The following is a 54426-nucleotide window of genomic DNA, read 5'->3' as shown; positions in this document are numbered from 1 at the left end:
CGTCAGGGCGCCGATTCTCGTCTCCACGCCTTGCGCATCGCTGACGCCATAATCTGCCAGCACGCCACCGCCGGTACCATGAACGATCCGCAGGCCTGAGAGCACATCGTCGATGCTGCCCTGCGTCAGCGAAAAGTCTTTTAACGTCACGCCTGACGCCGCCGTGCTGCTGTGCAGCGTCACGTGGCTTTTCCCTGCGCCGGCCACGATCGTCGTATCTCCCAGCACGTTAAATTGATCGCTGCCTCCCCCACCTTTGACCAGCAGCTGTTCGCCCTGTAGCCCAAGATCTTCCAGCAGCGGCGCCAATTTGGCCTGCGCGTCACCACTTAACGGCAGCGAATCCAACATTTGAATGATCGTGCCGTCACCGCTGCCGCCATGAGAGGACGTCAGGGTAAACCCATTACCGGCGAAGGCCGAAGCGTCAACCAGGCGGACCTGAGTATACCCCTCGGTCAGCGTCAGGTTGAAATTCGCGCCGCCGGACAACGTAATGTCTTGCACCTGATCATTTTGCCCCGTCAGCGTCAGCGCGCCATTTCCCCAGGCGCCGGTGGTGACGGCGATCAGCGTCAATGGGTTTTCATCGCCATGCGAGTCAAGCGCCAATGAGCCGGCGTTACCGCGCCCGGAGAACAACAGGTCGAAACGAGCGGTGGCATTCTCAAGGAAGGCTATCTCCAGCCGGCTGTCCGCATGATCGCCGATGCCGCTGATTTCAAGGCGTGCCGCATCGGCATTGGCGTTGATCACCTTGACGTTATCCGCCCGGCCGGACAACAGCAATCCCTCACGGCCAAGCGCCTGCGCCGCCCAGCTCTGCACGATCGTCCCGCCGTCCGTTCCCTCTACGGTGGCGTTGCCACTCAATACCCCGTAGTCAAACACATGAGCACTCGTCGCCAGCGCTTTCGTGCTGTAACCGTTCCAACCGATTTGCGTCAACGTGGCTTCCGCTTGGCCGATATAACCCGCCATATCTATCTGTTCGAAATGACTGAAATTGGCGGCGTTGCTGCTCACCGTACTGATGCGCGCGCCAAAAAGATCGAGCGTCGAGGTCATTTTGACGATCAGGTTGGCGGACAAAATATCGTGCCCGTCACCGCCATCGGCGCTGAACACCCACCCCACATGATTGGCGCCGCCATTGGCATTGCCTCCCCACAGCAGACTGTCATTACCGTTGTTCAGATAAAAGTGCCCTTGGGCGGCGGCGAGGTCGGCCTGCGAGGTGAGCTGCACCCGATCGTCGCCATAGGTGCCATGCATTTTCACATTGGCATTGTTTACCGTCATGTCCACCCCATACCGAGCCGCAGGGTTATTATGCAGCCAGATATCCGCCGCAGCGTCGCCATTGACAATCAGATAAGAAAGCTGCGAGGCATAGCTCAGGTCAACCATGACGTCCGCGTCAGCATGCAGGAACACCCTGAACAGCACGGCGGTTTCCGCATTGCTCAGCGTATGGTGAGCATGCGTATTCACCGTACCCGACGCGTTGCCGCCACCCTCGCTGGTGGCGAGAGAAGCGGTCGTTTTATACGCCAGGCTGGCGCCGACATCGCGCGCGAACATCCACTGTTCATACTGAGCGTCACCTGACGGCGGCGCATTGATCAGATCGGCAATCACCGCCTGCGTGACCAGTGCCTTGTCGCCGCCTAATGCCCGATAGTGTTCCAACTGCTGTTCATCCGCCGCCCGGCCATGCACCGCCTGATAGACGTGCTGAATAAAGTCGTCGCCCTGCAAACCACCGACCTGCGCCTGAAATTCCGGCGTCGCCAGAAGGGCCGTGACCAATTCGGTATAGCTCAACGTGCCGGAGGCCAGCGTCTTGCTCCAATTGTCCAGCGAGGCGCTGTCCACCGCCCGCTCGGGCAATGCACGGAACAGCGCCGCTATCTGCTCCAGATACTCGGTCGCCGGCAGTTCGCCCGGCGAATATTCCTGGCCCGCCGCATTGAAATGCTGTTGAGCCGCCGCATCTTCCGGCGCCACCACCCCACGCAACTGCGCGATCATATCCACCAGCAGATCGCCACGCGTCGCGCCCTCCGCCAGCCGTTGCTGGTAAGTGGCAAGTTCAGGAGCCGTCGGTGGCCGTTCAAATCCCTGAGCGAACAGATGCAAAATGAAGTCATGATCGGAAAGATCGTTGAGTGGCAGGGTGGCAATCTTGCTCTGCGCCAACGCCGCCAGATTGCCCCCTTGATTGAGCAGCTTGCCGTCATGGGCAATTTCATCGGTCTGCCAGGGCGCTCGCAGCAGATAAAACATCGCCTGCGCGTCGCCGCTTCCGCCGGCGGCATCGGCTGCAGTGCCGGGATACAAACCTTCTGCAATGCGCTGATCGAGCGCATCACGCTGCGCCAGCATCACCGGATCGTCCCCCAGATAGTTGAAGAGTTCGATGACAACGCTGGCGACAGCGCTGTTGAAATGCCCCAGTTGCAGTAAGGCATTGATGTAATCCGGATCGGGAGCGGTATTGTAAACGGAGAAATAAACCTGGCTGAGAATGTCGTATTCGCTTTGTCCGCTCATCCAACCGGCATCGGGTTGGCTCATTAAAATACTGGCCATATAAGCGGGCGGCTGGCTACCGATATCAAATGCGCTGTCGTAGTAATCGATTTCCGCCGCCGTCGGCAAACGCCCGAAAATGCCGATGATTAAGGCGCCGACCTCTTGTTGCGTAGCTAAAGGAATCATAATAAATCCCGTCAGTGTGATGGACTAAGTTCGCGGCATGACTGCGCCGCAGCCTGTCTCCTACATCGTGAAGAGAGACATTGCACACTGCTTGAAGGGGTTTTTATAGGTATGACTACAGTTAAGAAATACTGATGCGATAAGTCAATAAAACGGGGAAAACCGGCCCTCGGTATGGGACTTTGCTCCCATACCGAGGCACCGGAAGGATTAGCGCCAGCGTTCGGCTGCCCAGGCGGCCTGTTGCTCGGCGTCGTGGAAGGTCCAGGCGACAAAGCGGCTGATCTTCTGCCCTTGCGCCATCTCGATGGTGCGCACCTCGGCCGCGCCCGCCACCTTCAACGCATGGTAGATGGCCGGCAGCGTGGTGTTTTTCGAGATGAGCGAAGTGAACCACAGGCAGTTGTTGGCCTTGCCGACGCTCTCTTCCACCATCTTGCGCACGAAGGCCTCTTCGCCGCCTTCACACCACAGTTCGTTGTTCTTGCCGCCGAAGTTTTGCACCGGCTTGTCGGCCACTTCCCCTTTGCCCAATTTATGCAGCTTGCGGTGGGTGCTGGCGCGCGCTTCCTGCTCGGACGCGTGGAACGGCGGGTTGCACAGGGTGGCGTCAAATTTCTCGGCCGCGCCGATGATGCCGCTAAAAATCAGCTCAGGCTGTTTTTGCAACCGCAGACGCACGCTGTTACGCAGCGTCGGGTTCATCTCGACGATCATTTTGGCCGCGTTGAGCGACACCGAATCGATTTCAGATCCGGTAAAACGCCAGCCGTATTCGCGCAGGCCGACGATCGGGTAAATGCAGTTGGCGCCGACGCCGACGTCGAGGATCGCCACGCCCTTGCCGCGCGGGATCTCGCCGCCGTTGCTGGTTGCCAGCAGATCCGCCAGGTGGTGCAGATAATCGGCGCGGCCGGGGATCGGCGGGCACAGGTAGTCCGCCGGAATATCCCAGTGCTCGATGCCGTAAAAGTGCTGCAGCAACGCACGGTTGAGCATTTTCACCGCCGCCGGATCGGCGAAGTCCACCGAGACATCGCCCCAGGCGTTCGGTTTTACGAACGGCGCCAACGCCGGGCAGCTGGCGATCAGCGCCGGGAAGTCATAGCGTGAACGATGACGGTTGCGCGGATGCAGGCCGCTTTTCTGCTGCGGGAAGGTTTTCTTTTTTTCCACCGTGACGGGCTCTCTTGAAGGTATTTCCGGCGCGTAAGATAACACATCCCGCCCGCAATGGCGCAGCGGCGGGAAACCCGGCACAATGAAAGCCTCATCGATTGCCACAGGATCCCCCATGAGCCGTGAATCTCGTTATTATTATGAACCCGCCGCCGGCCACGGCCTGCCGCACGATCCGCTGAACGCCATCGTCGGCCCGCGCCCCATCGGCTGGATCTCTTCCCGCAGCGCCGCCGGCTTGCGCAATCTGGCGCCCTACAGCTTTTTCAACTGCTTCAACTACCGTCCGCCGATCGTCGGTTTCGCCAGCACCGGCTGGAAAGACAGCGTGGCGAATATCGTGGAAACCGGCGAATTCGTCTGGAACCTGGCGACGCGCCCGCTGGCGGAAGCGATGAACAACAGTTCCATCAACCTGCCGCGCGGCGAGGATGAATTCACCTTCGCCGGCGTCACGCCGCTGCCCGGGCGCCGGGTCAAAGCCGAGCGCGTGGCCGAAAGCCCGGTGAACTTCGAATGCCGGCTGACCCAGTGCATTCAGCTGCAAACCGCCGCCGGTGAACAGGTGGAAACCTGGCTGGTATTGGGCGAAGTGGTGGCGGTACACCTCGATCCGGCGCTGCTGGATGAACACGGCGTCTACCAGACCGCCGCTGCCGAACCTATTCTGCGCGCCGGCGGCCCGACCGCCTACTATGGCATTTCCGAACAGCACCGTTTCGATTTGGCGCGCCCGACGCGCTGATCGTCTCCCCCGTTTAGGCAGAAGATAAACGGGGGGAATTAACAATCAAAAAATCTGAATAAAACCATCAACACTCTCCGATTTCATCCCGCCTGTCACTGCGCAATAATCTTCCCATCGAAAGGCAAACCCCTTTCTCCCTAATTCACTTTGACAGGAATGACGAACATGAAAACCATCAAAACTTTTGCTGCCGCTATCGCCCTGGCCACCGTTTCTTTCACCACTTTCGCCGCTGAACACGTCAGCGCCCAGGATGCCGCCCAATTCGAAAAAGCCGGCGTGATCGTCGCCAGCGGCGCAACCGACCTGAGCAGCCTGAAGTCGCAGCTGGCCGCCAAAGCCGATGCCGCAGGCGCCAAGGCCTTCACCATCACTTCCACCAGCGGTAACAACCTGATGCACGCCACCGCGGTTATCTACAAATAATCACCGCCCCAGACGTCAAAAAGCCCGCCGGCTATCACCCCGGCGGGCTTTTTTATGTTCAAGTGTATTAGCGCCGAATGGGTACGACAGCGAGTTTTTTGCCGCCCGCTTTATCAGCAACCCGCCCGTAAACGAACCGGACAATGCTACCGGAAACGGGTTTAAACCCCGTATTTAATGGGGTTTACAGGGGGTGTGTACACACATTTTTTTACCGTGCCATTGCTGGACTAACGGAAGAGGATGATTATCATATTACGCAGACTACAGATGCAGAGAGCGTTGTATGCAACATATCATTGAAGGTTTCCTCAGTTTCCAGAAAGAGATTTTCCCGCAGCGTAAGGAGCTCTTTCGCAGCCTGGCCTCCAGCCAAAATCCCAAAGCGCTGTTTATCTCCTGTTCTGACAGCCGCCTGGTGCCCGAGCTGGTGACGCAGCAAGAGCCTGGGCAACTGTTCGTTATTCGCAACGCCGGTAACATCGTCCCTTCCTTTGGCCCGGAGCCGGGTGGGGTTTCTGCGACGATCGAATACGCGGTAGTGGCGCTGGGCGTCACTGATATCGTGATTTGTGGCCACTCGAACTGTGGCGCCATGAAGGCTATCGCGTCCTGTCAGTGCCTCGATCCCATGCCTGCGGTAGCCCACTGGCTGCACTACGCGGATGCGGCCAAAGCGGTGGTCGAGAAGAAAACCTGGAATAGCGAAACAGACAAAGTTAACGCTATGGTGGAAGAGAACGTTATCGCCCAGCTAAATAATATCAAAACCCACCCTTCTGTGGCGGTGGGTCTGCGCAACAGCGGGCTGCGCCTGCACGGCTGGGTGTACGACATCGAAAGCGGCGAAATTCGTACGCTGGATAGAAACACCAAGAGCTTCGTTTCCCTGGCCGATAATCCCGACGTCTATTTCGAATAAAATAACGCCCAGATTTTATCATTAAATAAAATCCACGCTGCCGCGTGGATTTTTTTATTGTCAGCCTTAAACCAAACGCGCCTCTATCGCTGCGGCGAAGTCGCGGCACATCCGTTCGTCGCCGTCGGCGTTATCCGCCAATACCGTCTCGCCGTCTACCACCCGAATATGCGCCTGCAAATCGAAATCCGCCGGCGGCTGCGGGCGCGCGGCGGCGGCGGCCATCGTCTGCTGCGCCTCGCGCCACGCCTGCGCCACCGTCTGGTTACAGGCCTGCGCCAGAGAGTCCGGGTTGAACCCTTCGCCGGTCAGGCTGCGCAGCGTGTCGTCATGGCTGACGCTGTTGCCCGGCAACCAATAGTGTTGCGCCAGATCCGGACCGATGGCCGGGTTGTCCGTCAGGTAACCGTCGCGCTGCAGGAAGAACTGGCGGGTTTGTTCCACCGCCATCATCGCCAGCAGATAACCCTGATAAGAGCAGGCGGACTCCAGCGACAGCAGGTGCGGGATCGCCAGCGTCGGGCGCGGGCTGCCGCTGATGCCGAGGATCTTCTGCTCGACCTCGCGCGCCAGCGCGGTGATGGCTTCCGGCGTGCGCTGCTCGTCATCCCACTGATACAGCGCCCACTCGAAGTACGGCACCAGCAGGATATGGCGTTCGTTGAACGCGCGCATCGGCTGGCGCGCCGCGATACCGGCTTCGATCAGCGCATCGGGCACCGCTTCGCCGGCGGCGTTTTTCGCATAGCGTTTCAGCCAGTCGGCGTCGTCCAGCAGGCTGTCGCAGAACATCGACTGGGTTTCGGCATAAGCCATTGAGGTCGGCGGGAACTCCTGCGAGAAGCACGGCGCATTCTGGCGAATGTTGGCGAAATGCGCCGCGTGGCCACCTTCGTGGAACAGGGTGTTGAGCCCGTAAGCGCCGCTGCCTACCTGCCCCGGCTGCGCCAGGCTGGTGAAGTTGATGCGCGCCGGCACCCATTCCCCCTGGCGCACAAACGGCGGCACCGGGCCGTGCATAAAGCCGTTCTCATACTTGCCTTTGCGCACCAGCAGATCGAGGTTCATCTCGGCGCCGCCAAAGCCGATGTGCAGGCGTTTGAAGCTATCGACCCAGCGTTCCAGCGAACGCGAAAACGGGAAGTAAGGATCCAGTTGGCGGGTGACGTCGCCGGCGCTGGCGAAGCGCACGTTCCACGGCTCCAGCGCCTGGCTGCCCTTGCCGGCCGCCAGTTGCTGCAGGCTGCGCGCGTTGGCCTCGCGGGTTTCCCGCTCGAAGCGATCCAGAATGGCGAACAGCTGCTCCGGCGTCATGCGCTCGGTTTTGTTCACCTTGTAGTCGAAATAGTTGCGATAGCCCATCTGGCGCGCAAAGCGGTTGCGCAAGCCAATCAGCTCCGGCAGGCCGTTATGCAGCAGCCATTGCTCCAGATCGCGCAGAGCCTGCTGCGAGCTGCGGCGGTAGTCTTCGTTCGGGTTGGTCGCTTGGTTGGTCAACAGCTCGCCGAGCGAGGCCGCCACCCGCTGGCCCTCGGCGTTCAGGTGCGTCACCTGGTAGCCCTTGCGGCGCGAGTAGAGATCGGATTCGGCGTGGATGATCTGATCCAACAGCGCCTGCGCCTGCGGATCTTCAATGGCGTTACAGTCGAAGAAACGCAGCCAGCCTTGCAGGCCGTGGATCAGCGCATCGCGCTGTGCCTCCTGCGGCAGCGTTTCCAATCCGGCCAGCAGATTGCGGATCTCCGCCAGCCGGCGCGGTTCGGCGATAAAGCGCTTATAGGCGCTTTCCGCAGCGGCAAAGCGCGCCGACACCTCTTCACCGCCGGTGCCCATGTAGTTTTGCCAGAACAGCTCTTCTTTGGCGCGGTGTACGTCGAGGTAATCCTGGTTCAATTGATTGAAGTAATCGAGAGCCTGATGCATAACCGTCCTTCTCAGCCGATGAGGAAATATCCCAGTATAGTCGCGCTCAGGCCTGATGCAGGCGCTGCAGCCCCTGTTCCAGCGTTTCGCTCTCGCCGGCGGCCACCAGGCAACAGGCGATCTGCCGCTGGATGGCCTGCGGGATCGCCACCTCGCCCGCCAGGCAGCGCTCGGTCCAGCGCGCGGTGGTTTCCGCGTCTTTCGCCGCCGGCAACGTCGGCGTTTCATCCTGCAAGGTGCGCTCCAGCAACACGCGCTGTTCGCCGCCGACGATATGGTGAATCTGCGGGCAGCGCAGCGGGTTGGCGTAGGCTTCGCCTTCGGTGCCGTGCATCAACAGCCCGCGGGCGCCGATCTGGCGGAAAAACGACGCCACCCGGCCGACATACTCCGGGTGTGAGACGCTGGCGAGGCGCAGCGCATCCTGTTCGCCGAACGGCGTCGCCAGCTTGGCCAGCGTATGGGCGCTGTTACGCACCCCCATGCGCCAACGCAGCCCGAGCTGCCGCGCCAGCGGCGCCGACAGCGCGGAAACCGGCATGAACACCGCCTCGCCGTTATCGAGACGCTGCTGGGCGTGAACGGCCTGTTCCGACCACGGCAGCCCCAGGGCGCGGAAAATCTCGGCGCTGGTCACGCGGGTGCTGTCGTCCAGCACGCCGTGCACCACCACTGGCAGGCCCACTTTCGCGAGCAGCAGCGCCAGCAGCGGCGTCAGGTTGGCCTGCTTGCGCGCGCCGTTATAGCTCGGCAGCACTACCGGCAGCGGCCGCCCCTGCGGCGCCTGCAGCGGCAACACCTGCTGCTGCATCGCCTGGTAGAAGCCCAGCATCTCCTCCTCGGCTTCGCCCTTGATGCGCAGCGCGATCAGAATGCCGCCCAGCTCCAGCTCGGGGACCTCCCCGGCCAGCATCGCCTGATACAGCTGAAATGCGGTCTGCCGGTCCAGGTCGCGCGCATGGTTTTTGCCGCGGCCTATTTCTTTGATAATTTTGGTGTAATCCATCCGAAGGTTCCCCTTGCTCACTCTTCGGTTAGCATACCCTATCCGCGCCGCCGCTCAACCTCCTCCGCCAGCCGCCGCTGCGCGTCATCGCCGTCGCGCAGCCCGGCGATCACCCCGCCGGCATCGTCGGCGCTGCGGTTTTGGCTCATCTTCCATTTGCCTTCGCGCCGGGTGACGGCGATCTCGATACCGACAATGCCTTTAAGCTGCGCGGCGATGTAGTTGGCCGGCGCGTCGTCGAGCCGCCAGGGCGCCGGACGCCCTCCTTCCTGCTGCGCGGTCAGATCGATCAGCTGGCGCCGCAGCCAGGCCGGGTCGTCCGTCACCGTCGGTACGCCATACAGCTGCACCACGCTGTAATTCCAGGTCGGCACCACTTTGCCGGTCTGGCGCTTGCTCGGATACCAGCCGGGCGACACATAGCCCTCCAACCCCTGAAAAATCACCAGGCATTCCGCCGCGTGCTGCAGCCGCCGCCAGTGCTCGTTGGCGCGCGCCAGGTGCGCCCGCAGCCGGATCTGCCCCTGTTCGACATCGGCCAGAAACGGCAGCGCATCGGCCGTCAATCCCTGCTCGCCGTGGCTGACCAGCAGCCCCAACGGGTGGGCGCGCACCAGCGCCAGTTGGGCATCCAGATCGTCTTCGCGAAATGCGGCGGGTTGAAACATCAGTGTGGCTCCTTACGCTTTCTCATCATGACGACAGTAAAGCACCCGCCGGCGGCCTACTTAAGATCCGCTTTCTGACTATTTCGCGTGATCCGGTTTAACAAGATCAGGGCGATGCCCATCGCCAACAGATTAAATACCATGGCGCCGGCAAAGGCCTCGGCATAGCGCTCCGCCGCGCCGCCGTGCGCCAACAGCGGCACGAAGCCGACGCCGCTGACCACGATGCCCAGCGCGCCCCCCACCTGCTGCACGGTGGCAACCAGCCCCGCCGCCATGCCCGCCTGCCGCTCGTGCGCCAAACCGAGCACCAGATTCAGCAGCGGCGTCATGCTCAGCGCCTGGCCGAATCCCAGCACCACCAACCCCGGCAGCAGCCGCAGCGGATGCGCCAGCGCCGCGCCCCACAGCGCCTGCGCCATCAGCAGCGCCAGCCCGGCGGCGTAAATCGCCACGCCCGCGCTCAGCGCACGGTTGCCCCAACGCAGCGCCAGCCGGGGCGCCAGCATCGACGCCAGCATAAAGGCCGCGCTGGCCGGGGTGAACAGGCTGCCCGCCTGAAAAGGCGTCAGCCCCGCCCCCGCCTGCAGCAGCAGCGCGAAACACAAGAAAAACGAGGAAGCGGTGGCATAAATCGCCAGCACCACCGCCATACCCGGCGCGAAGCCCGCCTGGCGGAACAGCGCCGGATCGAGCACCGCATCGTCGCCGCGCTGCGCCAGACGGCGCTCCCAACGCAGGAAGCCCCACAGCGTCAGCATTGCCAGCGCCAACATCGGCGCGATCCACCACGGCCAGCCGTGCGCCGGCCCTTCCAGCAGCGGCAGCAGCAACAGCGACAGGCCGGTCGCCGCAAGCCCCAGGCCAACGCCGTCCAGCCGCTGCGCCTGCGCCACCCGCGATTCGGGAATGCGCCGCGCCGCCCACAGCGCCAGCGCGCCGATCGGCAGATTAATCAGAAAGATCATGCGCCAGCCGCTGCCGAACAGGTTGGCCTCGATGATAAAACCACCGAGGATCTGGCCGAAGATTGCCGCCAGCCCCAGCGTCATGCCCAGCCAGGCGAAGGCGCGCCGCCGCTGTTGCGGCTCGTACAGCACCCGCATCAAGGCGTAAATTTGCGGAAACAGCAGCGCCGCCGCCGCCCCCTGCAGAATACGCGCGGCGATCAACAGGCTGAGCGATCCCGCCAACCCGCAAAACAATGAAGTCAGCGTGAATCCCAGCATGCCGAGGCTGAACAGACGCCGACGTCCGAAGCGATCGCCCAGACGCCCGCCGGCGATCAACAGCACCCCGAACGCCAGTTCATAACCGGCGACGATCAACCCGACGCCGGCAAAATCGGCGGCGAATTCTCGCTGGATCACCGGCGCCGCCACGTTGACCACAAACAGATCGAACACCGTGACAAAACCGCCCAACAGCAGCACCGGCAGGCCGGGCAGCGCTCGCCGCTCACGAGATAATGAATGTTCCATACCACCTCCAGAGATTATGATGGTCGCAGTATGGAACAGGGTTTAAACTGTTACTATATAGTCATTTATACTATTACTTACAGCAACAGGACGGCCGACATGCCCCCACGCACCCTCGAGCGCACCCGCCACGAACTGGCGGATTTTCTACGTCAAAAGCGAGAACAGCTGTCGCCACAGGCGGTCGGTTTGCCGAGCGGCAGCCGCCGCCGCACGCCGGGATTGCGGCGCGAGGAGGTCGCGGCGCTGGCCGGCGTCGGCCTTACCTGGTACACCTGGCTGGAACAAGGCAGGGAAATCAATGCGTCGGTGGCGTTTTTGGAAAACCTGGCGCGGGTGCTGCAGCTCGACGCCGCCGGCCGCTACCACCTGTTTTTATTGGCGCATCAGCGCCCGCCGGTGCCGGTCGGCCATCAGTGGTGCCAGGTCTCGCCGCTGGTGCGGCGGCTGCTGGACGATTTAGCGCTGCGGCCGGCCTACGTCATGAACCTGAGTTGGGACATCATCGCCTGGAACCCGGCGGCGCAGCGGCTGTTCGCCATCGCCGAACGCCCGCCGGAAGAGCGCAACATGTTGTGGATGCTGTTTGCCGATCCGCAGCTCAATGCGCGCCTGCTGGAGTGGCGGGCGCAGGCGCCGCAAATCCTGGCCAGCTTCCGCCGCGACTACGCTCGCGCGCCGGAGGATGAGGTGATGCGCCAACGGGTACAGGCGCTGGAGCGGGTGTCGCCGCAGTTCCGCCAGCTCTGGCGGCAGCACGACATTCACGGGCGTTGCCAGGGACGACGCAGCTTCGCCATCCCGGAAATCGGCCCGGTCACCTTTGACCACGCTTCTTTCATCGTCGACGAAGAGAATCACCTGCGGCTGGTGATGTACAGCGCGCTGCCGGACGAACCGGCCAGCGCGGCGTTTGAAGCGCTGCTGCGTGAGGGTTAGCGGCGGCTGTCGAAAATGAGCTTGCAGGCCAGCCCGGCGAACACCCCGCTCAGCAGGTAGTTCGGCCAGCGGGCGTTGAAGCGGCGGCCGGCAAAGCGGCTTTTCATGCCGCTGACCGCCAGGATCACCCCGCCGTTAATCAGCAAGCCCACCAGATTCAGCACCGTCGCCAGCGCCAGCATCTGCACCACCACCGAGCCTGAACGCGGATCGATAAACTGCGGAAACAGCGCCAGCACGAACAGCGCCATTTTCGGGTTGAGGATATTGGTGAACAGCCCCTGGCGGAAGATGCGCGCCGTCGGCACCGCTTGCAACCCGGCGGAAGCCTGCAAACTGCTGCCGGATCGCAGCGTTTTCCACGCCAGATAGAGCAGATAGGCGGCGCCCAGCATTCTCACCGCGTCGTAAGCCAGCGGCACCGCGACGAACAGTTGCGACAACCCCAGCGCCGCCGCCAGCGCGTGACAATACGTGCCGAGCTGAATGCCCGCCAGCGAAGCGAAACCGGCGCGCCGCCCCTGGCTGACGCTGCGCGAAGCGATCAGCAGCATATCCGGGCCGGGAGTCAGCGCCAGCGCCACGCAGGCACCGGAAAACAACAACAGCGTTGCGGCATCAATCATGAATCACCTGATAAGAAGACGGACGGGAATGGAGCGTCCATCATAGCGGCGCCGACGTGGCTTGTCAGCGCCGCTTATCTCAGATCACCCACAGATCGAGATACTCGTTGACCGGCATCTGCGCCAGCCGCTGCCGGTCCAGCGACACCTCGAGAATGCGCTGCTGCTGCAGAGCCGGGAACTGGCGCGCCAGGTTGGTTTTGAACTTCTCGATCAGCAGCGGGATGCCCTCTTCGCGCCGCCGCGCATGGCCGATAGGATACTCCACCGCCACCTCATCCAGACGGCTGCCGTCGGTAAACTCCACCGTCAGCGCATTGGCGATCGATCGTTTTTCCGGATCGTGATAATCGCGGGTGAAGGCGGGATCTTCATGGCATCGGATCTTGCCGCGCAACGCATCGATGCGCGGATCCTCGGCCACCCGATCCTCGTAGTCCGCAGCCGTCAGCCGGCCGAACAGCAGCGGGATCGCCACCATATACTGAATGCAGTGATCGCGATCCGCCGGGTTATCCAGCGGTCCCTGCTTGTCGATAATGCGCAAGCAGGCCTCATGAGTGCGGATGCTCACTGCGGCGATGTCGGCGGCGGTTTTACCGGCGGCCTGCATCTGGCGGTGCAGCGTCATGGCCGCCTCCACGGCGGTCTGGGCATGGAACTCCGCCGGGAACGAAATTTTAAACAGCACGTTCTCCATCACGTACGCGCCGTACGGCCGCTGGAAGCGGAAAGGCTTGCCGTTGAAAGAGACGTCGTAGAACCCCCAGGTCGGCGCCGTCAGCGCCGAGGGATAGCCCATTTCGCCGGTGGCAGCCATCAGCGCCAGCCGCACCGCGCGCGCGGTCGCATCCCCCGCCGCCCAGGATTTGCGGGTGCCGGCGTTCGGCGCATGGCGATAGGTACGCAGCGACTGCCCGTCCACCCACGCCAGCGACACCGCATTCAGGATCTCCGCCCGGCTCAGGCCGAGCATCTGCGCCACCACCGCGGTGGACGCCACCTTCACCAGCAGCACGTGATCCAATCCCACCCGGTTGAAGGCGTTTTCCAGCGCCAGACAGCCCTGGATCTCATGCGCCTTGATCATGGCGATCAACACCTGCCGCATGGTCAGCGGCGCTTTGCCCGCCGCCACCGCCTGGCGCGAGAGCCAGTCGGCCACCGCCAGGATCCCGCCCAGGTTGTCCGACGGGTGCCCCCACTCCGCCGCCAGCCAGGTGTCGTTGAAGTCGAGCCAGCGGATCATGGCGCCGATATTGAACGCCGCCTGCACCGGATCCAGCTGGAAGCGGGTGCCCGGCACCCGGCTGCCGTTCAGCACCTCGGCGCCCGGCACCACCGGCCCCATCAGTTTCTTGCAGGCCGGATAGCTCAGCGCCTCCAGCCCACAGCCGAGGGTATCGAGCAGGCAATAGTGGGCGGTGCGGTACGCCGCCGGGGTATCGACGGCCTCTTTCATCACATAATCGACGATATCGACCATTTCGCGATCGAACGGCGGACGGCGGGTATTGGCAGACTCAAGCATCATGATTCCCAAACGCTCCATAGTGAATAACGATCGGCGCTCAGCGCTGATCCAGCGGTACGAACGCCCGCGCTTCCGGCCCGGTATAGTTGGCGGACGGGCGAATGATTTTGTTGTCCTGCCGTTGCTCGATGATGTGCGCCGACCAGCCGCTCACCCGCGCCATGACAAACAGCGGCGTGAACATTTCGGTGGGCACCCCCAGCTGGTGATAAGACACCGCCGAGAACCAGTCGAGGTTGGGGAACATGTTTTTAGTGTCGCGCATGACGCTTTCCAGCCGATCGGCGATGTCATACAACTTCATCGCCCCCGCCTCCCGCGACAGGCGCAGCGCAATCTCTTTGATCACCTGATGGCGCGGATCGGAGACGGTGTACACCGGGTGCCCGAAGCCAATCACCACCTCTTTGTTGTCGATGCGGCGGCGAATGTCGGCTTCCGCTTCGTCCGGCGTTTCATAGCGTTGCTGGATCTCCAGCGACACCTCGTTGGCGCCGCCGTGTTTCGGCCCGCGCAGCGCACCAATGGCGCCGACGATCGCCGAATAGACGTCGGATCCGGTGCCGGCGATCACCCGGCCGGCGAAGGTCGAGGCGTTGAACTCATGCTCGGCGTACAGGATCAAGGAAGCGTGCATCGCCTGTTCCCAGCTGGCGGAAGGCGCTTCGCCGTGCAGCAGGTGCAGAAAGTGGCCGCCGATGGAATCGTCGTCGGTCTCCGGCTGAATGCGCTCGCCGTTGTGGCTGTAGTGATACCAATACAGCAGCATCGAGCCCAGCGACGCCAGCAGCCGGTCGGCGATATCGCGCGCGCCGGCCGCGCCGTGCTGCTCTTTTTCCGGCAGCGTGCAGCCGAGGGCCGAGACGCCGGTGCGCATCACGTCCATCGGGTGAGACGCCGCAGGCAACGCCTCGAGCACCGTGCGCACGCTGGCGGGCAGGCCGCGCAGCGCTTTGAGACGGTGTTTGTAGGCCTGCAGCTCGTCGCGGTTGGGCAATTTGCCGTGGATCAGCAGGTGGGCGATCTCTTCAAACTCGCAGTGGCGCGCGAGATCGAGAATGTCGTAACCACGATAGCGCAGATCGTTGCCGCTGCGCCCTACGGAGCACAGCGCGGTATTCCCGGCGGGCACGCCGGATAACGCCACGGATTTTTTCGGCTTAACGCCAGTCGGGCTTTGCGGGGGGATCGCTTGGCTCATACCGTCCTCATTTGGCTTGTGCGTGAATGGCGCCTATTCGTCGCGCTGGCGAGCGAACAGGGCGTCGAGTTTCTCTTCGAACAAATAATAGTTGATGCTTTCATACAGCTCGTTGCGGGTCTGCATGGTGTCGATGACGCTTTTCTGCGTGCCCTCCTCGCGCAAAGCGCGGTACACCCGCTCCGCCGCCCGGTTCATCGCCCGGAAGGCCGACAGCGGATACAGCGCCATATCCACCTGGGCGCTGCGCAGCTCGTCGGTGGTAAACAGCGGCGTCGCGCCGAACTCGGTGATATTGGCCAGGATCGGCACCTGCGTCGCTTCGGCGAAACGGCGATACATGCCCAGTTCGGTGATCGCTTCCGGGAACAGCATGTCCGCCCCGGCCGCCACGTAAGCCTGAGCGCGCTCGATGGCCGCCTCCAGCCCCTCCACCGCCAGCGCATCGGTGCGCGCCATGATCACGAAGTCCGGATCGCTGCGCGCATCCACCGCCGCCTTGATGCGATCCACCATCTCTCCGGTGGAAACGATGGCCTTATTGGGGCGATGGCCGCAGCGCTTGGCGCCGACCTGATCTTCGATATGCAGCGCCGCCGCCCCGGCCTTGCTCACCGATCGCACCGTGCGGGCGACGTTGAACGCCGAAGCGCCGAAACCGCTGTCGACATCCACCAGCAGTGGCAGCGGGCAAACGTCGGTGATGCGCCGAATATCGGTCAGCACATCGTCCAGGGTCGAAATGCCCAGATCCGGCAGCCCCAGCGAACCGGCCGCCACGCCGCCGCCGGAAAGGTAGATGGCCTGGAATCCGGCCCGCTGGGCCAGCAGCGCATGGTTGGCGTTGATCGCGCCGGCGATTTGCAGGGGTTTTTCTTTACTCAGGGCCTGACGAAAGGCGAGCCCGGGTGCGCGCAGCGTCATGACGTTTTCTCCGATTAGCCAGATGAAACAGACAGAGCAAGGGGCGGGCCAGGTTGTGCTTCGGTGAGGGGAAAAATTAAAATCGATAAAAATAAGCGAGTTACAACATCTGCAGCGCCATTGGCCTGGCAAAGGGGTAAAAAACGTTTCAGCTAACGTTTCAATCGTTGTTTCACGCAGTAAATTTGAAACATCACTGAAACCGGGCTACACCTAATGCAGCCACTTCCATTCGGTAACCCACCATGAGCGATCACGTCACGCCGGACAAACCGGTGATCTGGACCGTCTCCATCACCCGCCTGTTCGATCTGTTCCGGGACATCAGCCTCGAGTTCGACCATCTGGCAACCATCATCCCGATCCGCCTCGGCTTTGAGGAGGCGGTGCAGCACATCCGCGCCCGCCTGGCGACCGAGCCTTGCGACGCCATCATCGCCGCCGGCTCCAACGGCGCCTACCTGAAAAGCCGCCTGTCGGTGCCGGTCATCCTGGTCAAGCCCGGCGGTTTCGATCTGCTGCAGGCGCTGAGCAAGGCGCGCAGAACCGCCGATCGGATCGGCGTCATCACCTATAAAACCCCTCTGCCCGCGCTGCTAGAGTTCCAGCAGACCTTCGATCTGCCGCTGGAGCAGCGCAGCTACGTCACCGAAGAGGACGCGCGCGGCCAGATCGCCGAGCTGAAAGCCGCCGGCATTCAGGCCGTGGTTGGGGCGGGCCTCATCAGCGAGTTGGCGGAAGAGGCCGGGCTCACCGCCATTTTTCTCTATTCCGCCGCCACCCTGCGCGCCGCCTTCAGCGATGCGCTGGACGTGACGCGCCTGATGCTGGGCGGCGGCAAACGCGGCGGCGATTACGCCGCGCGCAATACCCTGCAGCCGCGCTACGGGCTGGGCGATTTGCAAGGCGACTCCCCGCAGATGGAGCAGACGCGGCGCACCATCATGCTGTACGCCCGCTCGCCGGCGGCGGTATTAATTGAAGGAGAAACCGGCACCGGCAAGGAGCTGGCGGCGCAGGCGATCCACCGGGAATACTTTTCCCGGCGCGGCGCGCCGGCCAGAGGCGCGACGCCGCCGTTCGTCGCCATCAACTGCGGCGCCATAGCCGAATCGTTGCTGGAGGCGGAGCTGTTCGGCTATGAGGAAGGCGCCTTTACCGGCTCACGGCGCGGCGGCCGACGCGGACTGTTGGAAACCGCCAACGGCGGCACTCTGTTTCTGGATGAGATCGGCGAAATGCCGCTGCACCTGCAAACCCGGCTGCTGCGCGCGCTGGAAGAGAAGGCCGTCACCCGGGTCGGCGGGCAGCAGCCGGTGGCGGTCGACTTTCGCGTCATCAGCGCCACCCACAACCACCTGGAGCAGGCGATTCAACGGGGCGGCTTTCGCGCCGATCTGTTCTACCGCCTGAGCGCCCTGCGGCTGCAGCTGCCGCCATTGCGGGTGCGCGGCGACGATATCGCGATGCTGGCGGAACACTTTCTGAAGCGGTCGCTGGCGGCGCTCGACGTGCCGCTGACGGAGCCGCTGCGCGCCGCCCTGGCCGGCTGTTACGCCGCGCTGAGTCATTACGCCTGGCCCGGCAACCTGCGCGAACTGCGCAACATGATGGAGCGGGTGGCGCTGATGCTGAGCACCGGCGCCGCGCCGAGCGGCGAGACGCTGCGCTGGCTGCTGCCGGAGCTGGCGGCGGCCACGCCGCCCGAGACGCCGCCAGCTCCCGTCTCCGCCCACGAAGCGCTGGCGCGATGCGGAGGCGACCACGCCGCCGCCGCCCGATTGCTCGGGATCAGCCGCACCACCTTATGGCGCCGGCTGAAAAAAACGAACTGAGCATCAGCCGGCGCGCCGGCCGTCCGAGGCCGGCAGCAGCTGCGCTCGCCGCTCGCCCAGCAGGTTCATGCCCGCCGCCGCCAGCAGGATGATCGCCGCGCCCAACAGCTGCCAGGCCGACAGCCGGTGGCCAAACGCCAGGCGATCCACCAGCATGGCGGCGATCGGGTAGATGAACGACAGCGAGCCGATCAGGTTGGTCGGCAGCTTCTGCAGAGCGCCGTACATCAGCACGTACATCAGGCCGGTGTGCAGCACGCCGAGCGTCGCCAGCATGCCCCACTGCCCAGCGCTGGCCGAAACGTGGAAATCCACCAGCGGCAACAGCATCACCGCCCCTACCGCCACCTGGATCAGCGCAATAAGATGCGGCGGCGTGCCCTTCAGCCGCTTGGCCGCCAGCGCCATCAGGGCGTAAAAAAACGCCGCGCCAAGCGCCAGCGCGATGCCCGCCAAATAATGACTCTGTTCCCCCGCCTGCCGCGGCTGCGCCAGCACCACCAGCATCATGCCGCCGAACGCCAGCCCCAGCCACAGCAGCTTGCGGGCGGTCAGCCGTTCCCCCAGAAACAGCGCCCCCAGCCCCACCAGCATAAACGGCTGGGTGTTGTACACCGCCGTGGCGATGGAGATAGAGGCATAGGAATAGGCGGCAAACAGCAGCAGCCAGTTGATCACCAGCGCCACCCCACCGGCGATCGCCAGCAGCAGCGTGGCGCGCGTCAGCACATCGCGCCGCAGCTGCCCCAGCGCGCCGCACACCGCCAGCAGCACCAGCGCCCCCACCGCGCAGCGCCAAAACACCACGTTGACCACCGGCTGGCCGGACATCAGCACAAACCAGCCGATGGAGCCGGAAATCAGCATCGCCGCCGTCATCTCCAGCGAGCCGCGTTTTATCTCTGCATTCATTCTGCGTTCCTCCAAACTTGCCCAGAGGCATAGCTTGCGGCTTCGCGGGGCGGCTTTCCATAGCATAAAAAAGGCAGATATGCTTAACTGCCTTTTTCTCGTAGCTATAATAAAGAAAATACCTAACGGAGGCGTTATGGATGATATCGATCGCCAGATCCTGACTCTTTTGGCGCAGGACGCGCGCGCGTCGTTGAAGACGCTGAGCGCGCAGGTGGGGCTGTCGTCGCCGAGCACCTCGGAAAGGCTGCGGCGGCTGGAGGAAAGCGGCGTGATCCAGGGTTATACCCTGAACGTCAATCTGCAGGCGGTGGGCTACGCCTTCGAGTCGCTGGTGCGCATCAAGCCGCTGCCGGGCATGCTGAAGAAGGTCGAGCAGCTGATTCAGGCGATACCAGAAGTGGTCGAATGCGACAAGGTGACCGGCGAAGACTGCTTTATCGTGCGGCTGGTGGCGCACTCGATGGCGCAGCTCGATCACACCCTCGATCGGCTGGCCGAGCAGGCGCAGAGCAACACCTCGATCGTGAAAACCACGCCGGTCAAGCGCCGCCTGCCGCCGCTGCTCTGATTAACGCCGCCGCTTGCGGGCGAACGGGTTGCCGCGCTTCTTCTCTTTTTTGGCCGCGTCGGCGGCGGATTTCAACGCCGCCAGATGCGCCTTGTCGGCCTCCGGCACCGCGCGCTGTTCGATCGGGAACACCGGCAGCGACGCCAACAGCCGCGAACCGTAGTTTTTGGTCAACAGCCGGCGATCGTAGATCACGATCTCGCCGTAGCATTGGTTGCTGCGGATCAGGCGGCCGACCTGCTGGATCAGGTTGAACGAGGCGCTCGGCAGGCTCTGCACTTCGAACGGATAGCGTTTCAGCGATTTCAGCCACTCGCCTTCGGTAATGATCACCGGGCTGTCGATCGGCGGGAACGCAATTTTGTGAATGTGTACCTGGGTCAGCAGCTCGCCTTTCAGATCCAGCCCTTCGGCGAACGATTGCAGCCCCACCAGCACGCTGGCGACGCCCTTCTCCACCCGCTTGCGGTGCTCTTCCACCAGCCGGTAGCGCGGCTGGTCGCCCTGCACCAGCAGCATCAGCCGCAGATCGGTCACGTAGCTGAGGAAAGTCTGCATCGCCCGGTGGCTGCTGAACAGGATCAGCATGCCTTTGTGCTTGCCGCTCGCCTGCTCGGCGCGGAAACATCGCGCCATCTCCTCAAGGTGCTCCGCCTCGTTGGCGAGAGCCGGTTCGTAGCGCATCTGCGGAATGACAATCTTGCCCTGTTCGACGTGATTGAACGGCGAAGAGAGCGTTTCGAAACGATCGCCGGCCTTCTCGCTCAGCCCGCTCATCTCCTGCAAACGCGCGAAGCTGTTCAGCGAACGCAGCGTGGCCGAGGTGACCACCACGTGCGGCACCTTGCGCCACAGCAGCTTCTCCAGTTGGTCGCTGACGCGGATGCCGACGCAGTGCAGGTAAAGATGAGTGACGTTATCGCGCAGCTCGCGCGTGACCCATTTGGAGATCGGCGCATTGGACGACTTGTCGAGCGCCGCCAGCCGCCACAGCTTGCTCATCGCCTCCAGATAACCCAGCGTGCGGCTCATCTGAATGATCGACCGGTGCAGGCGCACGATGTCGTGCTTGCCGGTCTGCTCGGTGAGATCGTTAAGCACGAACTCCGCCAGCCCGCGCAGCGCATCGGTCAGTTTGAACAGCCGCGCGCAGCTCTCCACCATCTCCGCCGGCAGCTCGCCCATCTCGAAACGGTGCTCGGCCGCCACGCTGTCGCCGGGCAGATAGGCGCTGACCTGATGCTCGAAGATCTGCACCAGCTCGCGCAGCTCCTCGCAATGGTTTTTCAGCCGCTCGCTGTTGGCCAGCCCCGGCGGATTCTTCGGCCGGTACTGCGTCATGCACTGCTCGACCTGGCGCACGATCATGTCCAGCTGCAGGTTGGTCGACAGCGCGGTGATTTCCCCGTCGATCTCCAGCGCGTCGCGCGCCACCTCCGGCAAATGGTGGCCTTCGTCCAGCACCAGCAGCAGCTCTTTCGGGTTCGGCAACACCGATTCCGTCTCCAGCGCCGCCATCACCAGAGCGTGGTTGGCCACCACCACGTCGGCGCTCTCGATCTCTTTGCGGGCGATATAGAACGGGCATTCGCGAATGTAGTGGCAGTTGCGCCCCAGGCAGTTGGCCTTGTCGGTGCTCAGCTTGGCCCACAGCGGATCGTCGATGCTCTGCTGATAGTGATCGCGCAGGCCGTCCCACTCGAAGCGGGCCAGCGCCTTGGTCAGCTTCTGGCACAGCGCCTGCTCTTCGCCGCTGGACGGCGCCAGCTCGTCGTCGAGGAACAGCGTCAGATCGCCCTGTTGGCTAACGTCGGTGCTCATCGCCGCCAGGTTGCGCGGGCACACATAGCGCCCACGGCCAAAGGCGCCGGTAAATTTCAGATCGGGGATAATCTTTTTCAGCAGCGGCAAATCCTTGCTGTAGATCTGGTCCTGCAGCGCCACGTTGGCGGTGCTGACCACCAGCGGTTTACTCTCCGCCCGCCCGACGGCGATGCCCGGGATCAGGTAAGACAGCGTTTTGCCGACGCCGGTCGGCGCCTCGATCGCCAGATGGCGCGGGTAGTCGCCGGCCAGCGTCTTCGCCACCTCGGCGATCATCTGGCGCTGGGGCGCACGGGAAATGAAATCCGGTATTTGCTGCTGCAGGGCTTTGTACCACTGGCCAATCTGATCTTTAACTGCGGAGGAGAGCGCCATTCAACTCTTATCTAAACGAAATGATGGCGCTATTGTCCCACAGACCGCCGGCGACGTCAGCCCGAGTTACGCCTGCGGCTCGATCATCGAGACGCGACCACCGCCGAACGACCACTCGTCCAACTGGGTGGTGGCGATCACCACCATCACATCCTCGGGGCGGAGCCGCAGCTTTTCCGCCAGCAGCGCCGCCAGCCGCCCGTAGAAGCGCCGCTTGGTGTCGGTGTCGCGCGGCCGCCCGGCGGTGATGTAAAACAGCACGAAATCCACGCTGCGCGGCCCGCCGAGATAGTCGCGATCGTAGATAAGCTCACCGGGGCGGTATTGATCGAGCACCTGAAATTTATCCGTCGGCGGCACCTCAAAGGCCTCCACCAGCGCCTGATGCAGGCTGTCGGACAAGGTTTGCAGATAGTCGGCGGACTTGCCCTGATGCAGGGCGATGCGGCTAAACGGCATGGTTGTCCTCCTGTTCCAGTTCGCGCAGGCGCGCCACGGCCGACGCCGCCGCGGGCCAGCCGGCGTAGAACGCCAGATGGGTGATGAGCTCGGCCAGCTGCTGGCGCGTCACGCCGTTGCGCTGCGCCAGCTGCAGGTGAAACGGCAGCTGTTCCACGCGGTTGAGCGCCACCAGCGCGGCGACGGTAATCAGGCTGCGCTCGCGCGGGCTCAGCGCCGGCCGCTGCCAAATATCGTCAAACAACACGCTGTCGCTGAGCTGCGCCAGCTTGGGGGCAATATCGCCGAACGCCTGCTGCCCGGCCTGGGATTCTGATGGCATCACACTCTCCTGTCAGTTGCGGATAGCCTTACGCTACCCGCCGCCGCAGCGAGTGAAAATCGGGATTTTCAGCAGTCTCGGTTCAGAAATACGGGAGGGTTCCCCGCCGGGCGGCGGGGAGGCATCACGATTCCAGCGGGGCAACACCGTCGAAATGGGCGCTCAGCAACGCATTCAGCTCCGGCCGCTGTTCCACCCGCTCTGCGATGGCGTACAGCCGCGGGCAGTGTTGCCGGAACCACGCGCGACCCGGCCGCCAGTGGCACATCACCGCCACGTACAGATCCAACGCGCTGAAGCTCTTGCCGAGAAACCACGGGCCCGCAGCGCCGGCGGCGGCGTTCAGCTGCCGCAATAAGCGCTCGCGATAAGCCATTACCGCGTTTTTCAGCTGTTCCGCCCCCGCCGCCTGCGGCTGCCAGCGCTGCGGATGGTCGGCATAGGTGAAGGTGGGGTAAATCTCCGCGTTGATGAACAGCAGCCAGCGCAGAAAACGCGGCAACAGCGGCGAGCCGCCGGGCGGCGCCAGCTCGGCATGCGGTGCGCGATCGTGCAGCAGCAGAATAATCGCCGCACTCTCCGTCAGCACTTCGTCATTGGGCAACACTAAGGTGGGCACCTGGCCCAACGGGTTCAGCGCCAGCAGGCGATCGCGCTCCGGACCGTCCTGCGTGTAGTCCACCTCCTCATAGCCCCAGGGGAAAGCGGTCAACACCAACGCGGCGGCCACGATCGTCGAGCCGCAGCCCTGCGTGCCGAACAAAGTATAAGTATCGTGCATGATTCCTCCCGCAGCGGAACAAGGTATCGATAACTGTAGACCAGCCGCCGACCGTCGGCCGAAGAAAAAATTCACTCTTTACGCGACTTTTTTAATCGTTCGACATGAAAATGAATTTTTTGTCATAAATAGATCACATTACTACGGTAAAAATTCTCCGCCGCCAACAATCAGGCGGCACAGTAAAACAGCAATGCAACTGATGATAAGCGTCTTTCAATCGAATAAAGCAGGGTAACCCATGAAACGTAATCTTCTGGCCGTTATTATTCCGGCACTTTTACTTGCGCAAGCGGCACAGGCAGCAGAAATCTACAATAAAGACGGCAACAAACTCGATTTTTACGGCCGTGTAAAAGCCCTGCATTATTTCTCCGATGATGCCGGCAACGATGGCGATAAAACCTACGTGCGTATCGGCTTTAAAGGCGCGACTCAGATTAACGATATGCTGACCGGTTACGGCCAGTGGGAATATCAGATCGCCGCTAACCATTCTGAATCCGACGGCACCAAAGACACTAAAACGCGTCTGGGCTTCGCCGGTCTGAAATATAAAGACCTCGGTTCTTTCGACTACGGCCGCAACTACGGCATCATTTACGACGTCGGCGCCTGGACGGATATGATTCCTGAATTCGGCGACGATGCTTACATCAAGACCGACAACTTTATGAACGGCCGTACCAACGGCGTTGCCACCTACCGTAATAACAACTTCTTCGGACTGGTCGACGGCCTGAAATTTGCCGTGCAGTACCAGGGCAAGAACGAAAACGACGGCCGCTCCGCCAGCAAGGCGAACGGCGACGGCTGGGGCCTCTCCTCCAGCTACGAAATCATCGACGGCCTGAGCGTGGGCGCCGCCTATGCCTCTTCCAACCGCACCACCACGCAAAAAGCGGGCACCTTCGGTAAAGGCGACAAGGCCGATATCTGGGCCGGTGGTCTGAAATACGACAACAACAACGTCTATCTGGCCGCGACTTATTCGCAGAGCCGCAATATCGCACCTATTTCCGGCACCGCCACCATCAATAACAACGCCACTTCCGTTAGCGGCTTCGCCAATAAAGCAGAAGGGATTGAATTGGTCGCACAATATCAGTTCGACTTCGGTCTGCGCCCATCGCTGGGTTACGTTCAGCAGAAAGGCAAAGATATTGAAGGCATCGGCGACGTCGATCTGGTGAAATATTTCGACGTGGCGGCAACCTATTACTTCAACAAAAACATGTCCACTTATGTCGAATATAAAATCAACCAGCTCGATGACGACAACAAGCTGGGTCTGAAAAACGACGACGTGGTTGTTGTCGCCCTGACCTACCAGTTCTGATGTGATGAATGAATAACCACCACTGCAAACTTTAGCGTCACTTGATACCCAGAGTTTTATTTCGCCGGGCGGCTGCGTCCGGCTTTTTTGTTTTTATTTTCCCCCTGTCCAATCCCCCCGCTTGCCTTGCAAAAAAAACGGGTCTACATGTATAGCTTTCCCCCGAGCGAAATCAGCCATGCATAACGACGGACACTTCGACTTCCACAACGCCCTGCGCTACAGCAGCGACGAACTGGCGAACATCCTCAGCCACTGCTTTGAAAACTACATCGTGCGCTTCGTCCTCGACGGGCCGACCTTCGCCGCCCGCTTCGGCGCCGAAGATCTCAGCCTGAACGACAGCCTGATCGTCACCCACCGCCATGAACCGGTGGCGGTGGCGCTGATCGCCCGCCGCGGCCGGCACAGCCGGATCGCGGCCTTTTCCGTACGCCCCGAGATGCGCGGGCAGGGGCTTGGTAAGGCGCTGATGCAGCGGGTAGTAGCGGATGCCCGTCAGCGCGGCGACCATCGGCTGTCGCTGGAAGTGATCGAAGGCAACGACGCCGCGCTGGCGCTGTACCATCGCGCCGGGCTGCGCATCGTGCGCACTCTGACCGGCCATCAGGCGCCGGCGGCGGTGCCGCCAGGCAAGGCGGTGCTGCAGGCGGTCGATCCACTGACCGTCAGCCATCGCCTGACGGCGGAAGGCGCCACCGACCTGCCCTGGCTGATCGCCCCCGAATCGCTGTTCAAGCTGCCGGGCAAACCGCAAGCCTATACGCTCAATCGCCAAGCCTACGCCGTGGTGATGCCCGGCGCCGAGCACTGCTGGCTGCGCCTGATCTACGTGCCGCCGCAGCACCGCGGCCAGGGGCATGCGCGCGCCTTGCTGGCCGCCCTGCAAACAAGGTTCGCCCCTTTGCCGCTGACTGCCAACGTCGTTGTGCCCGAGGTGACCGCTCCCTTCTTTACGCATCTTGGCTGGCGGCAGGATCCCCTGCGCCAGTTCGAGATGGATATGCTGCTGGACAGCCCACAAGAATAAAACCGAGAGAGATAACGATGGCAGGAAAACAGGCAAGGAAACTCACCCTCGGCGCGGCGGTCGGCGTCGCGCTACTGACGTTGGCCGGTTGCGCGCAGCCGCCGCACACCGATGCCCAGGCCCAGCAACAGCTGGCGGATCAGTCGGTGCTGGCGGTGAACTGGTTCCAACAGTCCGGCGAATACCAGGCGCTGACGCATCAGGCGTTCAACAGCGCGCAGCGCGCCTTCGATCAGGCCAAGGCCGCACCGGGCCGTAAAAAGGCGGTGGTGGTCGATCTGGATGAAACCATGCTGGACAACAGCGCCTACTCCGGCTGGCAGGCGCAGCAGGGCCAGCCGTACGACGGCGCCACCTGGGCCCAATGGACGCAGGCCGAACAGGCCGGCGCGGTACCGGGCGCGGTGTCGTTCGCCCGCTACGTCAACGCCCATCAGGGCACGATGTTCTACGTGTCGAACCGCAAGCAGAGTGAATACGCCGCCACGGTGGCCAACATGCAGAAGCTCGGTTTCACCGGCATGTCGGAAAAGACCGTGCTGCTCAGCACCGATACCTCCAATAAGCAGGCGCGCTTCGACGCCATCAAACAAGCCGGCTACGACATCGTGGTGTACGCGGGCGACAACCTGAACGACTTCGGCGCCGCGACTTACCACCAGGACAACGCGCAGCGCCGGGCGTTCGTCAGCGAGAACCAGAACAAGTTCGGCACCGAGTTCATCGTGCTGCCCAACCCGCTGTACGGCGATTGGGAAAGCGGGCTGGCCCGCGACTACAACAAGCTGACGCCGCAGCAGAAGCTGCAGGTGCGCCAGCAGGCGATCAAAGCCTGGCGCGGGCGCTGATTCAGGAATAGGGAGAAAAAAACCATATAACCTAATATTTTTTCAAAAAGGGATTAACGGAGCATGCCGCCGAACCAATGGGGATATTGGCTCGGCGGCATGAACATAAAGAAATGCGTATGCTCAAATTTTTGATTGCGGGTATAAGAAATGTGAGAAATCGGTATCGGCACTGCCCTGTGAAGCCAATCCCACACCGCTTCCCGGTGAAGCAAGCACTTTCACTATCCTTTCAGCAATATCAGAGTAGTTCATCCCTTAACCCTCTCGATTTTAACCGTCCGAAAACCGTAGCGGCATCCGCTCTTTGATTTAATCTGGCCGTAACCTAAGCAGCAAGGCACGGATCTTCAAGGTCAAATGGCTATGGGGACTTACAACATCATTCCAGAACTTTTTCGAAACAGACCGCCTGCGGGTTACCTCGATAACGGCCATAATTTTCGCGTATCCGATACCCCTGAGCCAGATAAAACTTGATGGCACGCAGGTTCACTCTTCGAGTTTCCAGCCACAGTTGGCGATACCCCAACCATCGAGCCTGTTGTTCCAGAGCATGTAATAATTTACGACCAATACCATTACCAGGCTCACGTACATACATCCGTTTTAACTCCGCAACGCCAGAAGTTAATCGACGCAGCGCCCCACAAGCTACGGCTTCATCGGCAGCATTGCGTACCAACATAAAACAACCTCCATCCGCTTGTATAGCAGCAGGATCAAACGAGGATGTACCGCTATCGCCGGTGATCTCAGCCAGTTGCACCGACAATTCCGCCATCAGTGTCAGCGCGTCTGAGCTATCAACTTCACTTAATAGTATCCGAAGAGTCACAGCAGTTTGTACATATAGCAGGTGGCTTCCAACGCCCCGCCGTCGCTGGCGCGGGCGTAATGCGGAATGTCGCCCGCCGCCTCGAACCCCAATTGGCGGTACAACCCCTGCGCCGCGCTGCCGCTCAGGGTGTCCAGCACCAACAGGCTGCGGCGATGACGCGCCGCCAGCGCCTGCACTTCCTGCATCAACAGCCGCGCGACGCCCTGCCGCCGCGCCTGCGGGTGCACCATCAGCTTGGCCACTTCCGCCCGGTGGCGGCCGTTGTCCGGCATCGCCAACAGCAGCTGCACTGTGCCGACCGGCCGACCGTTCGCCAGCGCCACCAGCATCGCACGCTCTCCCCGCGCCAGGGCCGGCAGCAGCCCCTGCCAAAATGCCCGCGCCTGCTCCACTGTAAACGGCATGACAAAACCGATGCTGGCGCCGTGCGCCACGCTGGCGTGCAGCATCTCGGCCAAGTCGGCCACGGCGCTTTGCGCCGCGTCGGCGCCCCACTGTTGCAATTCAATCATGGTTATGGCCTGCAGATAACGAGCGTGTAATGGGCCGGCTCATCGCCGGGGACATGGAAACGGGACGCGCCGAACAGGCGGTAGCGCAGGCAATCGCCGGGCGACAGCCGGAAAACGCGCCCTTCCAGCGTCAATTCCAGCTGCCCGGACAGCAGCCAGAGGTGATGCTCCAGCGCCGGAATCGACGGCAGGTCGTAATCGATCTGCGCGCCGGCATCGAGCCGGGCTTCGATAAACTCGGCCTTATACAGCGCGGCGGGAGGAGAAACGGAGCGACGGTGGAAACCGCTGACGCGATCGACCCATACCGGCTGTTGCGGCGGCCGCAACAGCTCCGGCGGTTCGTCTTCGATTTCGCTCAACAGGCGCGACATGGTCAACCCGTAGGCGGCGCACAGCCGGTTCAGCAGCGACGCCGTCGGGCTGGTTTCGGCGCGCTCCACCCGCGAGAGCGTCGCCCGGCTGAGACCGGTGCGCTGCGCCAACTCCTCCAGCGACCACCCCTGCTGCTGGCGCAAATCCGCCAGCCGCTGCGCCAACCTCAGGTCGGCAGTCTCCAAACCGTTATCCATCGCTCACACTCCGCCTTGAAATCCCATATAAGAGAAATAATCTCAAATTAGAGATATGGCAAGTGGATTTTAAAAAATGCCGCGCAGCGCGATGAATATCAGCATGCTCAGCAACACCACCGCCAGCATACTGCGCAGCAAGAACGCCACTATCACCGCAAACACCATCGAAGAAGGAGGAGCGTTCTAGCACTCGCGCGAGGGCGGGTTTTGTACAAGATTGCCCGTCTCGGCGCCCGGCGGCGCGATCGCCGCGCAGCGCCAGGCGCTGAATACCGCCAGCAGCGGCGCCAGCGCGAACGCCAGGAACAGCCAGCGCGCCGCCGACGCCGCGCCCGCCGCGCCGCCCGGATCGTTCAGCCCCGCCAGATTGGCGATCATCCCGGCCAGCGCCGCACCGAATGCGGTGGCGAACAGCTGCACCGTGGTAATCGAAGCGCCGGCGATATCTTTGTCCGCTTCGGGCGCCACCTGCAAAATGCGCGTCAGCAGGTGCGGCCAGCCGAAGCCGATGCCGAACCCCACCAGCAACAGCGCAATGACGATCGGCGCCAGCGCCTGCCAGTGGCCGCCGGACGGCACCGGCATCAGGATCGCCAGCGCCAGCAGCCCCACCAGCACAAACAGCGGCCCGCTGACGATCGCCCGGCGAATGCCCGCCCCGCGCCAACCGGAGCTGAGGATCTCGGACAGCGTCCAGCCGGCGGCCATGGCGGCGGCAATATAGCCGGAGATCAGCGGCGACTGGCCGTGCAGCAGCTGCAGAAAATAGGGCACGAAGATCTCGCTGGTCATGCCGATCACCAGCAACGCGGTCGTGATGTAGAGCGCCGCCAGCGATGAGCCGCGCCGCAGCGCGCCGTGCGGCAACAGGCGGGCGCGCGAGTGCGCTTCGCGCTTCAGCAGCCAGGCCATCAGCACCAGCGAGAGCGCGATGCCCGCCAGGTTGATCCAGGCGCTGTGCGCCAGACTGCCGGCGGACACCGCCAGCACCGCCACGGTCAGCAACAGCAGCTGCGCGGTCGGCAACGGCGCGGCCGCCTGCTGCGCTTTACCCTTGGGCAGGATCAGGAAGGTAAATGCGGCGTACAGCGCCATGATCGGCAGCAGAATGCCGAAGGCCCAACGCCAGGCGTTCAGCTCGGCGAAAATGCCGCCCACCGCCGGCCCCACCAGGGTGGCGATGCCCCACATCGCCGAGATGAGCGCCATGGCGCGCGGCCACAATCGCTGCTCGAACACCAGGTTGATCATCGCGTAGGAGAGCGCAAAGATCAGCCCGCCGCCGAAGCCCTGCACCGTACGCCCGATCAGCATCACCGGCATGCTCGGCGCCAGCGCGCACAGCGCCGCCCCGGCGATGAAGAACAGCGAAGCCACCAGATAGGCGCTGCGCGCGCCGTAGCCGCTGAGCAGCCGGGCCGACAGCGCGGAACCGAGGATCGACGCCACCACGAACAGCGTGGTGTTCCAGGCGTAGAGATCCAGACCGCCGATATCCTGCACCACCGAGGGCAGAATGGTGGTGGCGACCAGAATATTGATGGCATGCAGCGCCACGCCGAGCGAAAGCGCGATCGCACTGGCCGCATTTTTGCCGGAGAAAAGGTCGCTCCAGCGGCTATCGTCATGGGTTATCACGGTTGTCGTCCTGTTTTCAGAGGAATGGCATTGAGTTGGTCATAAGATTGCGTTAAATTTAACAAGAGTTATCTTGGAATAAGTTAGGGCGAGGCGGAGAAATATGTCAAGAATAAACTTGGAAAATAGCGGCAGCACCGCACAATCGGTCAGTGACCGCTTGCTGACGCTATTGAAAACCCGCGGCCCACAGCAAGCTTCTGATGCAGGAAAGGTGCTCGGCACCACCGGTGAGGCGGCCCGCCAGCAGTTCGTCAAGCTGGCGAAAGAGGGGCTGGTCGAAGCGGTGGCGGAAACGCGCGGCGTGGGCCGCCCGGTGCAGCTGTGGCATTTGACCTCGGCCGGCAACGCGCGCTTTCCCGACACCCATGCGGATCTGACGGTGCAGCTGCTGCGCACCGTGCGCGACAAACTGGGCGAACAGGCGCTCGACGTGCTGATCGAGACCCGCGAGCAGGAAAACCGCATCAACTACAAGCAGGCGATGATCGGCGCCACCGATCTGCAGGAGCGTGTGGCGCGCCTGACCGAAATCCGCTGCCGCGAAGGCTATATGGCCGAATGGCGTCAGGAGGAAGACGGTTCCTATCTGCTGGTGGAAAACCACTGCCCGATCTGCGCCGCCGCCACCGTCTGCCAGGGCTTCTGCCGGGCGGAGCTGAGCATCTTCACCGAAGTGCTGCAGGCGCAGGTGGAGCGCGCCGAACACATTCTGGCCGGCTCGCGCCGCTGCGCCTACCGGATTTCGCTCCTTTAACACCGGTTTTTGCCCACGTTTTCAACCGGTACAGATTATTCTGCTTGTGCATCCCGCACCTTCCCTTCTAAGGTTGAATTAACGCATATTCAGACCAACAGCGGGCCTCGCGCTCGCTCTGGCAAATCCGTCGGCGCCTGGCGCGCAGCGGCAGAGTAACCCCACGGGAGTTGAACGATGAAGAAGCCGCATGCCGGATTCTGGCTGGCGACGCTGGGACTGGGCGTCTGCTGGCTGCTGGCGCTGCTGACTCGCGATCGGCTCAACGGCATCCTGCTGGCCGGCGCGGCGCTGGCGCTGATCTTTACCCCGGCCGCCCGCCGCAAAGGCGCGGCCCTGGCCGCCCTGGGCGGTATCGGCATGGATGGGCTGTGGAGCTACAGCGGCGTGCTGCACTACAGCGGGCAACACGGCCTGCCGCTCTGGACCATCGCGCTGTGGATCGGCTTCGGCTGCTGGTGGTATTGGCTGCTGGACGTGGTCAGAGCGGCCCCCTGGCCGCTGGCGGTGCTGGGCGCCGCCGTCGGCCCCTTCGCCTACGCCGTGTCCTGGAAGCTGGACGCCTTGCTGCCCGGCGTGCCGCCGGAGTTCATGCTGCTGCTGCTGGCCGTCGGCTGGTCGATTTACCTGCCGGCCGTCAGCTGGCTGCAGTGGAAGCGGCGGGACAGCTGAACGGCGGGCGGCGGCCGGGAAAAATAATGCCGAAAGCCATTGCTTATCGGTTGCCCGATCGGGTTTACTGAGCGTTCTAATAATAATCACCCCTGCAAAAACATATCCCTATGCTTAGCCAACAAAGCCGTAGCGTCCTGCCGTTGATCGGGGCGTTGTTCACGTTATATATCGTTTGGGGTTCCACCTATTTCGTCATTCGCCTCGGCGTCGCGCAGTGGCCGCCGCTGATGATGGCCGGCATTCGCTTTCTGGTTGCCGGCATCGTGCTGTTCAGTTTCCTGGCCTGGCGCGGCCACGCGCTGCCGACGCCGAAGCAGTGGCTGGCCGCCGGCGCCATCGGCATTCTGCTGCTGGCGGTGGGCAACGGCCTGGTGACGGTGGCGGAGCACCAACACGTGCCGTCCGGCATCGCCGCGGTGATGGTGGCGACGGTGCCGCTGTTCACCCTCTGCTTCAGCCTGCTGTGGGGGATGCGCAACACCAAACTGGAATGGGCCGGCATCGCGCTCGGTCTGGTGGGCATCGTGCTGCTTAATACCGGCAACAACCTGGTGGGCAACCCGACCGGCGCGCTGCTGATTTTGCTGGCGTCGGCCAGCTGGGCCTTCGGGTCGGTACTGGGATCGCGCATCTCGCTGCCGGCCGGGCCGATGGCCGGCGCGGCGGAAATGCTGGTCGCCGGCGTGGTGTTATTGGCAGCCAGTCAGCTGAGCGGCGAGCGTCTGACTCAGATGCCGAGCACCGGCGGCTTTCTGGCGCTGGGCTATCTGATCGTCTTCGGCTCGATGCTGGCGATCAGCGCCTATATGTTCTTGTTGAAGAACGTGCGCCCGGCGGTTGCCACCAGCTACGCCTACGTCAACCCGGTGGTGGCGGTGCTGCTCGGCATCGGCTTTGCCGGCGAATCGCTGGCGCCGCGCGAGTGGCTGGCGCTGGTGATCATCGTGGCGGCGGTGGTGCTGGTGACGCTGGGAAAATACCTGTTCGCCCGCCCGGCCCGCGTGCAGGCCATCGACAGCGAACGGTAGCGATCGCAAAGGGCGGTCTGCGGGCCGCCGTTAAAAACGATTCTTGTTTCACCCGGCGAAGGGGCTATAATTCCCGCTGTTCCAAGCAACCTGCGAAATTATTCCTATGCTGAAAAAAGCGTTCGTCATCGTCATCGCCCTGTGCGCCTTCGGTTCTTTGGGCGGCGTATTCCTCGCCGGGCTGAACATCTACACCCGTTCCACCACCCCGCACGAAGAAAGCGCGCCTGCCGGGGATACCGCCGCCACGCCGGCGCAAACCGAAACCCTTCAGGCCAAGTGATCGTCCATCCAACGCTGGCAGCGCTGCTGTAAAAAGCGCTGCAGTTGCCTGACGCGTTCCGACACCTGCGAACGATGCGGGCAGACCAGATTGATCGGCACCGCGTCGCTGCGCCATTCCGGCAACAGTTGCACCAGCCGCCCGGCGTGAATGTCGGCCGCCACGTCGATCGCCGACTTGCGCACCACGCCGTGCCCCGCCAGCGCCCAGCGCCGCGCCACCTCGCCGTCATCGGTAAAATAGCTGCCGTTCAGCGGCACTTCGACCCCTTCCTCACCGCGCCACAGCCGCCATTCCACCTGCCGTTTGCCGCTGGGCTGATACACCAGAATGCTGTGCCGGGCCAGATCGGCCGGCGTTTGCGGCGCGCCGTGACGCCGCAGGTAATCCGGGCTGGCGCAGATCAACCGCCGATGCTGCGGCAAGATCGGCAGCGCCACCAGCGAAGAGTCGGCCAGCGGCCCGAAGCGCAATGCCACGTCCACCGGTTCGCGGAACAGGTCGGCCTGCCGATCGTTGATCAGAAGCTGCAGCTGAATATGCGGATGCTGCAGGCGGAACTCATCCAGCCAGCAGAGCAGCAAATTGCGGCCAAAATCCGACGGCGCGGAAATCTGCAGCACCCCGGACAGCCCCTGATGCTTCTCGCGGATCGCCTGCTCTCCTTCGGCTAACGCGCCCAGCGCCAGGCGCGCGCTGTCGAGATAGCGAGCCCCCTCCTCCGTTAACCTCAGGCTGCGGGTGGAGCGCACCAGCAGCCGCGCGCCCAACTGCTGCTCCAGCCTTTTCACCGCAATGCTGGCCGCCGCCGGCGTCATGTCCAGCGCGCGCGCCGCGGCGGAAAAACTGCCGCCGTCCACCGTGCGGACAAACACCTCGAGATCGACAAATGAGGTCATGTATTTCCCTTTTTAGAGAGCCGGATTCACGGCGTATCGGATTGACGATAAAACGCCCAACAGTTATGATTAGATCATAATAAATGGAGCTTTGATCAATGGATGAACACAACGGACTGGACTACATCCTTAGCCTGCATGGCACGCGGGTCAATCGTGAGGATGGCTATTGGTGGAAAATCGAGGCTTGGACGGTGACCCAAACGGCCTTTATCCCTCACGGCATCCGTTACAATTTGACCTTGCATGATAACCACAATACCCGGGTTTTTGGCATAGACAACGCGCATGCCATTAAAACACCCCGCAAAGGTAAATTTTCGGGCCGCGTCGTTTACGATCTCCAACATGACTCCCCGACGGACAAAGGCTCACCCTACGAGTTTCATTCCGCCTATCAGTTGGTGGAAGATTTTTTTACCCGGATAGACGAAGTCATACGCAAGAGAGAAAACCGAGGTTGATGATGAAAGCACTGATTGGCGTGATGCCTGAAGAACTGATTCGCAAGCGCACACTGGCGATCGCAAAAGGGGAATACCAGCCACAGGAACGTGAGCCCAAAGTGTGGTTTACGTCGATGATTGCGCTGGCCCAGGTGCTCAGCAACGAGAATATTGCCCTGCTGCGTCTGATCGACACTGCCCGCCCCGAGACCATCAGCCAGTTGGCCGAACTGTCGGGGCGCCAGGTCAGCAATCTGTCCACCACGCTGAAAACGCTGAGCGGGCACGGCCTGGTGGCACTGGAAAAACAGGGGCGTTCAGTGAAACCCCGAGCGCTGTTTACCGATTTCGAAATCATCGTGGATCAGAAGCTAAACGCCCGCTTTAGCGCCGCATGATCTTTAAAAAATATTAATAAGAGTTTGTCAGCAAGGCCGATTGTTAGGTGATTTTCAATCAGGAAAGATAGATCCCGTTGAAACTTACCTAAAAAGAGGCCTTAACATGACAATTCCTGACTCCCCCCTGAAACGACAAAAGCTGGTGATCCTGGGCGGCACCAGCGGCATTGGCGCCGCGGTGGCCTACGCAGCGGCGGCGCGCGGCGCTGAAGTGGTGCTGGCTTCGCGCCGCCTGCCCCACGCCGGGGAGAAGAACGACGCGCTGCGCCTGATGCAGGCCGACCTGACCGATGAAGCGTCGCTGCGCGCGCTGTTTGCCGCCGTCGGCGCTTTCGACCATTTGGTGATCACCGCCGGGCCGCTGGTGCAGGCGAAACCGCTGGCGGAGACTGCTTTTGAGCAGGCGCAGGCCGACTTCAACGTCAAATTCTGGGGCAGCTTGCGCGCGGTGCAGGCCGCGCTGCCGACACTGGCGCCGCAGGGCTCCATCACCCTGACTTCCGGCCAGCTGTCGCGTAAATACCTCGGCGGGCAGCTGGTCAAAACCGCCATCAACGCCGCACTGGAAGCGGCCGGCAAACAGCTGGCGAAGGAACTGGCGCCGCGGCGGGTGAACGTGGTCAGCCCCGGCATCACCGCCACCGAAGCCTACGACGGCATGGGCGCCGCGCAGCGTCAGGCGCTGTTCGAGCGCGTGAGCGTCAGTCTGCCGGTCGGCCGGATCGGCCAGGCGGCCGACGTCGCGGCGGGTTACCTGCTGGCGATGGAGAACGGCTTCGTGACCGGCAGCGTGATCGACATCGACGGCGGCGGCCTGCTGTAACGGCGGCTAGAGCGCCGTCACGCCCTGCGCGGCGGCCTGCTGTTCCAGCACGGTGATAATCTGGTAGGCCGAACGCGGCACCAGGCTGAAATCGCCGATCAGCAGGCGGTCGCTGACCGCCTCATCCAGCATCGCACGGGCGCCGGCGCGCAGGATTTCCACCTGTTCCGGCGGCGTGCCCGCCGCGGTGATCAGCGGCAGGCCGGGCACCGCCGCCGTGCGGCCGATGATTTTCAGCCCCTCCAGCGCCTGCGGCTGCGCGCGGCGCAGCAGTTCCATGCTGATCGAATCGATGGCGGCGATATCCGCCTGCCCGCTGCGGATCAGCTTCAGCGACTGATAATGCGCGCCGGAAGCGATAGCCGTACCAAAGAATTTCCCGTCCTGCGCCAGCGGCGCGATCAGCGCGCGCAGGCCATTGTAGCCGGACTGGGAATCGGTGCTGTTATAGGCCACCGTCCGGCCGCGAAAATCCGCCAGCCGTTCGGCGGGGTCGCCCGCGCGCACCACCAGCCAGCTGCGGTAATTCGGCCCGTCGCACCCCTCAACCCGATAATGGTAGGTGCCAATCAGCTGCACCTGCGGCAGAGTGCTGACCAACGGATAACCGCAGGTTTGGCTGAGCAGCAGATCGTCGCGCCGCCAGTGCTGCGCCAGATCGTCCGGCCAGCTTAGCCGCTCCGGCGCCGCCGGCAGCCCCAGGCGCAGCAGCTTGTCGCGCAATACCTGCCAGAAAGATTCGGCCTGCTCCCGGCCAACGCCGTACATCGGTAGAGACACCTGCATCATTTCCCCCTTACCCCGCCGGAGTAGTCGCCAGCGTCTGCTGACGCCAGGCGGTGAGATAACGCACCCAACGTTCGAACAGCATATCGGTGATAATAGCCAACAATGCCACCACCGCCGCGCCCTGGATCACATAGGCGGTGTTAAAGCCGCTCAGACCGATGATGATCGGCGAGCCGAGCGTCTTGGTGCCGACGGTGGAAGCGATGGCTGCCGTGCCGATGTTAATGATCACCGACGTGCGGATCCCGGCGACGATCACCGGCGCCGCCAGCGGCAATTCGACCCGCCACAGAATTTGCCAGGCGCTCATCCCCACGCCGCGCGCAATCTCGCGCGTGGCGGGCGGCACCGATTCGATGCCCGCCAGCGTGCCCTGCAGGATCGGCAGCAGGCCGTACAGCACCAGCGCAATGATCGCCGGCTGTTCGCTGAAGCCCATCACCGGCACCGCTACCGCCAGCACCGCCACCGGCGGGAAGGTCTGCCCTACCGCCACCACCGTTTCCACCAGCGAACGAAACTCCCGGCCGCTGCGCCGGGTTACCGCCACGCCGGCCGCCACGCCGAGAGCCACCGCGATCAGGCTGGAGATCGCCACCAGCGACAGGTGCGCCCCCACCAGCGCGATAAAGCTGTCCTGCTGATAAATGGGCCGCTCCAGATCGGGGAACCAGGCGGCGAACAGGCCGCGCAGATGATCCATGCCGAACACCAGCGCCAACAACAGCGCCAGCGTCCAGGGCAGCGGATCACGCAGCAGGCGCCAGATGCGCCCGCTCATGACAGCGCCTGCCCGGCGATCAGATCGTTGAAGTGCAACACCCCCAACGCTTCGCCCCGTTCATCCACCACCGGCAGGCAGTCGCTGCCGCGCGCCACAAACACCGACAGCGCCTCGCGCAGGCTCATGGCGGCGGCGATCGGCTCGCCCTCGGCGGCGCCGGGCCGCACTCGCTCCGCCACCGTTCCCAGCGACAGCAGCTTGATGCCGCGATCGCTGCGCCCGAAGAAGTCCCGCACGAAGTCATTGGCCGGCGCGGTCAGCAGCGCCAGCGGCGTGCCCTGTTGCACCACCCGCCCCTGATCGAGCAGCACCAGGCGATCCGCCAAGCCCAGCGCCTCGTCGATGTCGTGCGTCACCAACACGATGGTGCGGCCGGAGAGCTGATGGATGCGCGCGATCTCCGCCTGCAGCGCCGCGCGGGTAACCGGATCCAGCGCGCCGAACGGTTCGTCCATCAGCAACACCTCGGGATCGGCGGCCAGCGCGCGCGCCACCCCTACCCGCTGCTGCTGCCCGCCGGACAGCTGGTGCGGATAGCGACGGCGAAACAGATCCGGCTCCAGATGCAACAGCTCCAGCAGTTCGGTTACCCGATCGCGAATGCGCGCGCGCGGCCATTTCAGCAGCTGCGGCACGGTGGCGATGTTTTCCTCCACCGTCCAGTGCGGAAACAGGCCGATCGATTGGATCGCATAGCCCATGCGCCGCCGCAGATCCTGCGGTTTGAACGACTGGATCTCTTCGCCGGCAAAGAGAATCTTGCCCCGATCGTGCTCGATCAGGCGATTGATCATTTTTAACGTCGTGGACTTGCCGGAACCCGAGGTGCCGATCAACACGGTGAATTCGCCCTCGGCGATGTGCAGCGTGAGATCGTCTACCGCCGGCTTGCCCTGAAAAATTTTGCTGACTTGCTCAAAGTGAATCATCGGCGCGATACGTCCAGGATTGAAACCCAAAATTTAAACAGCGAATCGACGATGACCGCCATCATGACCACCGGGATCACCCCCAGCAGAACCAGATCCAGCGCGCTGCTGAGCAGCCCCTGAAAGACAATGGCGCCAAAACCGCCGGCGCCGATCAACGCCGCCACCACCGCCATGCCGACGGTTTGCACCGCCAGAATGCGCACGCCGGTCAGGAACAGCGGCAGCGCCAACGGCAGCTGCACGCGCAGGAAGATCTGCCCGCGCGTCAGCCCCATGCCGGTGGCGGATTCGATCACCCCCGCCGGCACGCTTTGCAGCCCCGCCACCACGCTGCGCACCAGCGGCAACAGCGCGTACAGCACCAGCGCCACGATCGCCGGCGCCATGCCGATGCCACTGACGCCGTGTTCTGCCAGCCAGGGCACCGCCGTCGCCAGCCCCGCCAACGGCGCGATCAGCAGGCCGAACAGCGCAATCGACGGCACGGTCTGGATAATGTTCAGCGCGGAGAAAATCGGCCGCTGCCAGCGCTCGGAGCGAAAACACAGCACCCCGAGCGGCACGCCGATCGCCAGCGCCGGCGCCATCGTCGCCAGCAGAATGGTCAGGTGCTGCAGCAGCGCGGCGTCAAACACCTCCTGACGATTGTGGTACTCCTTCAGCAGCGACAGCTGATCGAGCTGATGCCCGAACAGCAGCAGCGCCGGCGGCACCAGCACCAGCGCGTTGCCCAGCATGCGCCACAGGTGCGACGCGGTAATGCGCGCCATGGCGTCGGCGGCGATCAGCAGGCTCAGCGCCATCGTCAACCAGCATCCGCTGCCCCAAGAGGTGCGCGCCAGGCGCGATCCCTCCTGCGCCAGACGCCCGGCGGCCTGCCCGCTGATCCAGAAGGCCAGCGTCAGCACCCCGCAGGCGGCCAGCGCCGCCAGCAGCGCCCGTCCCCGCGTCGGCGGCAACAGGCTGAGGATCGCCAATGCCGCCAGCGGCAACAGCAGCCACAGCGCCGGGCCGTGCAGCAGGGAGAACAAGGAGAGGCTTTTGCCCGACAACAGGCGATTGGGGGCATAACTGAGGAACGGCAGGCCGAACGCGGCCAGCAGCAACAGCATGAACAGCGTCAACAAGACGCGATGTTTTACGGCGATAGTCAAAGAAACGCTCCGGTTCCCTCGGTTTACCCCCTCTCCCGACGGCAGAGGGGGCACCTCGGCATTATCCCTTAACAAACCCTTTCTCTTTCAGGTAAGCGGCCGCCACCTGTTTGGCGTCCTGGCCTTCCACGGCGATCTGCGCGTTGAGTTTTTGCAGCGTCGGCCCGTCCAGCGAGGCGAACACCGGCTTCAGCAGCTCAGGCAGATTGGCGTGCGCCTTCAGGGCCGCTTCGCGCACGATCGGCGCCGGCGCGTAGATCGGCTGTACGCCTTTCGGGTCCGCCAGCGTCTGCAGCCCCAGCGCCGCCACCGGGCCATCGGTGCCGTAGGCCATCGCCGCGTTGACGCCGGAGGTCTGCTCCGCCGCCGCCTTGATGGTCACCGCCGTATCGCCGCCGGCCAGGGACAGCAGCTGATCCTGATTCAGCTTGAAGCCGTAGGCATTCTGGAACGCCGGCAGCGCATCCGGCCGCTCGATAAATTCCGCCGAGGCCGCCAGCTTGAACTTGCCGCCGCCGTTGATCCACTTGCCGAGATCCGACAGCGTCTTCAGGTGATTGGCCTCCGCCACGTCCTGGCGAATGGCGATGGTCCAGGTGTTGTTGGCCGGCGCCGCGTCCAGCCAGACGATTTTGTTTTTGTCGTAGTCGAGCTGTTTCACCTTCTCGAAGCCGGCCTGGGCGTTCTTCCACGCCGGATCTTTCTCATCGGAGAAGAAAAACGCGCCGTTGCCGGTGTATTCCGGGTAGATGTCGATCTCGCCGGAGGTGATGGCGCCGCGCAGCACCTTGGTGGTGCCGAGCTGCAGCTTGTTGGTGGTCTGGATGCCGTTGGCTTCCAGCACCTGCACGATGATGTTGCCGAGCAGCGAACCTTCGGTATCGATCTTGGAGCCGACGCGCACCGAGTCGGCCGCCTGCGCCAGACCGCCGGTGGCCAGCAGGGCCAGCGCGACGGCAAAGGAACGTCCGCGTGATAAGGTGATTGCCATACTTTTCCTCTGGTTATATGTTTTCCGGCTCATGGGCCGGTTAGGTTGGAAAATCCTGAGAAACGCGCTTCCAGCGCGCAATAAATTTTTCCGTCGGCAGGGCATCGCCCTCCCCCTGCGGTTCACCGGCGCGCAACGGATGCACGCCGACGTCGATCGGCGTCAGGGCGTAATCGCGCAGCCACTCGCCGTAGCCTTGCGCGACAAATCCCTGGCTGCGGCGCTGGTACGCCTCGCGCTCCGCCAGATAGACTTCGCGCAAACCATACCAGGGCAGGCCGGGCAGATCGTGATGCACTAAATGGTAGTTCAGATTGAGAAACAGCAGCCGCCACGGCCAGCCCGCCTCATTAATAATAGAACGTGCCTGCGGTGCGTCCACGGCGCGATGCTCAAAAAACGATCTTACCTTGGTCAGCGCCAGCGCCGGGTAGCTGATGGCCAGCAGGTAAAACGCCGCGCCGATACCCTGCGCCTGCAGCCAGTCGAGCAGCATCGCCAACAGCGACAGGTGCACCAACCACCTCGCCCAGGCGCGCCACTCCCCGGCGACAAGCGCTTTCACCGCCCCGGCCAGGGTCGCGGCGATATCCAGCGCCGGGCCAAGGAGCACCCGGCCGATCAGCGTATTGCGCACGGCGGCCAGCAGCGGCAGCAACCGGGGATAGCGCCGCCACTGCGCGGCGCTGAAGTAATAGCTTTCGGGATCTTCGTGAGGATCGGTCAGGTGGTCGTTGCGATGGTGGCGCAGATGCGAATCGCGATACAGCCCGTAGGGATACCACACCGCCAGCGGCAACAGGCCGAACAGCTGATTGACGCGCGGCCAGCGCGTCGGATGGCCGTGGATCAGCTCGTGCTGCAACGACATGTACCAGGTGGTCAGCAGGATCAGCAGCGGCGCGCCAAGCCACGGGCCCAGCGTTTGCCACCCCAGCGCCACGCCGAACCAGCCGCCGTACACCGCCGCCATGATCCCCCAGGTGGGCAGCTCCAGCCGCCAATGCCGGCGCCGATAAAGCTGCCTGATTCGTTCGCGCTGTTCGGGGTGCAAATAGTGGGCGTGGGACATGCTGCGGCTCGCGGTAAGAGATTTTCTCCCAGTATCCGTGAGCCGTAGCGGCATTCAAAATAACGAAAATGGCAAAGCTAAGTGAAAATTCAGCGGGTTGCGTACGCGTAAAAGCGAAAAAACGGGCCGCGCGGGCGGCCCGTCCGTTACCTCCCTTCAGGGAACGAAATCGAGCACCACGGCGTTGAACAGCGCATACTCGGTGGCGCTGGCCATCGGCGGAAACTGCGCGCGGCTCACCGCGTTATGCACCCGCACCGGATAGCTGAGCGGCGCCGTGGCCTGCGCCTCGGCCTGCGGCTGCGGCAACGGGCCTAGTGTCTTTTTCATTCCCGATGTCCTTATTGGGGGGATTTATCCTTATTGCGCGGCCCTCACTGCGCCACCGGGTAAGCCTCGCCGTCATCCGCGTAACGCTGCAGCCGCTCGCGCCACCACTTGGCCGCCAGACCGCTGGCGCTTTCCCGCCAGCCGAAGTAGGCAACGTCGCTGCAGCGCTCAGATTCAACGCGTTTCGCCACCAGTTCGCCGCTGTTCAGGTAAGGTTCCGCCAGAGAACGCGGCAGATAGCCGCAGCCCAGCCCGGCCAACTGCGCCTGCAGTTTGGCGTCGAAGCCGAAGACCGTCAGCGTATCCTGTTCTTCCAGCAGGTTCAGGCTCTGCGGCGCGTTGACCCGCGAGGTATCGCGCACCACCACCGCCCGGTGCTGACGGATCTCATCTTTCGGCAACGGTTCCGGCAGCGCCGCCAGCGGATGCTGTGGCGCGACGGCGAACACGTAATCCAACTGCCCCAGGCGGCTGAACGCATAACCCACCCGCGACGGCGGCTCGCAGATGGCGCCGATGATAATGTCGGCGCAGCCGTAAACCAGCGATTCCCAGGAGCCGGCCAGCACCTCGTGGCTGAAACGCAGCCGGGTATGATGATGCTGCCGATAGAACTCGTCGATCAGCGGCAACAGGCGGGCAAACGGGAAGGAGGCGTCGATCCCGAGCGTGATCTCGCTTTCCCAGCCGTTCTCCACGTAGCGCGCCTGCTGCTCCAGATCCTGCGCCGCCCGCAGCAGCACCCGCCCTTTTTCCAGCATCAGCTTGCCGGTATCGGTGAACTTCGCCCGGTGGCCGGAGCGGTCCAGCAGGGTGATGTCGAGATCGTTCTCCAGCTTCTGCACCATATAGCTCAGCGCCGAAGGGGTTTTAAACAGTGCGGCGGCTGCGGCGGCGAAAGATCCGTGCCGGTCCAGCGCGTCCAAAATCAGCAGCGCTTCCAGGTTTAATCTCATGCTTTCTCCCGTGTATAAAAAAACTCAACAAGTCGGCAAAAATTCTGCGGTATCTTTGAAATCGCCCTCTGCCTACCATGCGTTTTATCGGCGTTACACTCATCAGATGTTCAACCGAAATATCACTGGGAAGGTAAATTATGTCCAAGTTTCAACTGCTTGATAAAGACAACTCCGCACTGATTTTTATCGACCATCAACCGCAAATGGCCTTCGGCGTGGCTAATATTGATCGTCAGCAACTGAAAAACAACGTTGTTGGTTTGGCGAAGGCGGGCAAGATTTTCAACGTGCCAACCCTTTTCACCTCGGTAGAAACCGAAAGCTTCAGCGGCTATATCTGGCCGGAACTGCTGGCGGTACACCCTGAAATCACCCCGATTGAACGCACCTCGATGAACTCCTGGGAAGACGCGGCCTTCGTTAAAGCCGTGGAAGCCACCGGCCGCAAAAAGCTGGTGATCTCCGCGCTGTGGACCGAAGTGTGTCTGACCTTCCCCGCGCTGATGGCGCTGGAAGCCGGCTATGAAGTGTATGTGGTGACCGACACCTCCGGCGGCACCTCCGTCGATGCGCACGAGCGTTCGATCGATCGCATGGTGCAGGCCGGCGCCGTGCCAGTGACCTGGCAGCAGGTGCTGCTGGAGTACCAGCGCGACTGGGCGCGCAAAGATACCTACGACGCGGTGATGGCGCTGGTGCGCGAACACAGCGGCGCGTACGGCATGGGCGTCGACTACGCTTACACCATGGTGCACCACGCACCGGCTCGCACGGTGAAATAATCCCCTTGCCCCGGCCCTGCGCCGGGGTATTTTCAGGAGTCGGTTTTATGGCCCATCCGCAGCATGTCACGCTGGTGATCACCCACCGTTTGGCGCCGGGGAACGAGCAGGCCTATGAGGCCTGGCTGAACCGCATCATGCCCGACGCCGCGGGCTTCACCGGCCATTTGGGCGTCAACGTGATTCGCCCTTCCGGCGACGAGCAGGCCTATACGGTGCTGGTCCGCTTCGACAACCTCGACAATCTATACCGCTGGATCCACTCGCCGCTGCGCAAGCAATACATCGAAGAAGTCACCCCGCTGTTGCTGGAGAGCGACCATATCGAGATCCGCCCCGGCGCGGAGTTCTGGTTTACCCCGCCCAGCCCCGGCGTGCGCCAGCCGCCCCAGTGGAAGCAGTTCATCATCACCCTGCTGGTGATCTTCCCTTCCACCAATCTGGTGCCCTGGTTTTGGGGGCTGGCGCTGCCGCAGCTGAACGGCACGCTGCTCGGCCATTTTCTCAATGACGCCACCGTGGTCGCCCTGGTGGTGTACCTGTGGATGCCTATCGTGACCCGCGTTTTTCATCAATGGCTGACCCGCCGCTAGGCGGTTCGCCGGGAGAATGTTATGAACCACCACGCTTCATTGATCATCACCAACGGCAAGTTTCACACCGTCGATCGCCAAAATCCCACCGCACAGGCGGTCGCCATCCGCGACGGCAAATTTCTGGCGGTCGGCAGCGAAAGCGAAGTCATGCAGCACGCCGGGCCGGAAACCCAGGTGATCGACCTGCACGGCCACACCGCCATTCCGGGCCTGAACGACTCGCACCTGCACCTGATCCGCGGCGGCCTGAACTATAACCTGGAGCTGCGCTGGGAAGGCGTGCCTTCGCTGGCCGACGCGCTGCGCATGTTGAAAGAACAGGCGCTGCGCACGCCGAGCCCGCAATGGGTGCGGGTGGTCGGCGGCTGGACCGAATTCCAGTTCGCCGAGCGCCGCATGCCGACGCTGGACGAGATCAACCAGGCTGCGCCGGACACGCCGGTGTTCATTCTGCACCTCTACGATCGCGCGCTGCTCAACCGCGCGGCGCTGAAGGTGGTCGGCTACACCAAAGACACGCCGAACCCGCCGGGCGGCGAGATCCAGCGCGACGCCAACGGCAACCCGACCGGGATGCTGATCGCCAAGCCCAACGCCATGATCCTGTACGCCACGCTGGCGAAAGGGCCGAAGCTGCCGCTGGAGCAGCAGGTCAACTCCACCCGCCAGTTTATGCGCGAGCTGAACCGTCTGGGCCTCACCAGCGCCATCGACGCCGGCGGCGGTTTCCAGAACTACCCGGAGGATTATCAGGTGATCGCCGAGCTGCACGAGAAAAAGCAGCTGACCATTCGCATCGCCTATAACCTGTTCACCCAGCGGCCGAAGCAGGAATTGGAAGACTTCGAGCTGTGGACCGACATGCTCAAGCCGGGCCAGGGCACCGACTTTTATCGCCACAACGGCGCCGGCGAGATGCTGGTGTTCTCCGCCGCCGACTTCGAAGACTTCCTGCAGCCGCGCCCGGATCTGCCGCCGGGTACCGAAGACGAACTGGAGCGGGTGGTGCGCCATCTGGTCGAGCACCGCTGGCCGTTCCGCCTGCACGCCACCTATGACGAATCCATCAGCCGCATGCTGGACGTGTTCGAGAAGGTGAACCGCGACATTCCGTTCAACGGGCTGCACTGGCTGTTCGACCACGCCGAAACCATTACCGAGCGCAATATCGAACGGGTCAAGGCATTGGGCGGCGGCATTGCGGTGCAGCACCGCATGGCATTCCAGGGCGAGTATTTCACCGAGCGCTACGGCATCGAAGCCACCAAACATACGCCGCCGGTGGCGAAAATGCTGGCAGCCGAGCTGCCGGTCGGGCTGGGCACCGACGCCACCCGCGTCGCCAGCTACAACCCGTGGACGGCGCTGTACTGGCTGGTTTCCGGCCGCACCGTCGGCGGCATGGCGATGTACGACGACAGCGCCCGGCTGGATCGCGAAACGGCGCTGATGCTGTGGACGCAAGGCAGCGCCTGGTTCTCCACCGAGCAGGGCAAGAAAGGCCAGATCAAGGTCGGCCAGCTGGCGGATGTAGCGGTGCTGTCGCAGGACTATTTCAGCGTGCCGGAAGAGCAGATCAAAGGCATTGAGTCGGTAATGACGGTGGTGGACGGCAAGGTGGTCTACGCCGCCGGCAGCTTCTCGCCGCTGGCACCGCCGCCGCTGCCGGTGCTGCCGGAGTGGTCACCGGTCACCCAGGTGCCGGGCCACTACCGCTCCGCGCCGCCGTCGGCGGCGGCCAAAGTCGGCGTGCTGAGCCAGGCGCACCAATGCTGCGGCCCGTGCGGCGTACACGCGCATCAGCATGACATTGCGCGCCGCTCCAGCATCCCGGTGTCGGACGAGAATGCCTTCTGGGGTGCGTTCGGCTGTTCGTGCTTCTCGTTCTAAGTTGCCAGGTAAGCAACTTACTATGCAACTAGCTTAATAAGATATTAAGTTAGCAACATAACAAATTAATGGCGCTGTCCAGGGGAGAGCGCCATTTCATTTTCAATCGCGGTTGATCTCCAGCCAGCGCCGCTGCTCGGCGGAGGCGGCTATCGCATCCAGCACACAAGACACCTTCCAGCCTTCTTCAAAGTCCGGCCACATGCGATCGCCCGCGGCGATGCCGTTGACCAGATCGCGGATCTCCACCGTCTTCTGATCGTTAAAGCCGATGCCGTGCCCGGCGCTGATACAGAACGCCGCGTAGTCCGGATGCTTCGGCCCCACCAGCAGCGTCTTGAACCCCTGCCGCTCCGCCGGCTCATCGTGCCGATACAGCTTCAGCTCCGCCATCCGTTCCTGGGTATAGCTCAGCGTGCCCTTGGTGCCGGTGACCACATAGGTCAGCCCCATCTTGCGCCCGCAGGCGATGCGCGAGGTTTCGAGAGTGCCCATCGCCCCGCCGGCGAAGCGCAGCAGCGCGCCGGCCTGATCTTCGTTTTCCACCGGCAGCAGGCGCGCCGGGTCTTGCGGATCCGGGCGCTGTTTGATCACGGTTTGCATATCGCCACAGACCGCCACGATGTCGCCCACCAGGTAGTGCGCCATATTGACGATGTGCGCCGCCAGATCCCCCAGCGCGCCCAGCCCGGCGCTGGCGCGGCGGCAGTGCCAGTCGAGCGGCGTGCGCGGATCGGCCAGATAATCCTCATTGTGGGTGCCGTAAAAGTGCACCACCTCGCCGATTTCGCCGTTGGCGATGATCTCGCGCGCCAGCTGGCTGGTCGGATTCTTCATGTAGTTGAAACCGACCAGCGTTTTCACGCCCTTGGCGCGGGCGGCCTGCACCATCTCCGCCGCGTCGGCGGCATCCAGCGCCAGCGGCTTTTCCGAATACACGTGCTTGCCGTGGCGGATCGCCTCCAGCGCCATCTCTTTGTGCAAGAAATTGGGCGCGCAGATGTCCACCACGTCGATCGCCGGATCGGCCACCAGCTGCCGCCAATCGCCGGTCGAACGCGCAAAACCGAACTCGGTGGCGCGCTGCGCCGCCAGCTCGGGCGTCACTTCCGCCAGCATCTCCAGCACCAGTTCCCCTTTCAGAGGAAAAACCGTGGCGGCCTGCGCATAGGCGATAGCGTGACAACGCCCGATATAACCGGTGCCGATTAACCCAACGCGTACCTGTTTCATCATTTTCTCCCGTGATCGAAATCCTGCGTAGAACCAGGCGCCGCTCAATGAAACGTGCCGGTTGATAACGGGTTTATATGGAATATAAATTTCAATAACAAGCACACGGAAAAATAAAGTTCATATTCGTGATGCCGTTCATGAAACGTTGACGGGCTGATGCAACGCAGAAAGCCCAGACACGGCTTGCCGTATCCGGGTGAGATAAAACGAACCGTTTATTTCATATCAAGGTAAACCGTTGGCGCCATGCTGCACGTAGCCAGGGCGTTGCAGCAGGCGCTGCTGATAGGCCGCCAGCGCCGCATAATTCGGCCGCTCGAACGGCGTCATCAGCCAGCGATTCAGCGACAGCCCCAGCACCACGTCCGCCAGCGTGAAGGCCGCGCCGGCGGCATAAGGGCCGTGCTGCGCCAAATGCTTGTCCAGCAGCCCCATCAGCCGATTCCACTCACGCTCGGCGGCGGCCAGGCTGGCGGCATCCTGATAATCCGCATGCCCGCGCACCCGCGACATGAACACATAGCGCCAGGCGCCGTTCAGATCGGTGGCCTGCCAGTCCATCCACATCTCCACCGCCGCGCGCGCGCCGGGTTCCTGCGGCAGCAGATCGCGGCGCCCTTCCCGTCCGGCCAGGTAGCGGCAGATGGTGTTCGACTCCCACAGCACCCGCTCGCCGTCGATCAGCACCGGCACCAGGCCGTTGGGATTCAGTGCCAGAAACGCCGGCTCCTGCGTGGAGCGAAAGCCGCTGCCCCAGTCCTCCCGCGCCAGCGGCAACCCCAGCTCCTGGCAGGTCCACAATACCTTGCGCACGTTGATCGATGAGGCTTTGCCCAATAATTTCAGCATTCGCTTTCCTTACCCTCTCCAGAACGGTTTATCGCCTTCGCGACGCGCATCCGCCCGCGTCAGGCCGATATCCGCCAATTGCCTGTCGTTCAGCAGCAGTAACTCTCTGCGCGTACTGCGGCGCAACAAATACCAACGCCAGCGTGACCAGCCTACCCGTCGCCACGTCGTCATGCCATCAAACAGTGCCATGTTGTTATTCTCCCTGCTGTTTTTGCGTTGTAGTCATCATGCTCGCCGGGAGAAAAACAATACAGATTCACGCTGGCGCTATTTTTTTCATACAGCTGCGCCAAAAAAACCGCTGAATGGTTTACTTTGAAAGCATCTGTACCGGTTTTTTAATCCTGCATCCCGATAAGAGGCCTCTGTATGACACGCTACGCCACTCTGGCCGCCATTCTCAGCCAACGCATTCAGCAAGGGCTGTATCCCGCCGGCCATCGCCTGCCTTCGGTGCGCGCGCTGAGCCAGGAGCACGGCGTCAGCATCAGCACGGTGCAGCAAGCCTACCGGCTGCTCGAGGAACAGCGCCTGGTGGAGGCGCGGCCGAAGTCGGGCTACTTCGTGCATACGCGGCGCGCGCAGGCCGAGCTGCCCGCCATGACGGCGCCGATGCAGCGGCCGGTGGACATTTCGCAATGGGAGCAGGTGCTGGAGCTGGTACGCAGCAGGCCGCGCGAGGGCCTGATCCAGCTGGGGCGCGGTATGCCGGATATCGCCGAGCCGACGATGAAACCGCTGATCGTCGCCCTGCGCAACGCCGCCCGCCACGGCGATCTGCGCAGCCTGTATTACGACAGCATTCAGGGCGTGGCCGCGCTGCGCGAGCAGGTCGCCCGCCTGCTGCTGGATTCCGGCTGCCAAATCGGCCCCGATCAGTTGCTGATCACCACCGGCTGCCAGGAAGCGATCTCCGCCGGGCTGCGCGCCGTTTGCCAACCCGGCGACATCGTGGCGGTCGATTCGCCCTGCTTCCACGGCACCATGCAGACGCTGAAGGGCCTGGGCATCAAGGCGCTGGAAATCCCCACCGATCCGCTCACCGGCGTCAGCCTGGCGGCGCTGGAGATGGCGCTGGAACAATGGCCGATCAAAGCCATTTTGCTGACGCCCAACTGCAACAATCCGCTGGGCTACATCATGCCCGACGCCCACAAACAGCGGTTGCTGACGCTGGCGCAGCGCCACGACGCGGCGATCATCGAAGACGACGTCTACGGCGACATCGCCTATCACTACCCGCGGCCGCGCACCATCAAGTCGTTCGACGAAGACGGCCGCGTGCTGCTGTGCAGCTCGTTTTCCAAAACGCTGGCGCCGGGGCTGCGGGTGGGCTGGATCGCGCCCGGTCGCTACCTGGAGCGGGTGCTGCACATGAAGTTCATCGGCTCCGGCGCCACCGCCACCCAGCCGCAGCTGGCGATCGCCGAATTCATCCGCGGCGGGCACTATCTGCAGCACCTGCGGCGCATGCGCGCCCGCTACCAGCAGAACCGCGACCGCATGACCGACCTTATCCTGAAACACTTCCCGGCCGGCACCCGCGTCAGCCGCCCGCGCGGCGGTTTTATGCTGTGGATCGAACTGGACGAGGCGTTCGACACCTTGCGGCTGAACCGCCATCTCGAGCAGCAGGGCGTGCAGATCGCCGTCGGCAGCATCTTTTCCGCCGCCGGCAAATACCGCAACTGCCTGCGCATCAACTATGCGCCGAAGCTGACGGCGGAGATCGAACACGCGGTGCAGCGGGTCGGCGCCACCATCCAGACACTGATGCCGAGCGGCGTGCTGCAACCTCAGGCGGACTGAAGCCAATACTCCGCCACCCGGCGGCGCAGATGACCGATGCCCTGCGGGTGGTGAATAAACTGCTCTACCGGCATCATTCGCCAGCGCTGGCCTTCATCGCCGAAGCGAATGGCGGCGATCTGCGCCGGGGCGATCTCGCCGGCCATAAACCAGGTCGGCGGGGAGCCGGGCAGGATGCCGTCGTAGCGCCGCTGCCAGACAACCTGGCGTTCGGCGAGCAACACCCCGAACTCTTCCAGCGTCTCCCGCTGCACGCACTGCAGCGGCGTTTCGCCGTTTTCCCGCCCGCCGCCGGGCAGATCCCACAGGCCGGGCCACGGAATGCCCGGCTTGTCGTCCCGTTGGTAAACCAGCAAGCGATCGTCGCACAGCAGCGCGATCTTGGCCCCGCCAAACGCCCGATCCGTCATGTTTTCCGTCTCCCGCCCATACCGTTGCCTGAACATCATACTCCATCCCGGCACGGCCTGGTGTATAGTGAAAATCCGTTTTCACAACAGGCGAACAATACGATGAATTCTCCGTTTCTGGTGACCCCTCAATGGCTTGCGCAACATATCAACGATGAAAATCTGGTGGTGATCGACGTCCGGATGTCGCCGGTGGGGCTGACGCCGAAGAAAGACATGCTTGCCGAGTTCGAACGCGGCCATATCCCAGGCGCGGTCTATTTCGATATCGACGAGGTGGCGGACAAAAGCACCGCGCTGCCGCATATGCTGCCGACGGCGGCAGAGTTTGGCGCGGCGGTGGGCAAACTGGGCATCAGCGAACGCGATACCCTGGTGATTTACGACGAGGGCAACCAGTTCTCCGCGCCGCGCGGCTGGTGGACTTTCCGCAATTTCGGCGCCGAGCGCGTTTACGTGCTGGACGAAGGGCTGAACGGCTGGACCGCGCAGGGCCAGGCGCTGGCAACCGGCCCGGCGCAGCCTGAGCCGCAGACGTTCAACGCCCGGTTCAACGCCGACGCGGTGGTGGATATGCGGCAAGTGGAGCAGGCGTTAGGCACGCCGGTGCAAATTCTCGATGCGCGCGCCGCGCCGCGCTTTTATGCCGAAGCGCCGGAGCCGCGCCCCGGCCTGCACCGCGGCCATATTCCCGGCAGCATCAACATTCCGTACGGCGAGCTGCTGGAAAACGGCCGCTTCAAATCGCTGGAGGCGCTGCGCCAAACCTTCAGCGACAAGGGGGTGGATATCAACGGCCCGATCATCACCAGTTGCGGCTCCGGCGTGACGGCGGCGGTGCTGGCGTTCGGCCTGCTGTCGCTCGGCGCGCCGCAGGTCAAGCTGTATGACGGTGCCTGGAGCGAATGGGGCCAGCTGAGCGGCAAGCAGCCTATCGCCAAAGATTAAGTTTCGATCCGCTCGACCACGATCTGCGCCAGCCGCTGCACGGCGGCGGAAGGCTGATCCTCGGCGCGGTGCAGCACCACGCCGAGCTGGCCGAGAGCGGGCAGCAGTTCGGGCGCCAGCGGCGCCAGGCCAGGCGGCAACCCCGCCGCCGTGCGCACCGTAACGCCCAATCCGGCACTCACCGCCGCCCACACGCCGTTCAGGCTGCGGCTGGTAAAGGCAATGCGCCAGGGAATGCCGGCGCGATCCAGCGCCTGCGTCGCCGCGCTGCGCATCAGGCAAGGCGCGTCGAACATCACCAATGGCAACGGCTCATCCCCTTCTCGCCAGGGCGCCAGCGCGAAGCCGGGCGAGGCGATCCAGTGCAGCTGCCGCTGCCCCAGCGCCTGATGAAACGGCGTGCTCAAACCGCCATCCCACGCCAGCGACAGATCCAGTTGGCCTTTCAGCACCCAGTCGATCAGCTCGGCATTGCGCGCGATGCGCGCCTCGATGCGCACTTTCGGATTGGCGCGCGCGAAGCTGCCCAATACCTGCGGCAGAAACGTCTCGCCGAAATCCTCCTGCAGCCCCAGCCGCACCGTGCCCTGCAAATCCAACCCGCGCACCGCGGCGGCGGCTTCGTCATTGAGCTCCAGCAGGCGGCGCGCGTAACCGAGCAGCGTTTCCCCCGCCTCGGTCATCACCATGCCGCGCCCGGCCTTGCGCAGGATCGGCGCGCCGACCTGCTGTTCCAGCTTTTTCAGGTGAGCGCTGACCGCCGACGTCGAACGCCCCAGCCGTTCAGCCGCCTTGGCGAAGCTGCCCAGCTCGACGCCGGTGACGAAGCTGCGCAAATCCTCGAGATCGAACGTTATTCGCCTCATGCTGACCATCCTGATTTTCTGAACCATCGATAAAAATAATACCGATTTTACTGATAAAGATGGCGTGTCACGCTCTCCCGGTCAACGTCTTTGCGGAGAATCCTTATGCTCGCGATACACGCAGCCCGCCAAGTGGCGGTTAGTGCGGCTGGATTTATGGCGTGAACCGCCGCAGGCACAGCCGCAAAACGGCCAGCTGTTCCGCGTCGGCCATCTGTCCGCCCCCTTTGACCACACTACGCCGCGGGTTGACAGCTAAAATTTGATATTGATAATCATTATCAACACTGAACATTCACTTGCGGCTCGCGGGATGCGGGCCGCTCTCCGGGGTCAACCGCCATGCCGTCATCACCGATCACACCGTACGCCACCACCTGCTGCATCGTGGGAGGCGGCCCCGCCGGGCTGATGCTCGGCTATCTGCTGGCACGGGCGGGGATCGACGTGACGGTGCTGGAGAAGCACGCCGACTTCCTGCGCGATTTTCGCGGTGACACCATTCACCCGTCGACGTTGGAAGTCATGCACCAGTTGGGCCTGCTCGACGAACTGCTGGCGCTGCCACACCAGCGCGCCGAATCCCTGCACGCCGAAGTCGCCGGGCGCGACATTAAGCTGGCGGATTTCACTCGCCTGCCGACGCGCTGCAAATTTATCGCCTTTATGCCGCAGTGGGAGTTCCTCAACTTTTTGGCGCAGCAGGCCGCCGCGTTCCCCCATTTCAGGCTGCTCACCTCGACGCAGGTTCATAAGCTGCTCTACGACCGCGGCCAGGTATGCGGCGTGCTGGCCGACACGCCGGAAGGCCCGATCCGCGTACGCAGCCAGCTGGTGATCGGTACCGACGGCCGCAACTCGGTGGTGCGCGAGCAGGCGGCGCTCAGCAGCCGCTCCTTCGGCGCCCCGCGCGACGTATTGTGGATGAAGCTCAGCAAGCAGCCGGGCGATCCGGCCTGGTCGATGGGCCATACCGGGCCGAAGCAGAACTTCATCATGATCGATCGCGGCGACTACTGGCAGTGCGGCTACTCGATCGATAAAGGCAGTTTCGACGCGATCCGCCGCAGCGGCCTGGAGAAATTTTTGCTGCACCTCGCCGAGGTGGCGCCATTCCAGGACGATCGCCTGCAGGAGATCGTCGAGTGGGATCAGGTGAAGCTGCTGAGCATCCGCATCGATCGTCTGGATCGCTGGGCCAAACCGGGGGTGCTGTGCATCGGCGACGCCGCGCACGCCATGTCGCCGATCGGCGGCGTGGGCGTCAACCTGGCGATTCAGGACGCGGTGGCCGCCGCCAACGCCCTGATCCCGCCGCTGCGCCAGCATCGGCTGCAGCTGAAGCATCTGCTGAGCGTGCAGCGCCGGCGCGAATTGCCCACCCGGGCCATCCAGTTTTTGCAGATCAAAATGAGCCAGCGCAAGCCGGGCGAACGCCGCGCGGCGGGCGGTTCGCGCCTGATCGCCCGCGTCGGCAACAGCCGCTGGCTGCCGCGCCTGTTCGGCCGCATCATCGGCCTGGGTTTTCGCCGCGAAACGCCGCGGCATCTTGAAAGTTAACCCGCTATACTCATCGGTTCCCGCTTCGATGAGGTTCATTCATGTTCACCGTCCGTCAGGCATTGCTGGAAGATTTAACTCAGGTGCGCGATATCGGCATCCGCACCTATCGCGCGCACTTCGGTGAGCTGTGGCGCTACCCGCACGAGCTGGAGGCCTTTCTGGCCGAGGATTTTGCCGTCTCCGCGCTGGAACGGACGCTGCGCGATCCCGACGTGTGCTGGCTGTTGGCCTATGAGGATGACGCCCTGGTCGGCTATGCGCGGCTCAACGTCGACAGCTTGCTGGCGCCAACGCAAACCCGCGGCGCAGAGCTGCAGAAAATCTATTTCCTGCCGGGCCATGCCGGCAACGGCTATGGCCAGCGGCTGTTCGAACAGGTGCAGCAGCGGGCCATCGAGCGCCGGCAGAAGACGCTGTGGCTGGAGGTACTGCAACGCAACACCGGCGCCCAACGCTTTTATCAGCGCCAGGGATTGAGCATTTGTGGCGAGACCTGCTACACCAGCGCCCAGGGCTCGATAGGCATCTGGTATATGAGCAAGGCGCTGTAACCGCGCCCCGCTCCGCCTTCGTTTAGCGCGGCTCCCGCTGCAGCATCAGGAACAGCAAAGCAAACGCATTGGGCGCCAGGTAGATCAGCGCCCCCAGCTGCACCGCCAGCGGATCCTGCTTGGCCTGCCAGGCCATAAACCAGTCGCCGGCGACCACCATAAAGCCGACGCCCCACACCGCGATCGCGCAAAGCGCCCCCAGCATCGCCCAGATTTTGCCCTTGGCGAAGGCGGCGTAAGGGCCTTTAAATCGCCCGATCATCAGCACCACGCCTGCGGCCGCGAATAGGCCGGCCAGCGTTTCCAGCGTGGTGATGACAGCCAACCCCAACATACAGGCCCAGTCGGCGCCGATCGCGCGCCACATCAACCCCGGCGTCTGATAGGTATCCTGCATGGCGAGCAGCGGGCCCACCGCATTGCGCGCGGTGCCGGCG

58 protein-coding genes and 1 pseudogene (2 of these 59 cut by a window edge) are annotated in these 54426 nt (G+C 63.0%); 24 read left to right on the top strand and 35 right to left on the bottom strand.

Annotated elements, in window-relative coordinates; translation table 11 throughout:
* Together ACK3CV_RS07865 and rlmF are read right to left on the bottom strand one after the other, a co-directional pair.
* Positions 1–2724, bottom strand: partial view of a translocation/assembly module TamB domain-containing protein gene (locus ACK3CV_RS07865; protein WP_164140706.1) — the 5' portion only. The gene continues 279 nt to the left of window position 1, outside the view; the window shows 2724 of its 3003 coding nt (coding positions 1–2724); its start codon is at positions 2722–2724; the stop codon falls past the left edge of the window.
* A gap of 210 nt (positions 2725–2934) precedes the next feature.
* Positions 2935–3900: a 23S rRNA (adenine(1618)-N(6))-methyltransferase RlmF gene (gene rlmF, locus ACK3CV_RS07860; RefSeq protein ID WP_204280358.1), complete on the bottom strand. Its 966-nt coding sequence runs from the start codon at positions 3898–3900 to the stop codon at positions 2935–2937.
* A 118-nt stretch (positions 3901–4018) separates the two neighbouring features.
* Between rlmF and ACK3CV_RS07855 the strand changes: the two genes are divergently transcribed.
* From ACK3CV_RS07855 to ACK3CV_RS07845, 3 genes are all read left to right on the top strand, one after another.
* Entirely contained in the window at positions 4019–4648 is a 630-nt protein-coding gene (locus ACK3CV_RS07855; RefSeq protein WP_164037323.1) for a flavin reductase family protein, read from the top strand.
* Between the two features lie 168 nt (positions 4649–4816).
* Complete coding sequence (gene bhsA, locus ACK3CV_RS07850; RefSeq protein WP_015377148.1) at positions 4817–5077, top strand: multiple stress resistance protein BhsA; 261 nt, start codon at positions 4817–4819, stop codon at positions 5075–5077.
* A 286-nt stretch (positions 5078–5363) separates the two neighbouring features.
* Positions 5364–5999, top strand: a complete 636-nt coding sequence (locus tag ACK3CV_RS07845; protein WP_004939270.1) for a carbonic anhydrase — start codon at positions 5364–5366, stop codon at positions 5997–5999.
* 66 nt (positions 6000–6065) lie between these two features.
* Here ACK3CV_RS07845 and ACK3CV_RS07840 read toward each other — a convergent pair whose 3' ends face one another.
* From ACK3CV_RS07840 to ACK3CV_RS07825, 4 genes are read right to left on the bottom strand one after another with little or no spacing between them, the layout of a single operon-like run.
* A complete protein-coding gene (locus ACK3CV_RS07840; RefSeq protein WP_164037325.1) occupies positions 6066–7922 on the bottom strand; it encodes a M3 family metallopeptidase in 1857 nt (618 codons plus the stop codon).
* A gap of 46 nt (positions 7923–7968) precedes the next feature.
* Positions 7969–8928 carry a DNA-binding protein YbiB gene (ybiB, locus tag ACK3CV_RS07835; RefSeq protein ID WP_164037327.1) on the bottom strand — a complete coding sequence of 320 codons (960 nt, stop codon included), beginning with the start codon at positions 8926–8928 and terminating at the stop codon, positions 7969–7971.
* A 38-nt stretch (positions 8929–8966) separates the two neighbouring features.
* A complete protein-coding gene (locus ACK3CV_RS07830) occupies positions 8967–9596 on the bottom strand; it encodes an FMN-binding negative transcriptional regulator (RefSeq protein WP_164037329.1) in 630 nt (209 codons plus the stop codon).
* A gap of 56 nt (positions 9597–9652) precedes the next feature.
* Positions 9653–11077, bottom strand: coding sequence for an MFS transporter (locus tag ACK3CV_RS07825; protein ID WP_164037344.1), 1425 nt, complete (start codon positions 11075–11077; stop codon positions 9653–9655).
* 99 nt (positions 11078–11176) lie between these two features.
* Here ACK3CV_RS07825 and ACK3CV_RS07820 point away from each other — a divergent pair, with 99 nt between their 5' ends.
* Positions 11177–12016 carry a helix-turn-helix transcriptional regulator gene (locus tag ACK3CV_RS07820; protein WP_033637650.1) on the top strand — a complete coding sequence of 280 codons (840 nt, stop codon included), beginning with the start codon at positions 11177–11179 and terminating at the stop codon, positions 12014–12016.
* On the opposite strand, the gene ACK3CV_RS07815 is transcribed toward ACK3CV_RS07820, so the two are convergent.
* From ACK3CV_RS07815 to prpB, 4 genes are all read right to left on the bottom strand, one after another.
* Positions 12013–12642: a LysE family translocator gene (locus ACK3CV_RS07815; RefSeq protein ID WP_033637649.1), complete on the bottom strand. Its 630-nt coding sequence runs from the start codon at positions 12640–12642 to the stop codon at positions 12013–12015. The two genes, ACK3CV_RS07820 and ACK3CV_RS07815, sit on opposite strands and share 4 nt — an antisense overlap.
* 79 nt (positions 12643–12721) lie before the next feature.
* Positions 12722–14173: a bifunctional 2-methylcitrate dehydratase/aconitate hydratase gene (locus ACK3CV_RS07810; protein ID WP_086581042.1), complete on the bottom strand. Its 1452-nt coding sequence runs from the start codon at positions 14171–14173 to the stop codon at positions 12722–12724.
* A 40-nt stretch (positions 14174–14213) separates the two neighbouring features.
* Positions 14214–15377, bottom strand: a complete 1164-nt coding sequence (prpC, locus tag ACK3CV_RS07805; RefSeq protein WP_164140704.1) for a bifunctional 2-methylcitrate synthase/citrate synthase — start codon at positions 15375–15377, stop codon at positions 14214–14216.
* 33 nt (positions 15378–15410) lie between these two features.
* Positions 15411–16301: a methylisocitrate lyase gene (prpB, locus tag ACK3CV_RS07800; RefSeq protein ID WP_164140703.1), complete on the bottom strand. Its 891-nt coding sequence runs from the start codon at positions 16299–16301 to the stop codon at positions 15411–15413.
* 245 nt (positions 16302–16546) lie between these two features.
* Here prpB and prpR point away from each other — a divergent pair, with 245 nt between their 5' ends.
* Positions 16547–18136: a propionate catabolism operon regulatory protein PrpR gene (prpR, locus tag ACK3CV_RS07795; protein WP_164140702.1), complete on the top strand. Its 1590-nt coding sequence runs from the start codon at positions 16547–16549 to the stop codon at positions 18134–18136.
* Positions 18137–18139: 3 nt separating this feature from the next.
* On the opposite strand, the gene ACK3CV_RS07790 is transcribed toward prpR, so the two are convergent.
* A complete protein-coding gene (locus ACK3CV_RS07790; protein ID WP_041034093.1) occupies positions 18140–19048 on the bottom strand; it encodes a DMT family transporter in 909 nt (302 codons plus the stop codon).
* Between the two features lie 136 nt (positions 19049–19184).
* Between ACK3CV_RS07790 and ACK3CV_RS07785 the strand changes: the two genes are divergently transcribed.
* A complete protein-coding gene (locus tag ACK3CV_RS07785) occupies positions 19185–19619 on the top strand; it encodes an Lrp/AsnC family transcriptional regulator (RefSeq protein ID WP_033637644.1) in 435 nt (144 codons plus the stop codon).
* Here ACK3CV_RS07785 and dinG read toward each other — a convergent pair whose 3' ends face one another.
* The 4 genes from dinG to ACK3CV_RS07765 form a co-directional block, all read right to left on the bottom strand.
* Positions 19620–21818, bottom strand: a complete 2199-nt coding sequence (dinG, locus tag ACK3CV_RS07780; protein ID WP_033637643.1) for an ATP-dependent DNA helicase DinG — start codon at positions 21816–21818, stop codon at positions 19620–19622.
* 66 nt (positions 21819–21884) lie between these two features.
* Entirely contained in the window at positions 21885–22277 is a 393-nt protein-coding gene (locus ACK3CV_RS07775) for a tautomerase family protein (RefSeq protein WP_164140701.1), read from the bottom strand.
* Positions 22267–22599, bottom strand: coding sequence for a carboxymuconolactone decarboxylase family protein (locus ACK3CV_RS07770; RefSeq protein WP_033653414.1), 333 nt, complete (start codon positions 22597–22599; stop codon positions 22267–22269). Before ACK3CV_RS07770 ends, ACK3CV_RS07775 begins: the two co-directional genes overlap by 11 nt.
* A 124-nt stretch (positions 22600–22723) precedes the next feature.
* A complete protein-coding gene (locus ACK3CV_RS07765; RefSeq protein WP_164140699.1) occupies positions 22724–23380 on the bottom strand; it encodes a glutathione S-transferase family protein in 657 nt (218 codons plus the stop codon).
* A 241-nt stretch (positions 23381–23621) separates the two neighbouring features.
* Between ACK3CV_RS07765 and ompC the strand changes: the two genes are divergently transcribed.
* The 3 genes from ompC (at position 23622) to ACK3CV_RS07750 (ending at position 26597) form a co-directional block, all read left to right on the top strand.
* Complete coding sequence (gene ompC / locus ACK3CV_RS07760) at positions 23622–24719, top strand: porin OmpC (protein ID WP_164140697.1); 1098 nt, start codon at positions 23622–23624, stop codon at positions 24717–24719.
* Positions 24720–24897: 178 nt separating this feature from the next.
* On the top strand, positions 24898–25749 hold the full coding sequence (locus ACK3CV_RS07755; RefSeq protein ID WP_164140695.1) for a GNAT family N-acetyltransferase: 852 nt from the start codon (positions 24898–24900) through the stop codon (positions 25747–25749).
* 17 nt (positions 25750–25766) lie between these two features.
* The gene (locus tag ACK3CV_RS07750) at positions 25767–26597 is read left to right on the top strand and encodes a 5'-nucleotidase, lipoprotein e(P4) family (RefSeq protein ID WP_164140693.1); all 831 of its coding nucleotides are present in this window, start codon (positions 25767–25769) and stop codon (positions 26595–26597) included.
* A 123-nt stretch (positions 26598–26720) separates the two neighbouring features.
* On the opposite strand, the gene ACK3CV_RS07745 is transcribed toward ACK3CV_RS07750, so the two are convergent.
* The 5 genes from ACK3CV_RS07745 to ACK3CV_RS07725 all read right to left on the bottom strand — a co-directional run bounded on the left by ACK3CV_RS07745 (position 26721) and on the right by ACK3CV_RS07725 (position 30163).
* Positions 26721–26852 (bottom strand): hypothetical protein, encoded by a 132-nt coding sequence (locus ACK3CV_RS07745; protein ID WP_255170871.1) that lies wholly within the window; start codon positions 26850–26852, stop codon positions 26721–26723.
* Between the two features lie 127 nt (positions 26853–26979).
* Entirely contained in the window at positions 26980–27381 is a 402-nt protein-coding gene (locus tag ACK3CV_RS07740) for a GNAT family N-acetyltransferase (protein ID WP_050498665.1), read from the bottom strand.
* Between the two features lie 50 nt (positions 27382–27431).
* Positions 27432–27950, bottom strand: a complete 519-nt coding sequence (locus ACK3CV_RS07735) for a GNAT family N-acetyltransferase (RefSeq protein ID WP_060429746.1) — start codon at positions 27948–27950, stop codon at positions 27432–27434.
* A 2-nt stretch (positions 27951–27952) separates the two neighbouring features.
* Positions 27953–28522, bottom strand: a complete 570-nt coding sequence (locus ACK3CV_RS07730) for a helix-turn-helix domain-containing protein (RefSeq protein ID WP_164140691.1) — start codon at positions 28520–28522, stop codon at positions 27953–27955.
* Positions 28523–28708: 186 nt separating this feature from the next.
* Positions 28709–30163: an MFS transporter gene (locus tag ACK3CV_RS07725; RefSeq protein ID WP_033646916.1), complete on the bottom strand. Its 1455-nt coding sequence runs from the start codon at positions 30161–30163 to the stop codon at positions 28709–28711.
* Positions 30164–30266: 103 nt separating this feature from the next.
* Here ACK3CV_RS07725 and ACK3CV_RS07720 point away from each other — a divergent pair, with 103 nt between their 5' ends.
* The 4 genes from ACK3CV_RS07720 (at position 30267) to ACK3CV_RS07705 (ending at position 32906) form a co-directional block, all read left to right on the top strand.
* A complete protein-coding gene (locus ACK3CV_RS07720) occupies positions 30267–30920 on the top strand; it encodes a helix-turn-helix transcriptional regulator (protein WP_060428302.1) in 654 nt (217 codons plus the stop codon).
* A 177-nt stretch (positions 30921–31097) separates the two neighbouring features.
* Positions 31098–31592, top strand: coding sequence for a DUF2878 domain-containing protein (locus ACK3CV_RS07715; RefSeq protein WP_033637629.1), 495 nt, complete (start codon positions 31098–31100; stop codon positions 31590–31592).
* A 110-nt stretch (positions 31593–31702) separates the two neighbouring features.
* On the top strand, positions 31703–32623 hold the full coding sequence (gene yedA, locus ACK3CV_RS07710) for a drug/metabolite exporter YedA (RefSeq protein WP_033646923.1): 921 nt from the start codon (positions 31703–31705) through the stop codon (positions 32621–32623).
* A gap of 106 nt (positions 32624–32729) precedes the next feature.
* Positions 32730–32906: a hypothetical protein gene (locus ACK3CV_RS07705; RefSeq protein ID WP_004939348.1), complete on the top strand. Its 177-nt coding sequence runs from the start codon at positions 32730–32732 to the stop codon at positions 32904–32906.
* Here the strand turns inward: ACK3CV_RS07705 and ACK3CV_RS07700 are convergent.
* Positions 32894–33805 (bottom strand): LysR family transcriptional regulator, encoded by a 912-nt coding sequence (locus ACK3CV_RS07700; RefSeq protein ID WP_033637627.1) that lies wholly within the window; start codon positions 33803–33805, stop codon positions 32894–32896. The two genes, ACK3CV_RS07705 and ACK3CV_RS07700, sit on opposite strands and share 13 nt — an antisense overlap.
* A 98-nt stretch (positions 33806–33903) precedes the next feature.
* On the opposite strand from ACK3CV_RS07700, the gene ACK3CV_RS07695 reads away from it, so the two are divergent.
* From ACK3CV_RS07695 to ACK3CV_RS07685, 3 genes are all read left to right on the top strand, one after another.
* Complete coding sequence (locus tag ACK3CV_RS07695; protein WP_164140687.1) at positions 33904–34269, top strand: toxin-antitoxin system TumE family protein; 366 nt, start codon at positions 33904–33906, stop codon at positions 34267–34269.
* A 2-nt stretch (positions 34270–34271) separates the two neighbouring features.
* Positions 34272–34649: an HVO_A0114 family putative DNA-binding protein gene (locus ACK3CV_RS07690; protein WP_033638702.1), complete on the top strand. Its 378-nt coding sequence runs from the start codon at positions 34272–34274 to the stop codon at positions 34647–34649.
* 106 nt (positions 34650–34755) lie between these two features.
* Complete coding sequence (locus tag ACK3CV_RS07685; RefSeq protein WP_164140685.1) at positions 34756–35475, top strand: SDR family oxidoreductase; 720 nt, start codon at positions 34756–34758, stop codon at positions 35473–35475.
* A gap of 6 nt (positions 35476–35481) precedes the next feature.
* On the opposite strand, the gene ACK3CV_RS07680 is transcribed toward ACK3CV_RS07685, so the two are convergent.
* The 8 genes from ACK3CV_RS07680 to ACK3CV_RS07645 form a co-directional block, all read right to left on the bottom strand.
* Entirely contained in the window at positions 35482–36243 is a 762-nt protein-coding gene (locus tag ACK3CV_RS07680) for a phosphate/phosphite/phosphonate ABC transporter substrate-binding protein (RefSeq protein ID WP_164140823.1), read from the bottom strand.
* A gap of 28 nt (positions 36244–36271) precedes the next feature.
* Positions 36272–37045 (bottom strand): ABC transporter permease, encoded by a 774-nt coding sequence (locus tag ACK3CV_RS07675; RefSeq protein WP_033637624.1) that lies wholly within the window; start codon positions 37043–37045, stop codon positions 36272–36274.
* On the bottom strand, positions 37042–37977 hold the full coding sequence (locus ACK3CV_RS07670) for an ABC transporter ATP-binding protein (RefSeq protein WP_033637623.1): 936 nt from the start codon (positions 37975–37977) through the stop codon (positions 37042–37044). The genes ACK3CV_RS07675 and ACK3CV_RS07670 overlap by 4 nt, the downstream gene beginning before the upstream one ends.
* The gene (locus ACK3CV_RS07665) at positions 37974–39134 is read right to left on the bottom strand and encodes an ABC transporter permease (protein ID WP_033637622.1); all 1161 of its coding nucleotides are present in this window, start codon (positions 39132–39134) and stop codon (positions 37974–37976) included. Before ACK3CV_RS07665 ends, ACK3CV_RS07670 begins: the two co-directional genes overlap by 4 nt.
* 61 nt (positions 39135–39195) lie before the next feature.
* Positions 39196–40125, bottom strand: a complete 930-nt coding sequence (gene osmF, locus ACK3CV_RS07660; RefSeq protein ID WP_033637621.1) for a glycine betaine ABC transporter substrate-binding protein OsmF — start codon at positions 40123–40125, stop codon at positions 39196–39198.
* A gap of 40 nt (positions 40126–40165) precedes the next feature.
* Positions 40166–41197: a fatty acid desaturase gene (locus ACK3CV_RS07655; RefSeq protein ID WP_164140683.1), complete on the bottom strand. Its 1032-nt coding sequence runs from the start codon at positions 41195–41197 to the stop codon at positions 40166–40168.
* A 156-nt stretch (positions 41198–41353) separates the two neighbouring features.
* On the bottom strand, positions 41354–41527 hold the full coding sequence (locus ACK3CV_RS07650) for a hypothetical protein (RefSeq protein WP_204280357.1): 174 nt from the start codon (positions 41525–41527) through the stop codon (positions 41354–41356).
* 44 nt (positions 41528–41571) lie between these two features.
* Entirely contained in the window at positions 41572–42483 is a 912-nt protein-coding gene (locus tag ACK3CV_RS07645; protein WP_060706353.1) for a LysR substrate-binding domain-containing protein, read from the bottom strand.
* A 140-nt stretch (positions 42484–42623) separates the two neighbouring features.
* Here ACK3CV_RS07645 and ACK3CV_RS07640 point away from each other — a divergent pair, with 140 nt between their 5' ends.
* The 3 genes from ACK3CV_RS07640 to ACK3CV_RS07630 are packed head-to-tail and all read left to right on the top strand — an operon-like array spanning position 42624 to position 45754.
* Positions 42624–43268, top strand: coding sequence for a hydrolase (locus tag ACK3CV_RS07640; RefSeq protein WP_004939390.1), 645 nt, complete (start codon positions 42624–42626; stop codon positions 43266–43268).
* A 47-nt stretch (positions 43269–43315) separates the two neighbouring features.
* Complete coding sequence (locus ACK3CV_RS07635) at positions 43316–43861, top strand: antibiotic biosynthesis monooxygenase (RefSeq protein ID WP_033637617.1); 546 nt, start codon at positions 43316–43318, stop codon at positions 43859–43861.
* 21 nt (positions 43862–43882) lie between these two features.
* Complete coding sequence (locus ACK3CV_RS07630) at positions 43883–45754, top strand: amidohydrolase (RefSeq protein WP_164140681.1); 1872 nt, start codon at positions 43883–43885, stop codon at positions 45752–45754.
* A gap of 102 nt (positions 45755–45856) precedes the next feature.
* Here ACK3CV_RS07630 and ACK3CV_RS07625 read toward each other — a convergent pair whose 3' ends face one another.
* From ACK3CV_RS07625 to ACK3CV_RS07615, 3 genes are all read right to left on the bottom strand, one after another.
* A complete protein-coding gene (locus ACK3CV_RS07625; protein WP_060421385.1) occupies positions 45857–46987 on the bottom strand; it encodes a Gfo/Idh/MocA family protein in 1131 nt (376 codons plus the stop codon).
* 228 nt (positions 46988–47215) lie between these two features.
* Positions 47216–47839 carry a glutathione S-transferase family protein gene (locus ACK3CV_RS07620; protein WP_033646945.1) on the bottom strand — a complete coding sequence of 208 codons (624 nt, stop codon included), beginning with the start codon at positions 47837–47839 and terminating at the stop codon, positions 47216–47218.
* Positions 47840–47848: 9 nt separating this feature from the next.
* Positions 47849–48031, bottom strand: coding sequence for a DUF1127 domain-containing protein (locus ACK3CV_RS07615; protein WP_033637613.1), 183 nt, complete (start codon positions 48029–48031; stop codon positions 47849–47851).
* Positions 48032–48211: 180 nt separating this feature from the next.
* Between ACK3CV_RS07615 and ACK3CV_RS07610 the strand changes: the two genes are divergently transcribed.
* Positions 48212–49651, top strand: coding sequence for an aminotransferase-like domain-containing protein (locus ACK3CV_RS07610; protein ID WP_164140680.1), 1440 nt, complete (start codon positions 48212–48214; stop codon positions 49649–49651).
* Here the strand turns inward: ACK3CV_RS07610 and ACK3CV_RS07605 are convergent.
* Complete coding sequence (locus ACK3CV_RS07605; RefSeq protein ID WP_033637611.1) at positions 49639–50061, bottom strand: NUDIX hydrolase; 423 nt, start codon at positions 50059–50061, stop codon at positions 49639–49641. The two genes, ACK3CV_RS07610 and ACK3CV_RS07605, sit on opposite strands and share 13 nt — an antisense overlap.
* 102 nt (positions 50062–50163) lie before the next feature.
* Between ACK3CV_RS07605 and sseA the strand changes: the two genes are divergently transcribed.
* Complete coding sequence (gene sseA, locus ACK3CV_RS07600; protein WP_164140678.1) at positions 50164–51009, top strand: 3-mercaptopyruvate sulfurtransferase; 846 nt, start codon at positions 50164–50166, stop codon at positions 51007–51009.
* On the opposite strand, the gene ACK3CV_RS07595 is transcribed toward sseA, so the two are convergent.
* On the bottom strand, positions 51006–51875 hold the full coding sequence (locus tag ACK3CV_RS07595) for a LysR substrate-binding domain-containing protein (protein WP_164140677.1): 870 nt from the start codon (positions 51873–51875) through the stop codon (positions 51006–51008). The two genes, sseA and ACK3CV_RS07595, sit on opposite strands and share 4 nt — an antisense overlap.
* A gap of 124 nt (positions 51876–51999) precedes the next feature.
* On the opposite strand from ACK3CV_RS07595, the pseudogene ACK3CV_RS07590 reads away from it, so the two are divergent.
* From ACK3CV_RS07590 to ACK3CV_RS07580, 3 genes and pseudogenes are all read left to right on the top strand, one after another.
* Positions 52000–52134 (top strand): annotated as a pseudogene (locus ACK3CV_RS07590) (DUF4865 family protein); the annotation flags it as partial.
* Between the two features lie 83 nt (positions 52135–52217).
* Positions 52218–53435 (top strand): FAD-dependent oxidoreductase, encoded by a 1218-nt coding sequence (locus tag ACK3CV_RS07585; RefSeq protein WP_164140676.1) that lies wholly within the window; start codon positions 52218–52220, stop codon positions 53433–53435.
* A 41-nt stretch (positions 53436–53476) separates the two neighbouring features.
* A complete protein-coding gene (locus ACK3CV_RS07580; protein WP_043146939.1) occupies positions 53477–53989 on the top strand; it encodes a GNAT family N-acetyltransferase in 513 nt (170 codons plus the stop codon).
* Between the two features lie 22 nt (positions 53990–54011).
* Here the strand turns inward: ACK3CV_RS07580 and ACK3CV_RS07575 are convergent, their stop codons facing one another.
* Positions 54012–54426: the 3' portion of a DUF2165 family protein gene (locus ACK3CV_RS07575; RefSeq protein WP_049233831.1), read on the bottom strand. It continues 98 nt past the right edge of the window; only the last 415 of its 513 coding nucleotides appear in the window; its start codon lies beyond the right edge, outside the window; the stop codon is at positions 54012–54014.

It is taken from the genome of Serratia sp. TSO36, from assembly GCF_057808395.1.
This window is presented reverse-complemented; position numbering and strand designations above follow the sequence as displayed.

Bases quoted from the DNA above. Each gene is read 5' to 3' on its own strand.
- ACK3CV_RS07820 (WP_033637650.1), top strand. From the start codon at position 11,177: ATGCCCCCACGCACCCTCGAGCGCACCCGCCACGAACTGGCGGATTTT.
- ACK3CV_RS07650 (WP_204280357.1), bottom strand. From the start codon at position 41,527: ATGAAAAAGACACTAGGCCCGTTGCCGCAGCCGCAGGCCGAGGCGCAG.
- ACK3CV_RS07645 (WP_060706353.1), bottom strand. From the start codon at position 42,483: ATGAGATTAAACCTGGAAGCGCTGCTGATTTTGGACGCGCTGGACCGG.
- ACK3CV_RS07620 (WP_033646945.1), bottom strand. From the start codon at position 47,839: ATGCTGAAATTATTGGGCAAAGCCTCATCGATCAACGTGCGCAAGGTA.
- ACK3CV_RS07680 (WP_164140823.1), bottom strand. From the start codon at position 36,243: ATGTACGGCGTTGGCCGGGAGCAGGCCGAATCTTTCTGGCAGGTATTG.
- ACK3CV_RS07715 (WP_033637629.1), top strand. From the start codon at position 31,098: ATGAAGAAGCCGCATGCCGGATTCTGGCTGGCGACGCTGGGACTGGGC.
- ACK3CV_RS07810 (WP_086581042.1), bottom strand. From the start codon at position 14,173: ATGCTTGAGTCTGCCAATACCCGCCGTCCGCCGTTCGATCGCGAAATG.
- prpB (WP_164140703.1), bottom strand. From the start codon at position 16,301: ATGACGCTGCGCGCACCCGGGCTCGCCTTTCGTCAGGCCCTGAGTAAA.
- ACK3CV_RS07740 (WP_050498665.1), bottom strand. From the start codon at position 27,381: ATGGCGGAATTGTCGGTGCAACTGGCTGAGATCACCGGCGATAGCGGT.
- osmF (WP_033637621.1), bottom strand. From the start codon at position 40,125: ATGGCAATCACCTTATCACGCGGACGTTCCTTTGCCGTCGCGCTGGCC.
- ybiB (WP_164037327.1), bottom strand. From the start codon at position 8,928: ATGGATTACACCAAAATTATCAAAGAAATAGGCCGCGGCAAAAACCAT.
- ACK3CV_RS07630 (WP_164140681.1), top strand. From the start codon at position 43,883: ATGAACCACCACGCTTCATTGATCATCACCAACGGCAAGTTTCACACC.
- ACK3CV_RS07765 (WP_164140699.1), bottom strand. From the start codon at position 23,380: ATGCACGATACTTATACTTTGTTCGGCACGCAGGGCTGCGGCTCGACG.
- ACK3CV_RS07695 (WP_164140687.1), top strand. From the start codon at position 33,904: ATGGATGAACACAACGGACTGGACTACATCCTTAGCCTGCATGGCACG.
- ACK3CV_RS07705 (WP_004939348.1), top strand. From the start codon at position 32,730: ATGCTGAAAAAAGCGTTCGTCATCGTCATCGCCCTGTGCGCCTTCGGT.
- ACK3CV_RS07720 (WP_060428302.1), top strand. From the start codon at position 30,267: ATGTCAAGAATAAACTTGGAAAATAGCGGCAGCACCGCACAATCGGTC.
- ACK3CV_RS07785 (WP_033637644.1), top strand. From the start codon at position 19,185: ATGGATGATATCGATCGCCAGATCCTGACTCTTTTGGCGCAGGACGCG.
- ACK3CV_RS07845 (WP_004939270.1), top strand. From the start codon at position 5,364: ATGCAACATATCATTGAAGGTTTCCTCAGTTTCCAGAAAGAGATTTTC.
- sseA (WP_164140678.1), top strand. From the start codon at position 50,164: ATGAATTCTCCGTTTCTGGTGACCCCTCAATGGCTTGCGCAACATATC.
- ACK3CV_RS07855 (WP_164037323.1), top strand. From the start codon at position 4,019: ATGAGCCGTGAATCTCGTTATTATTATGAACCCGCCGCCGGCCACGGC.
- yedA (WP_033646923.1), top strand. From the start codon at position 31,703: ATGCTTAGCCAACAAAGCCGTAGCGTCCTGCCGTTGATCGGGGCGTTG.
- prpC (WP_164140704.1), bottom strand. From the start codon at position 15,377: ATGAGCCAAGCGATCCCCCCGCAAAGCCCGACTGGCGTTAAGCCGAAA.
- ACK3CV_RS07735 (WP_060429746.1), bottom strand. From the start codon at position 27,950: ATGATTGAATTGCAACAGTGGGGCGCCGACGCGGCGCAAAGCGCCGTG.
- ACK3CV_RS07670 (WP_033637623.1), bottom strand. From the start codon at position 37,977: ATGATTCACTTTGAGCAAGTCAGCAAAATTTTTCAGGGCAAGCCGGCG.
- ACK3CV_RS07815 (WP_033637649.1), bottom strand. From the start codon at position 12,642: ATGATTGATGCCGCAACGCTGTTGTTGTTTTCCGGTGCCTGCGTGGCG.
- ACK3CV_RS07840 (WP_164037325.1), bottom strand. From the start codon at position 7,922: ATGCATCAGGCTCTCGATTACTTCAATCAATTGAACCAGGATTACCTC.
- ACK3CV_RS07730 (WP_164140691.1), bottom strand. From the start codon at position 28,522: ATGGATAACGGTTTGGAGACTGCCGACCTGAGGTTGGCGCAGCGGCTG.
- ACK3CV_RS07655 (WP_164140683.1), bottom strand. From the start codon at position 41,197: ATGTCCCACGCCCACTATTTGCACCCCGAACAGCGCGAACGAATCAGG.
- ACK3CV_RS07685 (WP_164140685.1), top strand. From the start codon at position 34,756: ATGACAATTCCTGACTCCCCCCTGAAACGACAAAAGCTGGTGATCCTG.
- ACK3CV_RS07750 (WP_164140693.1), top strand. From the start codon at position 25,767: ATGGCAGGAAAACAGGCAAGGAAACTCACCCTCGGCGCGGCGGTCGGC.
- ACK3CV_RS07770 (WP_033653414.1), bottom strand. From the start codon at position 22,599: ATGCCATCAGAATCCCAGGCCGGGCAGCAGGCGTTCGGCGATATTGCC.
- ACK3CV_RS07830 (WP_164037329.1), bottom strand. From the start codon at position 9,596: ATGTTTCAACCCGCCGCATTTCGCGAAGACGATCTGGATGCCCAACTG.
- ACK3CV_RS07675 (WP_033637624.1), bottom strand. From the start codon at position 37,045: ATGAGCGGGCGCATCTGGCGCCTGCTGCGTGATCCGCTGCCCTGGACG.
- ACK3CV_RS07690 (WP_033638702.1), top strand. From the start codon at position 34,272: ATGAAAGCACTGATTGGCGTGATGCCTGAAGAACTGATTCGCAAGCGC.
- dinG (WP_033637643.1), bottom strand. From the start codon at position 21,818: ATGGCGCTCTCCTCCGCAGTTAAAGATCAGATTGGCCAGTGGTACAAA.
- ACK3CV_RS07585 (WP_164140676.1), top strand. From the start codon at position 52,218: ATGCCGTCATCACCGATCACACCGTACGCCACCACCTGCTGCATCGTG.
- ACK3CV_RS07790 (WP_041034093.1), bottom strand. From the start codon at position 19,048: ATGAATGCAGAGATAAAACGCGGCTCGCTGGAGATGACGGCGGCGATG.
- ACK3CV_RS07605 (WP_033637611.1), bottom strand. From the start codon at position 50,061: ATGACGGATCGGGCGTTTGGCGGGGCCAAGATCGCGCTGCTGTGCGAC.
- ACK3CV_RS07775 (WP_164140701.1), bottom strand. From the start codon at position 22,277: ATGCCGTTTAGCCGCATCGCCCTGCATCAGGGCAAGTCCGCCGACTAT.
- ACK3CV_RS07610 (WP_164140680.1), top strand. From the start codon at position 48,212: ATGACACGCTACGCCACTCTGGCCGCCATTCTCAGCCAACGCATTCAG.
- ACK3CV_RS07625 (WP_060421385.1), bottom strand. From the start codon at position 46,987: ATGAAACAGGTACGCGTTGGGTTAATCGGCACCGGTTATATCGGGCGT.
- bhsA (WP_015377148.1), top strand. From the start codon at position 4,817: ATGAAAACCATCAAAACTTTTGCTGCCGCTATCGCCCTGGCCACCGTT.
- ACK3CV_RS07635 (WP_033637617.1), top strand. From the start codon at position 43,316: ATGGCCCATCCGCAGCATGTCACGCTGGTGATCACCCACCGTTTGGCG.
- ACK3CV_RS07700 (WP_033637627.1), bottom strand. From the start codon at position 33,805: ATGACCTCATTTGTCGATCTCGAGGTGTTTGTCCGCACGGTGGACGGC.
- ACK3CV_RS07595 (WP_164140677.1), bottom strand. From the start codon at position 51,875: ATGAGGCGAATAACGTTCGATCTCGAGGATTTGCGCAGCTTCGTCACC.
- ACK3CV_RS07640 (WP_004939390.1), top strand. From the start codon at position 42,624: ATGTCCAAGTTTCAACTGCTTGATAAAGACAACTCCGCACTGATTTTT.
- ACK3CV_RS07825 (WP_164037344.1), bottom strand. From the start codon at position 11,077: ATGGAACATTCATTATCTCGTGAGCGGCGAGCGCTGCCCGGCCTGCCG.
- ACK3CV_RS07615 (WP_033637613.1), bottom strand. From the start codon at position 48,031: ATGGCACTGTTTGATGGCATGACGACGTGGCGACGGGTAGGCTGGTCA.
- ompC (WP_164140697.1), top strand. From the start codon at position 23,622: ATGAAACGTAATCTTCTGGCCGTTATTATTCCGGCACTTTTACTTGCG.
- ACK3CV_RS07755 (WP_164140695.1), top strand. From the start codon at position 24,898: ATGCATAACGACGGACACTTCGACTTCCACAACGCCCTGCGCTACAGC.
- ACK3CV_RS07580 (WP_043146939.1), top strand. From the start codon at position 53,477: ATGTTCACCGTCCGTCAGGCATTGCTGGAAGATTTAACTCAGGTGCGC.
- prpR (WP_164140702.1), top strand. From the start codon at position 16,547: ATGAGCGATCACGTCACGCCGGACAAACCGGTGATCTGGACCGTCTCC.
- ACK3CV_RS07745 (WP_255170871.1), bottom strand. From the start codon at position 26,852: ATGAACTACTCTGATATTGCTGAAAGGATAGTGAAAGTGCTTGCTTCA.